The organism is Rhodopseudomonas sp. AAP120 (assembly GCF_001295845.1).
In the GTDB taxonomy this organism is placed as follows: domain Bacteria; phylum Pseudomonadota; class Alphaproteobacteria; order Rhizobiales; family Xanthobacteraceae; genus Rhodopseudomonas.
In genome coordinates, this window is the sequence record NZ_LJIC01000074.1 from 1 (window position 1) to 56,411 (window position 56,411).

Annotated in this window: 52 protein-coding genes, 1 tRNA gene, 2 pseudogenes and 1 riboswitch (1 of these 56 running past the window's edge); of the genes and pseudogenes, 17 read left to right on the top strand and 38 right to left on the bottom strand. The window is 66.3% G+C overall.

The annotated features are described in order from the left end of the window. Both IP86_RS13240 and IP86_RS13245 read right to left on the bottom strand, forming a co-directional pair. Positions 1-1,024, bottom strand: a 1,024-nt coding sequence (locus IP86_RS13240; protein WP_197279795.1) for a heparinase II/III family protein, incomplete at its 3' end; no start/stop codon positions are given. A 324-nt stretch (positions 1,025-1,348) separates the two neighbouring features. Then, positions 1,349-2,701: an RsmB/NOP family class I SAM-dependent RNA methyltransferase gene (locus tag IP86_RS13245; protein ID WP_054163006.1), complete on the bottom strand. Its 1,353-nt coding sequence runs from the start codon at positions 2,699-2,701 to the stop codon at positions 1,349-1,351. A gap of 164 nt (positions 2,702-2,865) precedes the next feature. Between IP86_RS13245 and IP86_RS13250 the strand changes: the two genes are divergently transcribed. Continuing rightward, on the top strand, positions 2,866-3,078 hold the full coding sequence (locus IP86_RS13250; RefSeq protein WP_054163007.1) for a DUF1674 domain-containing protein: 213 nt from the start codon (positions 2,866-2,868) through the stop codon (positions 3,076-3,078). A 74-nt stretch (positions 3,079-3,152) separates the two neighbouring features. On the opposite strand, the gene IP86_RS13255 is transcribed toward IP86_RS13250, so the two are convergent. After that, positions 3,153-3,449 carry a hypothetical protein gene (locus tag IP86_RS13255; RefSeq protein WP_054163008.1) on the bottom strand — a complete coding sequence of 99 codons (297 nt, stop codon included), beginning with the start codon at positions 3,447-3,449 and terminating at the stop codon, positions 3,153-3,155. A gap of 118 nt (positions 3,450-3,567) precedes the next feature. Next, the gene (locus tag IP86_RS28700) at positions 3,568-3,912 is read right to left on the bottom strand and encodes a hypothetical protein (RefSeq protein ID WP_156332496.1); all 345 of its coding nucleotides are present in this window, start codon (positions 3,910-3,912) and stop codon (positions 3,568-3,570) included. Positions 3,913-4,013: 101 nt separating this feature from the next. Here IP86_RS28700 and IP86_RS13260 point away from each other — a divergent pair, with 101 nt between their 5' ends. Beyond that, entirely contained in the window at positions 4,014-4,592 is a 579-nt protein-coding gene (locus tag IP86_RS13260; RefSeq protein ID WP_082363994.1) for a thermonuclease family protein, read from the top strand. Positions 4,593-4,599: 7 nt separating this feature from the next. On the opposite strand, the gene IP86_RS13265 is transcribed toward IP86_RS13260, so the two are convergent. From IP86_RS13265 to IP86_RS13295, 7 genes are all read right to left on the bottom strand, one after another. Further along, entirely contained in the window at positions 4,600-6,351 is a 1,752-nt protein-coding gene (locus tag IP86_RS13265) for an alkaline phosphatase (protein ID WP_197279797.1), read from the bottom strand. A 194-nt stretch (positions 6,352-6,545) separates the two neighbouring features. Next, on the bottom strand, positions 6,546-7,883 hold the full coding sequence (argG, locus tag IP86_RS13270) for an argininosuccinate synthase (RefSeq protein ID WP_054163009.1): 1,338 nt from the start codon (positions 7,881-7,883) through the stop codon (positions 6,546-6,548). A gap of 89 nt (positions 7,884-7,972) precedes the next feature. After that, positions 7,973-8,749, bottom strand: coding sequence for a phosphatase PAP2 family protein (locus IP86_RS13275; RefSeq protein WP_054163010.1), 777 nt, complete (start codon positions 8,747-8,749; stop codon positions 7,973-7,975). 47 nt (positions 8,750-8,796) lie between these two features. Further along, the gene (locus IP86_RS13280) at positions 8,797-9,312 is read right to left on the bottom strand and encodes a hypothetical protein (RefSeq protein WP_054163011.1); all 516 of its coding nucleotides are present in this window, start codon (positions 9,310-9,312) and stop codon (positions 8,797-8,799) included. A 190-nt stretch (positions 9,313-9,502) separates the two neighbouring features. After that, the gene (gene rlmN / locus IP86_RS13285; RefSeq protein ID WP_054163012.1) at positions 9,503-10,696 is read right to left on the bottom strand and encodes a dual-specificity RNA methyltransferase RlmN; all 1,194 of its coding nucleotides are present in this window, start codon (positions 10,694-10,696) and stop codon (positions 9,503-9,505) included. Positions 10,697-10,946: 250 nt separating this feature from the next. Beyond that, positions 10,947-11,537, bottom strand: coding sequence for an invasion associated locus B family protein (locus IP86_RS13290; protein WP_054163013.1), 591 nt, complete (start codon positions 11,535-11,537; stop codon positions 10,947-10,949). 155 nt (positions 11,538-11,692) lie between these two features. Continuing rightward, positions 11,693-12,529, bottom strand: a complete 837-nt coding sequence (locus IP86_RS13295) for an SDR family oxidoreductase (RefSeq protein ID WP_054163014.1) — start codon at positions 12,527-12,529, stop codon at positions 11,693-11,695. A 267-nt stretch (positions 12,530-12,796) separates the two neighbouring features. Here IP86_RS13295 and IP86_RS13300 point away from each other — a divergent pair, with 267 nt between their 5' ends. Beyond that, positions 12,797-13,771, top strand: coding sequence for an NADPH:quinone oxidoreductase family protein (locus IP86_RS13300; protein ID WP_054163015.1), 975 nt, complete (start codon positions 12,797-12,799; stop codon positions 13,769-13,771). Positions 13,772-14,077: 306 nt separating this feature from the next. On the opposite strand, the pseudogene IP86_RS13305 reads toward IP86_RS13300, so the two are convergent. After that, positions 14,078-14,845: pseudogene (locus IP86_RS13305) on the bottom strand (phytoene desaturase family protein); the annotation flags it as partial. A gap of 9 nt (positions 14,846-14,854) precedes the next feature. Between IP86_RS13305 and IP86_RS28060 the strand changes: the two are divergent. Then, positions 14,855-15,151: pseudogene (locus IP86_RS28060) on the top strand (FAD-dependent oxidoreductase); the annotation flags it as partial. Positions 15,152-15,276: 125 nt separating this feature from the next. Further along, a complete protein-coding gene (locus IP86_RS13310; protein WP_245290613.1) occupies positions 15,277-15,927 on the top strand; it encodes a TetR/AcrR family transcriptional regulator in 651 nt (216 codons plus the stop codon). Positions 15,928-16,020: 93 nt separating this feature from the next. On the opposite strand, the gene IP86_RS13315 is transcribed toward IP86_RS13310, so the two are convergent. Next, a complete protein-coding gene (locus IP86_RS13315; RefSeq protein ID WP_054163016.1) occupies positions 16,021-16,395 on the bottom strand; it encodes a YkvA family protein in 375 nt (124 codons plus the stop codon). 78 nt (positions 16,396-16,473) lie between these two features. Next, positions 16,474-16,779, bottom strand: a complete 306-nt coding sequence (locus IP86_RS13320; protein ID WP_054163017.1) for a 4a-hydroxytetrahydrobiopterin dehydratase — start codon at positions 16,777-16,779, stop codon at positions 16,474-16,476. A gap of 170 nt (positions 16,780-16,949) precedes the next feature. Between IP86_RS13320 and IP86_RS13325 the strand changes: the two genes are divergently transcribed. After that, positions 16,950-18,380, top strand: coding sequence for a TAXI family TRAP transporter solute-binding subunit (locus IP86_RS13325; RefSeq protein WP_054163018.1), 1,431 nt, complete (start codon positions 16,950-16,952; stop codon positions 18,378-18,380). A gap of 11 nt (positions 18,381-18,391) precedes the next feature. Here the strand turns inward: IP86_RS13325 and IP86_RS13330 are convergent, their stop codons facing one another. Beyond that, entirely contained in the window at positions 18,392-19,837 is a 1,446-nt protein-coding gene (locus IP86_RS13330) for a PepSY-associated transmembrane domain-containing protein (protein WP_054163019.1), read from the bottom strand. A 2-nt stretch (positions 19,838-19,839) separates the two neighbouring features. After that, positions 19,840-22,110: a TonB-dependent receptor gene (locus IP86_RS13335; RefSeq protein WP_054163094.1), complete on the bottom strand. Its 2,271-nt coding sequence runs from the start codon at positions 22,108-22,110 to the stop codon at positions 19,840-19,842. Positions 22,111-22,216: 106 nt separating this feature from the next. Next, positions 22,217-22,414: riboswitch (cobalamin riboswitch) on the bottom strand. Between the two features lie 509 nt (positions 22,415-22,923). Here IP86_RS13335 and typA point away from each other — a divergent pair. From typA to IP86_RS13360, 5 genes are all read left to right on the top strand, one after another. Then, positions 22,924-24,747 carry a translational GTPase TypA gene (typA, locus tag IP86_RS13340; RefSeq protein WP_054163020.1) on the top strand — a complete coding sequence of 608 codons (1,824 nt, stop codon included), beginning with the start codon at positions 22,924-22,926 and terminating at the stop codon, positions 24,745-24,747. Between the two features lie 195 nt (positions 24,748-24,942). Further along, positions 24,943-26,178 (top strand): flavin monoamine oxidase family protein, encoded by a 1,236-nt coding sequence (locus tag IP86_RS13345; RefSeq protein ID WP_054163021.1) that lies wholly within the window; start codon positions 24,943-24,945, stop codon positions 26,176-26,178. A gap of 167 nt (positions 26,179-26,345) precedes the next feature. Then, positions 26,346-26,855: a GNAT family N-acetyltransferase gene (locus tag IP86_RS13350; RefSeq protein ID WP_054163022.1), complete on the top strand. Its 510-nt coding sequence runs from the start codon at positions 26,346-26,348 to the stop codon at positions 26,853-26,855. Between the two features lie 97 nt (positions 26,856-26,952). Then, complete coding sequence (gene ppa, locus IP86_RS13355) at positions 26,953-27,498, top strand: inorganic diphosphatase (RefSeq protein ID WP_054163023.1); 546 nt, start codon at positions 26,953-26,955, stop codon at positions 27,496-27,498. Positions 27,499-27,529: 31 nt separating this feature from the next. After that, complete coding sequence (locus IP86_RS13360; RefSeq protein WP_054163024.1) at positions 27,530-29,011, top strand: M20 family peptidase; 1,482 nt, start codon at positions 27,530-27,532, stop codon at positions 29,009-29,011. Positions 29,012-29,125: 114 nt separating this feature from the next. On the opposite strand, the gene folD is transcribed toward IP86_RS13360, so the two are convergent. The 3 genes from folD to IP86_RS13375 form a co-directional block, all read right to left on the bottom strand. Next, positions 29,126-30,013: a bifunctional methylenetetrahydrofolate dehydrogenase/methenyltetrahydrofolate cyclohydrolase FolD gene (gene folD / locus IP86_RS13365; RefSeq protein ID WP_054163025.1), complete on the bottom strand. Its 888-nt coding sequence runs from the start codon at positions 30,011-30,013 to the stop codon at positions 29,126-29,128. An 87-nt stretch (positions 30,014-30,100) separates the two neighbouring features. Further along, entirely contained in the window at positions 30,101-30,424 is a 324-nt protein-coding gene (locus tag IP86_RS13370; RefSeq protein ID WP_054163026.1) for a DUF167 domain-containing protein, read from the bottom strand. A 29-nt stretch (positions 30,425-30,453) separates the two neighbouring features. Further along, positions 30,454-30,744 carry a YggT family protein gene (locus IP86_RS13375; protein WP_054163027.1) on the bottom strand — a complete coding sequence of 97 codons (291 nt, stop codon included), beginning with the start codon at positions 30,742-30,744 and terminating at the stop codon, positions 30,454-30,456. A gap of 201 nt (positions 30,745-30,945) precedes the next feature. Between IP86_RS13375 and IP86_RS13380 the strand changes: the two genes are divergently transcribed. Further along, positions 30,946-31,021 (top strand) — tRNA-Ala (locus IP86_RS13380). A gap of 270 nt (positions 31,022-31,291) precedes the next feature. Here IP86_RS13380 and IP86_RS13385 read toward each other — a convergent pair. From IP86_RS13385 to IP86_RS13410, 6 genes are all read right to left on the bottom strand, one after another. Beyond that, the gene (locus IP86_RS13385) at positions 31,292-32,104 is read right to left on the bottom strand and encodes an enoyl-CoA hydratase (protein ID WP_054163028.1); all 813 of its coding nucleotides are present in this window, start codon (positions 32,102-32,104) and stop codon (positions 31,292-31,294) included. A 70-nt stretch (positions 32,105-32,174) separates the two neighbouring features. Next, on the bottom strand, positions 32,175-32,675 hold the full coding sequence (locus tag IP86_RS13390) for a nuclear transport factor 2 family protein (protein ID WP_054163029.1): 501 nt from the start codon (positions 32,673-32,675) through the stop codon (positions 32,175-32,177). A gap of 84 nt (positions 32,676-32,759) precedes the next feature. Then, positions 32,760-33,539, bottom strand: a complete 780-nt coding sequence (locus tag IP86_RS13395; protein WP_054163030.1) for an SDR family NAD(P)-dependent oxidoreductase — start codon at positions 33,537-33,539, stop codon at positions 32,760-32,762. Positions 33,540-33,734: 195 nt separating this feature from the next. Then, positions 33,735-34,214: a tellurite resistance TerB family protein gene (locus tag IP86_RS13400; protein WP_054163031.1), complete on the bottom strand. Its 480-nt coding sequence runs from the start codon at positions 34,212-34,214 to the stop codon at positions 33,735-33,737. A 120-nt stretch (positions 34,215-34,334) separates the two neighbouring features. After that, entirely contained in the window at positions 34,335-35,744 is a 1,410-nt protein-coding gene (locus tag IP86_RS13405) for an adenylate/guanylate cyclase domain-containing protein (protein WP_054163032.1), read from the bottom strand. 50 nt (positions 35,745-35,794) lie between these two features. Next, a complete protein-coding gene (locus IP86_RS13410; RefSeq protein ID WP_054163033.1) occupies positions 35,795-37,174 on the bottom strand; it encodes a cytochrome P450 in 1,380 nt (459 codons plus the stop codon). 317 nt (positions 37,175-37,491) lie between these two features. Between IP86_RS13410 and IP86_RS13415 the strand changes: the two genes are divergently transcribed. Next, complete coding sequence (locus IP86_RS13415; RefSeq protein WP_054163034.1) at positions 37,492-39,180, top strand: MFS transporter; 1,689 nt, start codon at positions 37,492-37,494, stop codon at positions 39,178-39,180. Positions 39,181-39,200: 20 nt separating this feature from the next. On the opposite strand, the gene IP86_RS13420 is transcribed toward IP86_RS13415, so the two are convergent. From IP86_RS13420 to IP86_RS13430, 3 genes are all read right to left on the bottom strand, one after another. Continuing rightward, the gene (locus IP86_RS13420) at positions 39,201-39,419 is read right to left on the bottom strand and encodes a hypothetical protein (RefSeq protein ID WP_054163035.1); all 219 of its coding nucleotides are present in this window, start codon (positions 39,417-39,419) and stop codon (positions 39,201-39,203) included. A 121-nt stretch (positions 39,420-39,540) separates the two neighbouring features. Next, positions 39,541-39,882: a phasin family protein gene (locus tag IP86_RS13425; RefSeq protein WP_054163095.1), complete on the bottom strand. Its 342-nt coding sequence runs from the start codon at positions 39,880-39,882 to the stop codon at positions 39,541-39,543. 121 nt (positions 39,883-40,003) lie between these two features. Then, positions 40,004-40,408, bottom strand: coding sequence for a hypothetical protein (locus IP86_RS13430; RefSeq protein WP_054163036.1), 405 nt, complete (start codon positions 40,406-40,408; stop codon positions 40,004-40,006). Between the two features lie 102 nt (positions 40,409-40,510). Between IP86_RS13430 and IP86_RS29700 the strand changes: the two genes are divergently transcribed. The 3 genes from IP86_RS29700 to IP86_RS13445 all read left to right on the top strand — a co-directional run bounded on the left by IP86_RS29700 (position 40,511) and on the right by IP86_RS13445 (position 42,878). Then, positions 40,511-40,888: a hypothetical protein gene (locus IP86_RS29700; protein ID WP_197279799.1), complete on the top strand. Its 378-nt coding sequence runs from the start codon at positions 40,511-40,513 to the stop codon at positions 40,886-40,888. 548 nt (positions 40,889-41,436) lie between these two features. After that, positions 41,437-42,348 (top strand): PepSY-associated TM helix domain-containing protein, encoded by a 912-nt coding sequence (locus IP86_RS13440; protein ID WP_054163038.1) that lies wholly within the window; start codon positions 41,437-41,439, stop codon positions 42,346-42,348. A 119-nt stretch (positions 42,349-42,467) separates the two neighbouring features. After that, on the top strand, positions 42,468-42,878 hold the full coding sequence (locus IP86_RS13445) for a flagellar basal body rod protein FlgC (RefSeq protein ID WP_054163039.1): 411 nt from the start codon (positions 42,468-42,470) through the stop codon (positions 42,876-42,878). A 109-nt stretch (positions 42,879-42,987) separates the two neighbouring features. On the opposite strand, the gene IP86_RS13450 is transcribed toward IP86_RS13445, so the two are convergent. From IP86_RS13450 to IP86_RS13480, 7 genes are all read right to left on the bottom strand, one after another. Further along, entirely contained in the window at positions 42,988-44,034 is a 1,047-nt protein-coding gene (locus IP86_RS13450) for an ABC transporter ATP-binding protein (RefSeq protein ID WP_156332497.1), read from the bottom strand. Beyond that, entirely contained in the window at positions 44,031-45,029 is a 999-nt protein-coding gene (locus IP86_RS13455; RefSeq protein ID WP_054163097.1) for an ABC transporter ATP-binding protein, read from the bottom strand. Before IP86_RS13455 ends, IP86_RS13450 begins: the two co-directional genes overlap by 4 nt. Before the next feature lie 2 nt (positions 45,030-45,031). After that, positions 45,032-45,946: an ABC transporter permease gene (locus tag IP86_RS13460; protein ID WP_054163040.1), complete on the bottom strand. Its 915-nt coding sequence runs from the start codon at positions 45,944-45,946 to the stop codon at positions 45,032-45,034. Further along, complete coding sequence (locus IP86_RS13465; RefSeq protein WP_054163041.1) at positions 45,943-46,923, bottom strand: ABC transporter permease; 981 nt, start codon at positions 46,921-46,923, stop codon at positions 45,943-45,945. The genes IP86_RS13460 and IP86_RS13465 overlap by 4 nt, the downstream gene beginning before the upstream one ends. Before the next feature lie 21 nt (positions 46,924-46,944). Next, complete coding sequence (locus IP86_RS13470) at positions 46,945-48,546, bottom strand: ABC transporter substrate-binding protein (protein ID WP_054163098.1); 1,602 nt, start codon at positions 48,544-48,546, stop codon at positions 46,945-46,947. 91 nt (positions 48,547-48,637) lie between these two features. Then, on the bottom strand, positions 48,638-49,582 hold the full coding sequence (locus tag IP86_RS13475; RefSeq protein WP_054163042.1) for a CobW family GTP-binding protein: 945 nt from the start codon (positions 49,580-49,582) through the stop codon (positions 48,638-48,640). Continuing rightward, positions 49,579-51,222 carry an amidohydrolase gene (locus IP86_RS13480; RefSeq protein WP_156332498.1) on the bottom strand — a complete coding sequence of 548 codons (1,644 nt, stop codon included), beginning with the start codon at positions 51,220-51,222 and terminating at the stop codon, positions 49,579-49,581. The genes IP86_RS13475 and IP86_RS13480 overlap by 4 nt, the downstream gene beginning before the upstream one ends. A gap of 326 nt (positions 51,223-51,548) precedes the next feature. Between IP86_RS13480 and pdxR the strand changes: the two genes are divergently transcribed. Then, on the top strand, positions 51,549-52,997 hold the full coding sequence (pdxR, locus tag IP86_RS13485) for a MocR-like pyridoxine biosynthesis transcription factor PdxR (protein WP_245290614.1): 1,449 nt from the start codon (positions 51,549-51,551) through the stop codon (positions 52,995-52,997). Between the two features lie 9 nt (positions 52,998-53,006). Here pdxR and IP86_RS13490 read toward each other — a convergent pair whose 3' ends face one another. The 3 genes in view from IP86_RS13490 to IP86_RS13500 are tightly spaced (at most 32 nt apart) and all read right to left on the bottom strand, a layout consistent with a single transcriptional unit that may run on beyond the window. After that, on the bottom strand, positions 53,007-54,215 hold the full coding sequence (locus tag IP86_RS13490) for an ABC transporter substrate-binding protein (RefSeq protein ID WP_054163044.1): 1,209 nt from the start codon (positions 54,213-54,215) through the stop codon (positions 53,007-53,009). Between the two features lie 32 nt (positions 54,216-54,247). Beyond that, positions 54,248-55,288 carry an alcohol dehydrogenase catalytic domain-containing protein gene (locus IP86_RS13495; protein WP_054163045.1) on the bottom strand — a complete coding sequence of 347 codons (1,041 nt, stop codon included), beginning with the start codon at positions 55,286-55,288 and terminating at the stop codon, positions 54,248-54,250. 30 nt (positions 55,289-55,318) lie between these two features. Further along, positions 55,319-56,411, bottom strand: the 3' portion of a protein-coding gene (locus IP86_RS13500; protein ID WP_054163046.1) for a thiamine pyrophosphate-binding protein. Its footprint extends 656 nt past the window's final position; only the last 1,093 of its 1,749 coding nucleotides appear in the window; its start codon lies off the right edge, out of view; it ends in the stop codon at positions 55,319-55,321.

A 56,411-nucleotide genomic window follows, 5' to 3' on the forward strand; every position in this document is an offset into this window, starting at 1 on the left:
GGGGGGGGGGGGGGGAGCCGGCGTCGACGATCACCAGCGTCGAGCCGGCGTCGATGCGCTGATAGCCGGAATGCGGCATGCTGGCCATCGGCGTGCCGTGGCTGTCGTCATAGGCCAGCAGGGTGGCGAGCAGGTCCGACGGCGTCGCGCTCATGCCGTTGAACAGCGCGATGGCGCCGTCGCCGTGGCGGAAGAACCGCAGCATCGGCATCATCCGGTCGATCGCGTTGAGCAGCGCCGGCGGCGGCGCGATGTTGCGGGCCGCGAAGGTCTGGCGCAGCGGCAACAGGTCGATCAGCAGCTCGATCAGCGCGCCGGGATTGCGCGAGACGTGGCCGCCGTCAGGCAGGATCTGGCGCTGCAGCTCTTCCGACAGCCGCTTGGTGGCGCCGCGGATGTTGCGCGCCTGGTTGGCGAGGCACAGCGCCGCGTAGCACAGCGCGATCGTCACCTGCAGCCGCGGCACGCCGTCCGAGACGTCGAGCAGCGCATGGCGCAGCGCGCGGATCTCGCGGGTCAGGCCGCGCAGATAGCGGCGATAGAATTTGCCGTCGGTGTCGGACAGCACCAGCGGCGCCTGCGACAGCAGCGAGATCACCCGCCGCGCCGTGACTTCCGGGCGGCGGCCGACCGGGCGGTGACGCGCCATGTTGCCGAGCCAGTCGTCGACCAGCGAGCGGGCGTTGGCACGGGTGATCGCGGTATCGGCGGCGCGCAGATGGCGCAGCCAGCCGAAGCCGAACAACGCGGCTTCCCAATCATCCGAGGGCGGCTCGATGTCGAAGATCGAGCGGCCGTGCGAGGTGACGATCTTGCCGGCGAATACGAAGCGGCCCGCATAGATCTCGGCCGCGCGGGTGGCGTCGGCGGTGCGCAAATCGTGCGGCGCGATGATCAGCCGGTCGGTGCGGCCCGGCCACAGCCGGGTCAGCGCCGCCGACCCGCCGGATGCACGCGCCACCATGGTCCGCGCGAAGCGGCCCACGACCAGGCCTGAGATCCCTCGGCGGTGAACGGACGACACGCGTGCTAGGGCTCCCGGTTCATGGCCCGCATCGACTTTGTGCGATCGTCGACCAGCGGATGTCAGATTCAGCAAGATGTCGGCGACCTTCGCGCGCCAGCACGCAGTCGATGAAGCCAGCTCTGACTGAAACAGCTCTGAGGACATCTGCGCAGCGGACACGAAGGGATGTTGTGAACCAAAGCAACCTCGGATTAACGAAAATTCGTTTCGAATCCTTTTAGTCCGGAATCGGCCACCGCACACCCTGCCGTTGGGCGGGGTGTGGACGGACAACCTCCGGGGCTCCCGCGCGGCGCGCGGACGGCCAGCTTTCCCGTTTGATTACAGAGACTTCGTCAGCCGTGCGGCATAGAAGCCATCGACCCCGGCGAGCCGCGGGTCGGCGTGGGGCAGGTGCGACGGCAGCGTCCGCACGTCGCCCTCCGGGGTGATGAATTCGGCGAGGCCGGCGACCTCATCGGGCGTCACCGGGGCGCGGCGCATCCCCGGCTCCTCGGCGAGCAGCTTGGCGATCGCCTGCTCGCCCTCCTCCGGCTCCAGCGAACAGGTGCAATAGACCAGGGTGCCGCCGGGCCGCAGCAGCGCCACCGCCTTGTGCAGCAGGCGGTTCTGCACCGCCGCCAGGGCGCCGATGTCGGCCTCCTGCTTCAGCCAGGCGACATCGGGATGACGGCGAATCGTGCCGGTGGAGGCACAGGGCGCGTCGACCAGCACACCGTCGAAACTGCCGGGCGCATCGGCCCGCCACTCGGTGGCGTCCGCGACGCCGGTCTCGGCCTCGAGCGACAGCCGCGCCAGATTTTCGCGCAGCCGCGCGACGCGGGCCGGCGAGCGGTCGATCGCGCTGACGCGGGCGCCGGCCTGCGCCAGTTGCGCGGTCTTGCCGCCAGGCGCGGCACACAGATCGGCCACCGCCTTGCCGGCGAGATCGCCGAACAGCCGCGCCGGTAGCGCCGCAGCGGCGTCCTGTACCCACCATTCGCCATCGTCGAAGCCCGGCAGCATCTTCACCGAGCCCTGCAGCAGCGTCCGCACCGTCCCGGTCGGCAGCCTCTCGCCGTACAGCCGGCCGGCCCAATGCTCGGGATCGGATTTTACCGTGATGTCCAGCGACGGCTCGTGGCTGATCGCCACCGCAATGGCGCGCGCCGCGTCCTCGCCGTAATGCGCGCTCCAGCGCGCCATCAGCCAGGCCGGAACGTCGAGTGCCTGGCCGGCGACTTCATCGACCAGTGGCTGGCCCTCGCGGGCGCAGCGCCGCAGCACGGCGTTGACCAGGCCGGTATATTTGGAGGCGCGGCGGTCCGACTGCACCAGCCGCACCGACAGATCCACCGCGGCGTGATCCGGCACGTCCATCCAAAGAATCTGCGCGGCGCCGATCAGCAGCGCGCTGCGCGCTCGCGGCGCATCGGTCGGGACGCCGCGATCGAGCATCCGCGCCAGCACGTGATCGAGCGTGCCCAGCCGGCGCAGGATCGTCGCCACCAGCCGGCGCATCAGCGCGCGGTCGCGGTCCGCCAGGGTCTTCAGTCCCGGATGCGCAGCCGGCCCCTCAAGCTGTTCGTCGAGCGTGCGGCGCTTGCCGAAGACGCCGTCCAGAATGTCGGCGGCGACCCGGCGCGCGGCCAGACCCGGCACTTCGGACGGCTGAGCGAATCTTGGAGCGGGCATGGAGGAAGGGTATCACACTGGAGGACGGATGGCCGCGCGCAGAGCGATGCGGTGCATCGATTGATGGCAGGCGAATATGCCGATTCTAAGAATCCCGAGGGCACGGATGTTGCGCCTGAGGATAACGGGACTTAGATCGCCGGGACGACGAAAGGCCGAATCTCATGACTGAAGCTGATCCGACAAAACCCGCTCCCGCGGCGCCGCGCAAGGACTTGCCGGAGGCCGCCAAGCGCGCACTGGCGGAAGCCGAAGCCCGCCGCGTCGAGGCCGCCCGCCACGCCGACGCGCGCGCCAAGGAGTTTCAGGGCCCCAAAGGCCCGGAGCCGACCCGCTATGGGGACTGGGAAGTAAAGGGCATCGCGTCGGATTTCTGAGCGCCCGCGACGTTGCCGTTGGTTTTCGCCGGCTGATTGCACGCCATCAATCACGTTGAAAAAACGAATCTCCCCTACTGCTTGGGACCAACAGAAGCCGAAGGGGGTGACACCGCTGGTATCCCGACAAATCGCTGAATCTGTCCCTGAAACACCACCAACGCTGCGATCAGAGCCAGCAGCCCCATCAGCAAGGCGAAATTCTGGCCGTAGGTCGGCAGGTGCCTGACGCGCTCGGTAAGAGCAGCGCTGGCAATTCGCAGATCCGTCAGATTCTGACCCGCGCCTTTCAAGGCGTCCTTGATCTCCGCCACATCCTTCTGAATGTGGCCGACATCCGCCTCAAGACGTGCAACCCGAGCTTCCAACATGCCGTCATATGTGCCCCCGCCCCCTGGAGGTTGCAAGGGCGGCCCTGGAGGCCCCGAGCCACCAAAGCGCTCGGCGGCAAATACGATCGTCGAGCTAGTGTAGGCGGCGGTAGAAGGTTCAGACATTTTTTCGCCCGCGAAGGGCTGATGCCATCACAGCAGCGACCAGCTGTCGAATGTTGTTCTGTGCGTCCACATTCTGCCGCCTGAACTCGCCAAGCGACAAGTTTGCTTCCTCCAAGCGGCCGTTCGACCAATCCACAATAACCCGCTCTAGCGTCGCCTGGGCTTCGAGAGACCGTAAGAGTCCGAGCAAAAGATGATCGATATCTTGTCGTGAAAGCGGGAACTGGAGCCGTTCGTTTGTTGGGATTTCACCCCATTGTTCGACTAGCGCCGTCGGAATTGAAAACACTTCCGGGGGTTGAGGGATCGTTTGGCTCCGCGCCAATTCGTCAGCCATCGGCATGTTCCTCCAGATGCGACGAGATTAACTACCTTTTAGTCGTGATCAACAACCATTAGTATAGTTCACACTAGTCGTTCGTCTGTTCGATGCACGAGATGTCACCACCATTCCGGCCTCACCGCGTTCCGATCGCGCGCCTGCCCTCGCGCGGGCGGATGGCGTCGATATTACCGTGGGTGTTCGTGCTAGGCATCGCGGCCGGGACGATGCTGCCGACGCGGCACTGGATCCACTGGCCGTGGAGCCAACCGATCTCGCGCGCCAATCCGGAAGACGCCGAGACGGTGTGGCGGCGCGCCGGCAATCCGACGGTGCGGCATCCGGTGGACGTGCTGTACACGATCGACGGCGACACCTTCGAGGCGCGGGTACACATGCTGCCCGGCCACGACCTCGTCACCCGCGTGCGGCTGCGCGGCATCGACGCGCCGGAACTGAAGGCGCAATGCGCCAAGGAATTGCAACTCGCCGAAGCCGCCAAGGACGCGCTGCGTAATCTGCTCCGCCAGGGCGAGGTCACGATCTACAACATCGGTCCGGACAAATACGAAGGCCGCGTCGTCGCCGATGTCGCGACCAGGCGCACGCCGAACGTCTCGGCCGCCTTGCTCGACGGCGGCTACGCCCGCGCCTACGGCGGCGGGCATCGCGAAGGCTGGTGCGGAACGCGCTGAGGCGGCGTTACGGTGTGGCCCCGAGCCCGAGCGCCTCGGCCATCACCCGAAACACGTCGGTGTTTTCCATCGAACCGTGGACGCGCTCGCTGCCTGGACCGGCGGCGGTCAGGATCACGTCCTCGCCGCAATGCACGCTGGCGTTCATCATCGCAGGAAGATTGCCGAGCCGCAGCACGGCGCCGGGAACGCCCTTGTACTTGTCGTTGGCCGTGAAGGTGCCGGGCTTGTCGCCAGCCTGCGTCGGCTGGTTCGGCCCGTCGAGCTTCGGCCGCAGCGTCTCGTAGTGATCAGGCAGGCTGGCGGAGAAAATCGCCAGCCGCCGGCTGACGTCGACGCGATCCGGATAGCCGTCCTTGTCGGGCGCCGGATAGTTCGGGAAGCCGGCACGATCGTACACGCCGATCCGTTCGCGCAGCGGCACGTCGTCGCCCTCGGCGAGATCGTCCCGCACGGTGCCGACCAGCGCGTTGGGGTGGTTGTGATCGGCCACCACCAGGATCAGCGTGTCGTCGCCGCGCGCCTTGGCCCAGTCTCGGGTCTGCCGCACCGCGTTGTCGAGCATGATGGTGTCGTAGACGGCGCGCTCCATGTCGAGCGCGTGGGCGTATTTGTCGATCATGCCGGACTCGACCATCAGGAAGAAGCCGGCGTCATTCTTCGACAGCACGTCGAGCGCGACCGCGACCTGCTCGGTCAGGTCCGGCTGATCCGGATTCTTGGCGACGCCGCCGCCTTTGAGGAAGCGGCGGTCGAGCACGCCGTCCATATTGCCGGGCGCGAACAGGCCAAGCAGCTTGCGCGGTTCGGTCTTGCCCGCAGCGGCGAGTTCGGCGCCGGTGGTCACCACCGAATAGCCGGCGTCGCGGAATTTGACCAAGTAATCGGTGTCGTCCTTGCGCTTGCCGTTGGAGCTCTTCGGCACAAAGTACGCCGACCCGCCGCCCATCAGCACCTCGGGCTGCGCAGCAAAGAACTGCGCGACGATATCGTCGTAAGCGGCGCGGCGGCGGGTGTGGGCGATCACCGCGGCCGGCGTGGCGTCCTCGACCTCGGTGTTGGTGACGATGCCGATCGACAGCCCGAGCCGGCGCTTCGCCAGCGACGCCAGCGTCTCGACCTTGGGATCATCGAGCGGGTCCGGCGTGCGATCGGCGTAGACGCCCATCGCGTTGACCGCCGCCTTGTGGCCGGTCGCATAGGCGCTTGCGGCGTTGGCCGAGTCGGTGATGATCGAATCGCTGCCGGCGGTCGACACCAGCGCCATCTGCGGCATGTCGTCGATCGCGAGCCTGCCGCCGGCGCGGCCCTCGACGATGCCTTTCGACAGCAGCCGCGCCGCGACGCGGTGCGCCGGCGACAGCCCGTCGCCGACAAACAGGATGACGTTCTTGGCCCGGCGCGCGCCGGTGTCGTACACGGTCCAGCTGACGCTGCGGCGCTGCGCGCCGTCGCCGGCCTCGATCGTGTAGCGCCCCGGCTTGCTCAGCGTGACGTCGCGCAGCAGCAGCGCCGATTGCGGCCGCCCGACCTCGCGCGCGATCAGCCCCGGCGCTTTGCCGAACGCGCTGGCGGCATCCTCACCATTGATGGTCAGCGTCGCCTTGTCGGCTGTGACTTCGCCGGCGAACTCGACCTTGAGGTCGAACCTTGCACCAGCCAGAATCTCGGCGCGGTCGATCGGATAGATGGTCTGCGCCGAAGCGGCAGCGTTCAACGCCAGCAAAGCGAAAGTCGTCGCGACAAAGTGCCTGATCATCAGAACGGTCCCGATTGGAGCGCGGACCGTATGAGCGGCAAATGACGCTTGGATGACGGATGCCCGCGGCATGGATGCACGCCCGCTCGCCGCATTTTGCGCCGTCATTCCGGGTCAGGGCACCGGTCGTTCAACAACGGCGCGATCCCGGGCTCGCTCGCTTTGCGAGCGCCCCGGAATGACACGGCGCGGCGTCAGCCCTTGTCGTTTTCCAGCTTGGGAATGTGCGTGCCCTCGCCAGCGGACAGCAGGCCCGACTTGGCATAAAGGCCGAGCTTGGTGCGGGTGTCGGCGATGTCGAGGTTGCGCATCGTCAGCTGGCCGATGCGGTCGGCCGGCGTGAACGGGGCGTCCTCGACCTTCTCCATGCTCAGCCGCTCGGGCGCGTAAGTCAGGTTCGGGCTTTCGGTGTTCAGCAGCGAGTAATCGTTGCCGCGGCGCAGCTCGAGCGTCACTTCACCCGTGATGGCGCGAGCGACCCAGCGCTGCGCGGTCTCGCGCAGCATCAAGGCCTGCGAGTCGAACCAGCGGCCCTGATACAACAAGCGGCCGAGCTTCATGCCGTTGATGCGATACTGCTCGATGGTGTCTTCGTTGTGGATGCCGGTGACCAGCCGCTCATAGGCGATGTGCAGCAGCGCCATGCCGGGCGCTTCGTAGATGCCGCGGCTCTTGGCTTCGATGATGCGGTTCTCGATCTGGTCGCTCATGCCGAGGCCGTGACGGCCGCCGATCGCATTCGCTTCATAGAACAGCGCCACCGCGTCGCTGAAGGTCTTGCCGTTGAGCGCGACCGGCTGGCCCTCCTCGAACCGCACGCTGACGGTCTCGGCCTTCACGGCGCAGTCCTCGCGCCAGAACGGCACGCCCATGATCGGGACGACGATCTTGATGCCGCTATCGAGCTGCTCCAGATCCTTGGCTTCGTGCGTCGCGCCGAGCAGATTGCTGTCGGTGGAATACGCCTTCTCGGCGCTCATCTTGTAGGCGAAGCCGTTGGCGGTCATGAACGCCGACATCTCGGCACGGCCGCCGAGCTCATCAATGAACTGCTGATCGAGCCACGGCTTGTAGATGCGCAAGCTCGGATTGGTGAGCAGGCCGTAGCGATAGAACCGCTCGATGTCGTTGCCCTTGTAGGTCGAGCCATCGCCCCAGATGTTGACGCCGTCTTCCTGCATCGCCGACACCAGCATGGTGCCGGTGACGGCGCGGCCGAGCGGGGTCGTGTTGAAATAGGTGATGCCGCCGGTCGAGACGTGGAAGGCGCCGGCCTGAATCGCCGCGATGCCTTCGTGCACCAGCTGGGTGCGACAGTCGACCAGCCGCGCCTTCTCGGCGCCGAACTCCATCGCCTTGCGCGGGATCGCGTCGTAGTCGGACTCGTCGGGTTGCCCCAGGTTTGCCGTATAGGCGAACACCTTGGCGCCCTTCTGCTTCATCCACAGCAGCGCCGCGCTGGTGTCGAGCCCGCCCGAGAACGCGATACCGACGTTGTCGCCTTTCGGCAGGCTTTTCAGGATGGTGGTCATGGAGATTCCAATCGGATGAGGCGGGGTTTGGCTGCGCGCATACCAAACTTCGCGCCGCCGGGCACGCGTTTAATCGCTGGTATTCGGGTCTAGATGGCCGGCGCCGGGCCGACGTCGTGGCCGCGGCGCTTTTGCCGCCAACGGTACAGCGGCCAGAATGCCCGGGTCAGCGCCGCATCGACCGCCGCATCCGTGGTCCGGCTCCAGGCCCAGCGGTAAATCAGGCCATAGAGCAGCCAGATCACCAGGAACGTGACCAGCCCGGCGATCGCGACGTCGGTGAAGAAGTGCCCGCCAAACGCCATCCGAAGCCCGCTGGTGACGGTGCCGAACACGAAAGCGGCGGCGTAGGCATAGGGCCGAACCGACGGCGGCGTCAGCGCCGCCGGCGCAAAGGTCCAGTAGGCGGTAGCGCCCTCACCGGAGAAGAACGAGCAGTTCTTCGGGCACGCGCCACGCGGATCCCACCACGCCTTGAACTGCCACGGTCCGTTGAACTCGGCCACCGCGGCCGGGCGCGGCCGACCCCAATGGGTCTTGAAGGTCAGGTTGGTCAGGATGCCGGCCGACAGGATGATGCTGATCAGCAGGAACGCCATGGTGCGGCCCTTGACCAGCAGCGGCTTGTCCGGCCGCACCAGCTTGACCACGAAAGCGACGATCGACGGCGCCGCAATGCCCCAGGCGATCCACATCGCCGCATCGCGCGAAAACGCCGCGAGGCTGACAGAGCTCATCGGAAAGCGCTTGGTGGCGGGATCGTAGAACAGCGCCGCCAGCTTCATGTCGAGCTCCGGATAGAGCCCGAACAACAGCCCGATCACGGCGAACAGCGCCAGCGCGATGAAAAGTCCGGTCCGGTTCATGGCGGGGGTTTAGCCGAGGCGATGCGGGATGGAAAGCCGGCGCGACGCTACGCTGCAGGCGGCGGCGCGGCCGGCGGCGAGGGTTGCGGTGGCACGGGTTGCGGCCGCAGCGGCGCACGTGGCCGCGGCGGATCACGCCACAGTCCTGCGGTGCGGCCGGCGATCAGCCAATACACCAGGCCGCCGACAATGCCGGCGCCTGTCATGATTTCCAGATGCCGCCGGACGATGCCGTCGAACCGCAGCGTGCCGGGATCGAACGGCACCAGCCCGAGATAGCAGCCGACCCCGACGAGGCCGCCGCCGATCGCATAGGCCAGCGCGCTGCGGATCGAAAACGCCTCGGTGACCAGCACCACGACCAGCGCCGGCACCAGTGCGAAGCCCGACACGAAGATGAAGCCGAAGCCGAGCACGACGTTCATCGTGTCCTGATCGAGCGGTGCATCCGTGAGCGCGCTGATCTCGGGAAACAGCATCGCCCCGACCACGATCACGCCGGCGGCGAGCGAGGCGAACAGGAAGCCGAACGCGACCGCGAACAGGTGGCCGATCAGCGACATGGCATGGCTTCGCATGTGGTCAAGGCGTGGATGGCCAGGACAAGCCCGGCCATGACGGCCGTTGGGGTGACGCTCGCCTTTTCCCCGAGCGTCATTGCCGGGCTTGACCCGGCAATCCATCCTCTTCGAAGAAGATGGATGCGCGGGTCAAGCCCGCGCATGACGGCAGTGAGAGGAGCGAGGCTGTGCATCAATCCGTCATCGCCATTGCGCGGAGCGCGTCGCGTTCGCGGACTGACAACTTCTCGGTCTCCGACTTCAACTGACCGCAGGCGGCGAGAATATCGCGGCCACGGGGGGTGCGGACGGGCGACGAGTAGCCGGCGTTGAAGACGTATTCCGAGAACTTCTCGATCTGGTCCCAATCCGAGCACTCGTATTTCGAGCCGGGCCACGGATTGAACGGGATCAGGTTGATCTTCGCCGGAATGCCCTTGAGCAGTTGCACCAGCCGCCGCGCATCGTCGAGCGAGTCGTTGACGCCCTTCAGCATCACATATTCGAAGGTGATGCGGCGCGCGTTGGAGGCGCCCGGATAGTCGCGGCAGGCCTGCAGCAATTCCTTCAGCGGATACTTCCGATTAAGCGGCACCAATTCGTCGCGCAATTCGTCGCGCACCGCATGCAGCGAGATCGCCAGCATCACGCCGATCTCGTCGCCGGTGCGCTTGATGTTCGGCACCACGCCTGAGGTCGACAGCGTCACCCGTCGCCGCGAAATGCCGATGCCTTCGTTATCAGTCACGATCAGCAGCGCGTCGCGCACCGCGTCGAAATTGTACAAGGGCTCGCCCATCCCCATCATCACGATGTTGGTGACGAGGCGGTTGCCGTTCGGCGTCTCGCGATCGACCCAGTCGCCCAGCCGGTCGCGCGCCACCATCACCTGACCGACGATCTCGCCGGGCGTGAGGTTGCGCACCAGCCGCTGCGTGCCGGTGTGACAGAACGAGCAGTTCAGCGTGCAGCCGACCTGGCTCGACACGCACAGCGTGCCGCGATCGGTCTCCGGAATGTAAACGCACTCGACCTCATGGGCCTTCTGAGCGTCGTTGCCACTCGGCAGCCGCAGCAGCCATTTGCGGGTGCCGTCGGCCGAGATCTGCTCGGCGACGACTTCGGGCCGGTCGACGGTGAAATGCTCGGCGAGTTGCGCGCGCATGTCTTTGGAGACGTTGGTCATCTCCGAGAATTCGCGAGCGCCGCGGACATACATCCAGTGCCACAGCTGCTGCGCCCGCATCTTGCGCTGCGCCGGGGCCACGCCGATTTCGCCGAGCCTGTCGGCGATCTCGGCGCGCGACAGCCCGACCAGCGACGGCTTCGCCGGCGGGACGTAGGTTTCCAGCGGGGTCTTTTCCAGCACTGCGGCGGCGAGGGTCATGGCGGTCCGGTTCAGGCGGGCGGCAGGCCCGCAACAAGCACAGCACCCTCATCCTGAGGAGCGGCCGAAGGCCGCGACTCGAAGGATGAGGTTGGTCACAATCTCATGGTTCGAGACTCCCGCTGACGCGGGCTCCTCACCATGAGGCGCCGACGCGGGCAACCCGCGTCTCAAAATCATCTGTCAGATAAGGCTTTTTCGTCGTTCTGCAAAGCCGCGAATCGCGGCAGCCGGACCGCGTGCTCTAGACTCAGCCGCCGCAGCTCTGCGCGACCTTATCGAGCGCCTGGGCGAGACCCTTCAGCGAAAACACGTCGGTGGTGGCGGTTCCCTTGGCCGAGACACCCTTGACGGTGACTTCGCCCGACTTGCGCAACGCTTCGACCAGCCGGTCTTCTTCGGCGGCATTCTTGATCCAGATGCCGTCGCCCTGGGTGTACATCGCGAACGACGCGCCGCCGACCTCCATGGTCGATTCGGAGCCCGGCTTCAGCGGATAGCCGATCATCACCGAGACTTCGTTGACCACCTTTTCGGCCGGCCGGGTCGAGATGAACGCATAGGCCGGATCGCGCGGCCGGCCCGCCGGGGTGGTCTTCGACGACGACGGCTTAGCAAGCACGAAGCAGACCTTCTTGCCGCCCGGCGCCGCCATGTAGGCGCCCCAGGTGCCGTACTGGCCGATCAGGGTCGGTTCGGCCCCGACGCTGCCGGTGGCCGCGGGCCGGGCTTCGGAGGCAGACGACTTCCCCTTCGAAGCAGGAGCCGCCATTGCGGCGCTCGTCACGCCGCATCCCACCAGTCCCGCCATCGCGGCAATCAGCATACGCCTCAGGTTCATGGGCAAGTCTGGTCCCTTATCATTGTGACTGCAAAATGGCCTGCGGCCAGCGGCTGTTCACGTCATCCGGAATAGCCGTGCCGGACGATTCGGAAAAGCCGGCCAGCCGCTGCTTTACGGCTGTTTCCGGCGTGTCGCAGGTAGCTGCCGTACGTTCAGGATTTCGCGCGGGCGGCGCGATGCGCGGCCCAATCCGCCTCGCTCCAGCCGAGCAGATCTTCGGCGCCGGACGAGCGCAGATGCGCGCCGCCGTCCTGCACCACCATCTCGCCGGTGATGAAGCCGGCGCGGTCCGAAATCAGGAAGCTGGCGAGATCGGCGAGCTCGTCATGGCTGCCGACGCGGCCGACGGGCGCCCGCGACGCCGGATCGACGCTGCGCCCCTGCGGCTGCAACTGCGCCGACGCGCCGGGCGTCGGAAACGCACCGGGTGCGATCGCAACGGTGCGGATGCGTTTCGGCCCCCATTCGACCGCGAGGCTCTTGGTCATCGCCAGCAAGCCCGACTTGGCCATTGCGGACGGCACCGTGAAGGCCCGTCCGGTGATGGTCGAGGTCGAGAGAATGCTCAGCACCACGCCGGGACGCTCGGCTTCGATCCAGCGGCGGCCGGCGCCGAGCGTGCAATACAAAGCGCCGTGCAGCGTCGGCCCCAGAATGGCATCGGCGGCGCGGGCGGACAGGTGCTCGGTCTGGGCGATGAAGGTTGCAGCCGCGTTGTTGACCAGTACGTCGATCGGCGCGTCGTGCCACACCGCCTCGAGCATCGCCTCGACGGCGTCGGCGTCACGAATGTCGCAGCGATGCGCCGCCACCTCGGCCCCGTCTGCGCGCAACTCCACCGCGACGTCTTGCAGCAACTGCTCGCGCCGCCCGCACAGCACCAGCGATGCACCGAGTCCCGCGAAGCGCTTCGCCATCGCAGCGCCGAGTCCCGAACCGCCGCCGGTGATCAGGATGCGCTTGCCCGCGAGCAGCCCGGCCTCGAACATCACGCCTCTCCCTGATTGACCGCGAAGCGGAATTTTGTATGCGGATCCGCGCTGAGTGCCGTCATTGCCGGGCTTGACCCGGCAATCCATCCGCTACGCGACGGCCTTTCGATCACGCTTGTTATGAAGACGGATGGATGCCCGGATCAAGTCCGGGCATGACGCTGTGCGTGGGGCAACGTCACGCCGACCCAAAACCGATTGTCCCTCGCGACCAAATCCGGCACAACGGCAGCCAATCACAAACCTCGTACCCTGGGTGGATACATGAAGGCGATTCTCTGCCGGCAATATTGCGGTCCTGACGAGCTCGACTATGCCGAGGTTCCTGATCCGGTGCCTGGTCCGGGCGAAGCGGTGATCGCCATCAAGGCGGCGGCGCTGAATTTCTTCGACATCCTGATGATCCAGGGCAAGTACCAGATCAAGCCGCCGTTCCCGTTCTCGCCGGGGGCGGAAGTCGCGGGTGTGATCGAGAGCGTCGGTGAAGGCGTGACCGACCTGAAGCCGGGCGACCGCGTCGCCGCGTCCTGCGGCCACAACGGCGCGCGCGAGAAAATCGCGCTGCCGGCCGCCTCGATCGTCAAGATCCCCGACAATCTCGACTACGACCGCGCCGCCGGCATCTTCATCATCTACGGCACCGCGCTGCATGCGCTGGAAGACCGCGCCAGCCCGAAGCCGGGCGAGACCCTGGCCGTGCTCGGCGCCGCCGGCGGCACCGGCCTCGCCGCCTGCGAGCTAGGCAAGCTGATGGGCCTCAAGGTGATCGCCTGCGCATCGTCGGACGAGAAGCTGGAATTCGCCAAGCAGCACGGCGCCGAGCTGGGGCTGAACTACGCGAAGGAAGATCTCAAGGAAGGGCTCAAGAAGCTGACCGGCGGCAAAGGCGTCGACATCGTGTTCGACCCGGTCGGCGGCAGCTACGCCGAGGCGGCGTTGCGCTCGATCGCCTGGGAAGGCCGCTTCCTGGTGATCGGCTTCGCGGCCGGCGACATCCCGAAGATGCCGCTCAACCTCGCGCTGCTGAAGGGCTGCGACATCCGCGGCGTGTTCTGGGGTGCATGGACGCGCATCAATCCGGAGAAGAACCGCGCCAATCTCGAAAAGCTGGTGCAGTGGGCCGCCGAGGGCAAGATCTCCTCCCACGTCGACCGCACCTTCCCGCTGGCGCAGACCGCCGATGCCCTGAAGGTCCTTGCCGGCCGTCAGGCGATGGGCAAGGTGATCTTGCATCCGTAAGTAACAAGTCCCACGGCTGCTCTCTCCGAAAACCCGTGTCCCGGACAAGCAGCAGCGCGTCGGCGCTGCTGCGCCGATCCGGGACCCCGGTTGATGCGCCGAACAAACCGAGGCCCCGGATCAGCAGCGAACCGCTTCGCGGTCCGCTTTGTCCGGGGCACGGGCGGCTGGCGTGAGTAGGCCTGACGAAGGGCTGCGAGACTACGACTTGGACGGAACGTCGTGTCCCGGACAAGCGACAGCGCGTCAGCGCTGCTGCGCTGATCCGGACCCCGGTTGATACGCCGAACGAACCGCGGCCCCGGATCAGCAGCGCACCGCTTCGCGGTCCGCTTTGTCCGGGGCACGGGTGGCTGGTGGACGGACCGCAGCGTTTGGCTTGCTGCCGGGCCGCGCCAGCAATCCGGGCACCAATGCTTCGGCGGCATGCGCGCCGGAAATCACCACGGCCTCTACACCCGCGCCGATGTTGCCACCGCCGGCAATCACCAGATTGCGCAGCGGCGTCTTCGAGCCCTTGAGCTGGCCGGCGCTCGACATGCCGTAGATCGAACCGGCGCTTGCCCAGTCGTAACGCGCATAGGTCACCGGGCTGGCGTCAGCGCGATACACGATGTGCTGCGACAGGTTCGGGATCACCGTTTCGGCCGCGGCGATCATGCGATCGCCGAATTCGCGCTTGCGACGCAGATAGTCCTCCGACTCTCTCCATGCCTTGTCGTCGCGGCCGCTCTCAGCGGGAAACCAGCTCAGCGCTTCGGCGTGCGGCACCAGCGCGATCAGCGACAGGATGGAATGGCCGGGCGGCGCAGCGGACGGATCGCATTTCGACATCATGGCGATGCCGAGCTTCATCGGCGCATGCAGATGCGTGGACGGGCCAAGTTCGGGGATGAAATCGACGCCGAGATGCACGCTGAAGCAGGAATTCGCCGGCGCGGCGTTTTCCAGATCGCCGCGGAAGTCTTGCGGCAGCGCCGATGGCGGCACCAGTTCGAGCAGGGTGCGCTTGAGGTCCGCGTTGGAAACGACCGCGCGGGCGCGCACCGTTTCGCCATTCCCGAGCACGACACCCGGGCAGCCGACTGCGATGTCGTCGTGATCGGGGCGGGCATCGGCGGGCTGTCGGCAGCGGCGCTCCTCGCCGACGCCGGGCTGAAGGTGAAGGTGTTCGAGCAGCACGTCGTCGCCGGCGGCTACTGCCACACTTACCTGCGCAAGGCGCATCACGGCGGACGGCCGGTGCGGTACCGTTTCGATGCTGGTCCGCACGATTTCTCCGGCGTGCATCCCGGTGGTCCGTTCAATTGCCTGCTGCAGCGGCTCGGCGTCGCCGACCGCATCGTCTGGGAGCGGGTGACGCAGAGCTTTCAGACCGAGCCTCGCAACTCATACCGACGGCTGGCAGGAGTTCGGGAACGCCGCAGGGTTGAACGTCGCCGCAGCACTCGGTACCATTCGGTACCAATCTTATAGCACAGCCGGTACCGATTGGTACCAGAACTTTGAAGCCTGCGACGAACGCCAACAAGATGCTGGAAGACAACAAGAAAAGCGAAGATCCGCGGCGCAGCGTAATCCTGCAGGCGGCGTTCGACGTGTTCGTCGAGAAGGGTTTCGACGCGGCGACCACCGCCGAGATCGTGCGCCGGGCGAAAACCTCGAAGCGAACGCTCTACGCGCACTTCGCCAGCAAGCAGGACATTCTGGTCGCCCTGGTGCGCTACGGCAGCGCGAAGATGCAACCCTCGCCCGACCTGCCCGAGCCGCAAGACCGCGCGCAGTTTCTCACCGTGCTGGAGTTGTTCGGCCGCGGTTTCCTTACCGAGTTTCTGCATCCTGAGCGCACCGCGATGTATCGCCTGGCGATCGCCGAGGCCGGGCGCGGCGGCGACAGTGTGGCGCGCGAACTCGACGCACACGGCCGTCAGCCGGTGATGCGGGCGATGACGCGATTCTTCGATCAGGCGGCGGCGCGCGGCATCGTCCAACCCGACGATATCGGCATGCTGATCGGCGTGTTCTTCTCGGTGCTGATCGGATTCACCCAGTTGCAGGCGCTGCTCGGCACCGAGCCGCCCCTGACGGCCGATGCGATTGCCGAGCGGGCCGCGCTGGCGCGGCGCGCGACGGAGCGGATGATGGCGCCGGGTTGAAGCCGGCGGCCTGAATACGAGGAACCGCTACAAATTCTGAGGTCGCGCTTCGCACGCCCCGGAATGACATGCTGAGAGGGCAGCGCTGATCAATTACGCCTCGTCGTGCAGGCCGCGCTGGATCGCCGCATGGGCGGCTTCGCGGTGCGCCGGGGTGATGTTGCTGGCGACCATCCGAATCGCAGCCGCCAGGATCGCGGCATCGTCGGTGAAGCCGAGTACCGGCAGGATGTCCGGCACGAAGTCGAACGGCAGCACGAAATACGCGATCGCGCCGAGCAGCGCGACCTGCACGTGACGCGGGGTCTGGCGGTCGAACGCGCAGTAGTAGGCGGCGAGGATATCCTCGGCGAACGGCAGATGCGCCGCAACGCGCTTGATCTTGTGCCAGAACCTGCGGCGCAGCGTTTCGGGATCCTGCGCGAGCTTGTCGGCCGGCTCGAACCCGACGCTATGTTCCGTCATCATCGTCCCTCCGCCCCGGCCGAATTCACCCGAGCGATCAGAGATGTGGGGTCGCACCGGCAACGTCGCAAGCAGCCGGCTTCAGGCGCCGCTGAACTGCGCCGCGATCGCGTTCATCGCTTCGGCGAGCGCGATGTCGCGACGGGTGACGCCGCCCGCATCATGGGTTGTCAGCACCACCTCGACGGTCTTGTAGACGTTGCGCCATTCCGGATGGTGGTCGTTTTTCTCGGCCACGAGCGCGACGCGCGTCATGAAGCCGAACGCCTCGTTGAAATCCCGAAAGGTGAATGTCCGGGCGATCGCGTCGCGTGCCTCGGCCTCCCCCCAGCCGGTCAGCCCCTGCATCGCAGCCTGCCGTTCCGCCGCCGTCAGTCGCTCCGTCATCTCGCCTCTCCTCACGTCGAATTTATCGGCCGCGGCCGGATCGCGCCGAGTTTGCCACAAAGCCGAGGCCCAATGCGCCTCAGCCGTCGCCGTTCACCATGTCGGGCGCGGCGCGGAACGGAACTGACACCGGCCGCATTGGAACTGCTAACATGGGGGTCTGACCGGGGATGGAGCACATGCGATTGTTCGCCCGGTCGACGGACGAGACCGAGCCGGTGGACCCCTTGCTACACCCCGCTCCGCGCCCCGTGCGCCGGAGAATGACGCTGATTTCGCTGGCCGCGATTCTGGCGCTGGTGGGCGCGCTGAGCGCCGCCTATTACTTCGCGATGCGACCGGCGACCCTGAAGATCGCTGTCGGCCCGCAAGGCAGCGACGACGTCCGCCTGATCCAGGCCCTCGCGCAGGTGTTCTCGCGTGACCGGAACATCGTGCGGATGCGGTCGGTCGTCACCGACGGCCCGGCGGCGAGCGCCTCGGCGCTGCGCACCAATGCGGCCGATCTGGCCGTGATCCGCGGCGACCTGCCGGTGCCGCGCAATGCGCGCTCGGTGGCGGTGCTGCACAAGAACCTCGCGGTGCTGTGGGCGCCGGGCCGCCCCGGCGGCAAGCGCAAGAAGGCGGCCGGCATCACCGAGATCACCCAACTGCTCGGCAAGCGGGTCGGCGTGATCGGCCGTACCGAGGCCAACGCCGGTCTGCTGCGGGTGATCCTGCAGCAATACGGCGTCGATCCCGGCAAGGTGGAAAGCGTGCAACTCGCGGTCGGCGATGTCGCCGACGCGGTGCAGAACCGCAAGGTCGACGCCTTCCTGGCCGCGGGTCCGCTGAACAGCAAGATCATCAGTGAGGCGCTCGCGGCGACGGCCGCGACGGGCCGCGAGCCGGTGTTCCTCGGCCTCGATTCGTCAGAAGCGCTGGCGGCGAATCATCCGACCTACGAGGCCGCGACGATTCCGGCCGGCGCTTTCGGCGGCGCTCCGGTGCGGCCGAGCGACGACGTCAAGACCATCAGCTTCTCGCACTACATCGTGGCACGCGACGGGGTCGCAGACAGCACCATCGCAACCTTCACCCAGCAGCTCTTCAGCGCCCGCCAGACGGTGATGACCGAGAACCCGCTGGCGGCGAAAATCGAGACGCCGGACACCGACAAGGACGCGGTCATCCCGGTGCAGCCCGGCGCTGCCGCCTATGTGGACGGCGACGAGAAGAGCTTCCTCGACCGCTACAGCGACTTGATCTGGTTCTCGCTGATGGGACTGTCGGCGACCGGCTCGCTCGGCGCATGGTTCGCCAGCTATTGGCGCAAGGACGAGCGCAACACCAACGTGTCGCAGCGCGACCGGCTGCTCGACATGCTGGCGACCGCCCGCCGCTGCGACTCCTGCGACGAGCTCGACGCGATGCAGACCGAGGCCGACGCGATTCTGCGCGACGCTCTGAACTGTTACGAAAACGGCGCCATCGACAGCGCGGCACTGACCGCCTTCAGCATCGCGCTGGAGCAGTTCCACAACGCGGTGGCCGACCGCAAGACCCTGCTCGCCGCGGTGCCGCCCGCCCCGGTCCGGCCAGCGCGACCGCAGGCGGTGTGAGACGAAAGCGCTCAGCGCACGAGCCGTCGCCAGCCGATCACGATGCCGCTGGCCGACACCATCAACCCCGCCAGTGACAGCGCGATCACCACGATGTCCCAGGCCGGCCGGTAGGCGATCAGCGGCGGCAGATCGAAGCTGTGCAGCGCGTTGAACAGCCAGCGGCGGACGCGCGCGCTGCGATCGCTCCAGCCGAGAATTTCGCCGGACGCCGGATCAACATAGACCCAGCTCTGCGCCGCATCGTCGAAGCCGACGCGCAACACCGGCAGCCGCCGCTGATGATGATGCGTGTACCAGTACAGATCGGGCTGCTCGAGCCGCTGCCGCAGCGTCATCGGCGTGCCGGGCATCAGCCGTCCTGCGGCGACGAACAGACGATCCTCCGACAGCGTGCGTGCCGCGCCGCTGATCGGATCGACCACGCTTTGCGATCCATCGCGATGCGCCAACAGCAGCAGCGCCGAACCATCGACCCAGACGAACCGCACTTCCACCACGCCGGGCCGGTCGCGGACCGGCGGCGCAACCTTGATGGTCGGCGCATCGTGGCCGGCATAACGCTGCAGCGCATCACTACGATCGCCGCGGCCGGCGAACCAGCCGAACGGCGACATCGACAGCCAGCCCGAGGCCATCCAGGTCAGGACGACAACACCAGCGATCAAGCCGCCGACATGATGCCACGCCATCCAGCCGCGATACGGCGTGACACGTCCGCCCGCATAGCGGCGGCGCAGGCCGGCGCGCAGCAAGCCGATCCAGATGCCGCTGAATGCCGTGACCATGCAGACGCCGGAGATCCAGATCACCACCTGCCGCCACAGCGGCGCGTCCTGCCGCAGCACGGTCAGATAGATCCAATGCGGAATCGCACCGAGCCAGTTCCAGACCCGCTCGTGCCGCGTGGTATCGAGCACGACCTCGCCGCTGCGCGAGGAGACATAGAGCTCGGTACCGGACGCATCGCCAAGATCGACCAGATACAGCGGCCGATCCGAATCGAACCGCGCCGTCACGCTCCATTGATCGCGCTCGACGGTGCCGAGCAGGGTCGGCGCCACCGCGGCGGGATGATGCCGCGCGACTGCGAACGCCTGCTCGGCCGTGATGCTGGTGATAGCCTGGCCGGTCACCGCCGAGATCGTCTGCCGCGGGCCTTTCCAGTCGGCGATCCGGTACACCGGCTCGTCGTTCAGCATCGTCAGGCGCAGCTCGCGCGGGTAGCGCGACAGGCCGGCTACCGCCATCGCCTGATCGGGCGACAGCAGCACGCGCGACCAGGCGATGTCGGGCAGCGCCGCGCGGCGCTCGTTCGTCGTGAGATTGGGGAAGGCGACGTACATCATCACCACGCCCGACACGAACCAGATCGCGAACAGCACGCAGGTTGCGATGCCGAGCCAGCGGTGGCCGAGATACAGCCACCGCTTCAGCCGCCGCACGGCGGAGCGCATCGTCAGAACTTCACGTTGTACGAAAGCTCCGCGGTGCGAGGCATGCCGAGCAGCCATTGCGAGGTATTGCCCGACGTCGCGTAGACGGTGTCGAACAGATTGTAGACCCGCAGTGCGAAGGTCTGCTGCGCGTCCGGTTTCCACATCAGCCCGGCATTGACGACGTTGTAGGCCGGCCGCACCAGCGTGTTGGCGTTGTCGGCCCAGGTATCACCGACGAGCTGCACGCCGGCATTAGCCGACCAGCCCGGCGCGAACGCCCAGGTCGCCCAGATGTTGCTGACGACCTGTGGCACATTGGCCGGCACGTTGCCGGCGTAGTTCACCGCCTGACCGCCGACGACCTGAACGAAATCGTCGTACTTGGCACGCAGCACCGCGACATTGGCGTCGAGCCGGATGGTGTCGGTGACCTTCAGCCCGGCCGAGGCTTCGATGCCGCGGGACGACTGCTGGCCGATCTGCAGCGGGTTGGTGTTGGCGGGATTCTGCGGATCGCGCGCCAACAGGTTGTTCTTGACGATCTGATAGGCCGCCAGCGTCCATTCGGCACGGCCGCCGGCGAGCTGCTGCTTGACGCCGATCTCGACCTGCTTGCCGGTCGACAGCGCGAAGTCGCGGTTCACGCCCGTCATGGTGATCAGATTGGTCACCGGATCGACCGCGGTCGAGTACTGGCCGTAGAACGCCAGGTCCGTGATCGGCGTATACACCAGCCCGGCGCGCCAGCTCGGCGCCGAATAGCTCTTCTCGAAGCTGTTCGACGGCGTCAGGAAGTCGGTGCGCTCGACGGTCGGATGATCCGACCGCACCCCGCCGACCACCGAGAGCTGATCGGTGAGGCTGAGACGATTTTCGGCGAACAGCCCGTATTGCATCGTCTGCGTATGGAAACTCGGCCGCGTCGGACTGACCGGCAGGAAGGAACCGGGGTCGAAATTATACGGCGTGACAGAGGACGCACCGGCATAAGGCGAATTGTTGGTGTGCGTGAAGGTGATGCGGTTGACGTCGAAGCCGGCGACGAACTCGTTGGCGAGGCCGAACACGTGGCCCTTGAAGGTGGTGTCGAAGCGGTTGCCGACCTGCTCCTGATCGTGGAAAATCTCGATATAGGAGCTGCGATTGATATTGCCGGTGGTCGGGCTGTAGGCGTAGCTCTCGACGTCCTTCCAGTGCCGGTGGGTGCTGAGATAGTAGCTGACGTTCTTTACCGAGATGCCCTCGGCGACGTCCCATTCGGTCTTGAGCTGGGTCCAGTTGTCGCGATAGCGGATCGAGGCGTCGCCGACATTGTAGTTCTGGAAGCGCAGCGATTCGTCGAGCCGGCCGTTCACCAGCGGGGTGCCGAAATAGCGCGACGGGCTGCGGTCGGCGTAGTCCTCGCTAAGCGTGAAGGCGAGGTTGTCGGCCGCCTGCACCCGCACCGAGCCGGACACCGCGACGTTGGACGTCTTGTCGCGATCGACCCAGCCGTCCGACATGTTGCCGATCGCGGCGAGCCGGTAGCTGACATTGGGATTGATCGGGCCGGTGCTGTCGACGGCCAGCCGCCGCGTCAGGTTGGTGTCGAGTGAGATCTCGGCCTCGTTGCGCGGCAGCCACGAGGGCTTCTTCGAGATCACGTTGATGGCGCCACCGATCGCGCCTTCGCCGTACATCACCGAAGCCGGGCCGCGCAGCACTTCGATGCGCTGCGCCGTCCAGGTGTCGAACGGATAGGTCATGGTGCCGGAGCCGACATACATCCGGGTGCCGTCATAGAGCGACATCACGGTGCCGTTGCCGGTGAAGCCGCGGGTGTTGAAGGCGAGGCCGCCATTTCCGGGCGCCGGGCTGGCCGTGAAGCCGGCCGCATTCTGTGTCACCGCGTCGATCACGCTGTGCTGGCCGCGCTCGGCAATGGTGTCGGCGGTGATGATCTCCACGCTCGCCGGCGTCTGCAGCGGCGTTAGATTGAGCCGGCTGGCGCTGGACGCCGGCGTGCCGAGGTTGAAGGTCGGCGGCGCGGCCCTGCTGGTCGCGGCGGCTTGGCTTTGCGCCGGGGCCGGCATCCCGGCGGGCCGTGCGGCGGCGCGGCGCTGGCGCGACGATCCGGCGCTCGCAGACGTGCGCGGCTTCGACGGCCGGACGCTTTGGCCTTCGACCACGATCGGGTCGAGGCCGCGTGCGGCGGTCTGGGCCTCGGCGGTGACCGGCCAGATCAGGGAGACGAAGGCGACGGAGGACAACAGGCGCCGGTTGCGCCCGGCGGCATTGAGGACAGGGGACATCATTTTGCTCGCGGCAAACGTGGCACGTCACCGCGAACGAGGTCTGGCCGCGGCGCGTGACGCCGCAGTTCGACACCCATCAGGACACCCCGCCCAATGTGCTCGCGTGTGACCACGACTGACGGCAGGTCTCCTGGCTCGCGGGTTGTCGCCTTTCGCCGCCTTCCCGGGCTGGTGGCCCAGTGGCGCTTGGCGAAAGGCTCGCCGCTCACAGTTGCGGGGGCAGCCGCGGATTCGGATTTCAGAAAATCCTCACCGCATTCCCTATTGATCCCTTGCGGGAACCGTCGCCGATTACCGTAGGCGCGGGCCGCGCAGGCTGTCAATGCGAACGCTCTGCCGGACCTGACTTGCAATTGGAGCAGCGGAAACTGAGAGGGTGCGCCCACGCGCATGCGCGCGCCGGCCTGACCTTCCTCGGGAAGCTGGAGATTCATCGTTACCTTTGTGGTCAGAAGAGCAGAGTAGCAACTGTAACGTTATAACGTTACATTCTGGAACTGCAACCGTCCGTCCTCTGGCTTATCGGGCGAGTTTCGACGGCGCATCCCGACGACACGCGAACCGCGCAAGCCGCGGGCACCACACGGCAAATCGCAAAAGTCCCGATCGTCATTGTTATTTCGCGATCTTTGCGTATATTGCGTCGCAACGCGTGCAAGTGCCCGGCCCCTGATTGGCCGGGCCTGTTTTTTGGAATTGCCCCACGCGTTTCAGACATAGGCAGACTGCGGCGCGCCTCCGGCGCCTCCGCTGGTGTGCCTGCAATCGCGCTGACGATTGGCAACCGGCCGCAGGACCCGACAGAGACACATGAACCTCCGTAACATCGCCATTATCGCCCACGTCGACCACGGTAAGACCACCCTCGTCGACAAGCTGCTGCAGCAGTCCGGCACCTATCGCGACAACCAGCGCCAGGTCGAACGGGCAATGGACTCGAACGACCTCGAGCGCGAGCGCGGCATCACCATTCTGGCCAAGTGCACCTCGGTGGTGTGGGGCGAGACGCACATCAACATCGTCGACACCCCCGGCCACGCCGATTTCGGCGGTGAGGTCGAGCGCATCCTGTCGATGGTCGACGGCGTGATCGTACTGGTCGACGCCGCCGAAGGCCCGATGCCGCAGACCAAATTCGTGGTCGGCAAGGCGCTCAAGCTCGGCCTCAAGCCGATCGTCGCGATCAACAAGGTCGACCGCTCCGATGCCCGCGTCACCGAGGTGGTCAACGAGGTGTTCGACCTGTTCGCGGCGCTCGACGCCACCGACGAGCAGCTCGACTTCCCGATCTTGTACGGCTCGGGCAAGAACGGCTGGATGTCGGACAAGCCCAACGGGGATTCGAGCGAAGGCATGAAGCCGCTGTTCGAGCTGGTGCTGAAGCACGTGCCGCCGCCGTCGGTCGAAGAGGGGCCGTTCCGTCTGCTCGGCACCATCCTCGAAGCCAACCCCTATCTCGGCCGCATCATCACCGGCCGCATCGCGTCCGGCACGTTGAAGCCGAACCAGGCCGTCAAGGTGCTGTCGCGTGACGGCAAGCTGGTCGAGTCCGGCCGCATCACCAAGATCCTCGCCTTCCGCGGCCTCGAGCGCGTGCCGCTCGACATCGCCGAAGCCGGCGACATCGTCGCGATCGCGGGCCTGACCAAGGGCACCGTCGCCGACACCTTCTGCGACCCGGCGGTCGATACCCCGATCCAGGCCCAGCCGATCGATCCGCCGACCGTGTCGATGTCGTTCATCGTCAACAACTCGCCGCTCGCCGGCACTGAAGGCGACAAGGTCACCAGCCGTCTGATCCGTGATCGCTTGATGCGCGAAGCCGAAGGCAACGTCGCGCTGCGCGTCGTCGAATCCGCCGACAAGGACGCGATGGAAGTCTCCGGCCGCGGCGAATTGCAGCTGGCGATCCTGATCGAAAACATGCGCCGTGAAGGTTTCGAACTCAGCGTGTCGCGCCCGCGCGTCGTGCTGACCCGCGACGAGAACGGCCAGCTCTTGGAGCCGGTCGAGGAAGTCGTGATCGACGTCGACGAGGAGTTCTCCGGCGTCGTGGTGCAGAAGATGAGCGAGCGCAAGGCCGAGATGATCGAGATGCGGCCGTCCGGCGGCAATCGTCTTCGCCTGGTGTTCTACGCGCCGACCCGCGGCCTGATCGGTTACCAGGGCGAACTGATGACCGACACCAAGGGCACGGCCATCATGAACCGCCTGTTCCACAACTACCTGCCGTATCGCGGCGAGATCCAGGGCCGCCGCAACGGCGTCCTGATCTCCAACGATCAGGGTGAAGCGGTCGCCTATGCGATGTTCAAGCTGGAAGATCGCGGCCCGATGATGATCGAGCCGGGCTGGAAGGTCTACAAGGGCATGATCGTCGGCGAGCACACCCGCGACAACGATCTCGAGATCAACGTGCTCAAGGGCAAGCAGCTCACCAACATCCGCACCACCTCGAAGGACGAGGCGGTCCGCCTCACCCCGCCGATCCGCATGACGCTGGAAAAGGCGCTGGCCTATATCGAGGACGACGAGCTTGTCGAGATCACGCCGAAGTCGATCCGGCTGCGCAAGCGCCTGCTCGACCCCAACGAGCGCAAGCGCGCCGAGAAGAGCAAGCAGGCGGTCGCCTGATCCCCTCCCGCCACCTCGTCATTGCGAGGAGCGAAGCGACGAAGCAATCCAGCGCCATGCGTGGGGCTGGATTGCTTCGCTCCGCTCGCAATGACGGTGAGAGGTCGTCGTTTCGATCTCAGCGACGTTGGAACTTCATGCGGATCGGATAGTCTGTTTCGTCCTGACCCCGCTTCCGGCCCGTTGCTGTAGACCATGTCCCTCCCCTCTCCCATCGACGTCGCCATCATCGGCGCCGGCGCCGCAGGTCTCGGCGCGGCCCGCGCGCTGGAAGGCTCCGGCCTGTCGGTCATCGTGCTGGAAGCACGCGACCGGATCGGCGGCCGCGCATTCACCAAAATGGTCACACCCGATATCGCATTCGACGTCGGCTGCGGCTGGCTGCATTCGGCGGATGAGAACTCCTTCGTCGGCATTGCCAAGCAACTCGGCATCGCCATCGACAAGACGCATCCGCCGTGGGGCGAAGCGAGCTTCGGCGACGTGTTTCCGAAGCGCGAGCGCGCCGCCTTCGGAAAGGCGATCGACAAGTTCTACGACCGGGTCTGGCGCGCTTCGAAGAAGAAGGCTGACGCGCCGGCCGCGACGTTGCTCGAACCGGACGATCCGTGGAATCCGATGATCGACGCAGTGTCGACCTATGTGAACGGCGCCGAACTCGACCGCGTCTCGATCCACGATCTCGAAGCCTATCGCGACACCGGCATCAACTGGCGAATTCGCGCAGGCTACGGCGCGCTGATCGCCGCCTATGGGGCGCCCTGCCCCGTGGTGCTGAATTGCGCGGTCGAGCTGATCGATCACAGCGGGCTGAGCCTCAAACTAACAACCACGCAGGGCACGCTCACCGCCGGCAAAGTGATCATCACGGTGCCGACCAATCTGATCGCCGACGAGGCGATCCGATTCACGCCCGAGCTGCCCGCCAAGGTTGACGCCGCCCGCAACCTACCGCTCGGCGTCGACGACAAGGTGATGCTCAAGCTGTCCGACCCGAACGGCTTTCCCGCCGACGGCAATCTGCGCGCTGCCACGATGCGCACCGCGATGGGGACTTATCACTTACGTCCGTTCGGCCTCGATTGCATCGAAGGCTTTTTCGGCGGCCGTTTTGCGCGCGAACTGGAAGACGCGGGCGACGGCGCCTTCGCGGCGCAGGCGATCGACGAAATCGCCGAGCTGCTCGGCAACGACATCCGCCGCAAGCTGTCGCCGCTTGCCGAATCGCGCTGGGCGAACGACCCTTTCGCACGCGGCGCTTACTCGCACGCGCTGCCGGGCCATGCCGGCGCCCGCGCAGTACTGGCGGCGCCGGTCGACGGCCGGCTGTTCTTCGCCGGCGAAGCCACCTCGCCGCATTTCTTCTCCACCGCCCACGGCGCCCGCGATTCGGGCGAACGCGCGGCGCGCGAAGTGGTGTCGCGGACCTAATCGGTTCGCGGAGCTTTCGCTGCAATGCGTAAAGTTTGACAGGCGAACCGGCCGGATCTGTCCGATTCCGGAACAGGTTCGTCTCCTGTGGTGCAGAAAGTCCACATGTTAACCGATAATTAAGGTTGGACCTTGAAGCCGCGCCGCTGACTTGCTTTGATCGGGTCATGAGCACAACGCTGATCGAGGTTCGGCCGGCCAGGGCTGCGGACGCTTCCGCGGTCGCGGCCACCCATGACGAGGCTTGGCGGTCTGCCTACCAGGGCATCATCCCTGGGGCCGAGTTGGAGAAGCTGATCAATCGCCGTGGCCCGACCTGGTGGGACTCGGCGATCCGCAAAGGCAGCCGTGTCAGCGTGCTGTGCTTCGGCGACAAGGTCGCCGGCTACGCCAATTACGGCCGCAACCGCGCCCGCAGCCTGCATTTCGACGGCGAGATCTACGAGCTGTATCTGCGGCCGGAATTTCAGGGCCTCGGCTTCGGCGGCCGGCTGTTCGCCGCCGCGCGCCGCGATCTGGTGCAGAGCGGCCTGAAGAGCATGGTGATCTGGGCGTTGTCCGAGAACGAGCCGGCGACCGAGTTCTACCGGGCGCTGGGCGGCCGGATGGTGGCGCGTTCATCGGAACGGTTCGGAGAGAAGTCGCTCGACAAGGTGGCGTTCGCCTGGAGCAACTGACGATAATTTCGCCCGGCGCTGTCGACGTTTGCGCTGGCGAACGGCCCGGGCTCGGGCTATTCGGGATGCCCCTGTAATCTTATCCCCGGAGTACCCGATGCGCCTCGACGCAATTCCCGTCGGCGTCAACCCGCCTCATGATGTCAATGTGATCATCGAGGTCCCCGTCGGCGGCGAGCCGATCAAATACGAGATGGACAAGGACGCCGGCACCCTGGTGGTTGACCGGTTTCTTTATACCGCCATGCGCTATCCGGGGAACTACGGATTCATTCCGCACACGCTGTCCGACGACGGCGATCCGTGCGACGTGCTGGTCGCCAACACGCGCGGCATCGTGCCCGGCGCGATGATGAGCGTGCGTCCGGTCGGCGTGCTGTTCATGAGCGACGAGGCCGGCCACGACGAGAAGATCATCGCGGTGCCGTCGTCGAAGCTGACCCAGCGCTACGACCGCATCAAGACCTACTCCGACCTGCCCGACATCACCCTGCAGCAGATCCAGCACTTCTTCGAACACTACAAGGACCTCGAGCCCGGCAAATGGGTGAAGGTGCTGCGCTGGGGCGGCGCCGAAGACGCCCACCAGCTGATTCTCGAAGGCATCGAGCGCGCCAAGGCCGCGAAGGCTGCGAAGGCCTGAAGCCCCTGCGGCGGCCACCCGGGAGACTGCGATGCGCCGTCTGCTGAAATGGATCCGCAACATCGTGGCGATCGCGCTGGTCGCGATCGCCGGCCTCGCCGCGGTGCTGGCCTACAACGCCTACCGGCAGCCGTCGCGCCAGATCGCGGTCGAGGCCGTAGCGCCGATCGCAATCGACGAATCCGGCGCGGCGCAGCGGCTCGCCGAAGCGATCCGCTTCCAGACCATCTCCAACTTCCTCAATCCCGAGCAGGACGCCGACGCGCTGCGCGGGCTGCAGGCCCACATCCAGGCGAGCTTCCCGGCGCTGCACGCCGCCGCGCAGCGCGAGGTCGTCAACGGCAAGAGCCTGCTCTACACGTGGCAGGGCTCGGATCCCAGCGCCAAGCCGATCGGGCTGCTGGCGCACCAGGACGTGGTGCCGATCGCACCGCGCACCGAGCAGGATTGGGAGCACAAGCCGTTCGACGGCGTGATTGCAGACGGTTTCGTCTGGGGCCGCGGCTCGTGGGACGACAAGGGCAACCTCTACGCCATGCTCGAAGCCGCCGAGCTGATGGCCAAGCAGGGCTTCCGGCCGAAGCGCACGATCTATTTCGCCTTCGGCCATGACGAGGAAGTCTCCGGCCTGCGCGGCGCCAGGCAGATCGCCGAACTACTGGCCGCCCGTAAAGTCCGGCTCGACTTCGTCCTCGACGAGGGCCTGCTGATCACCGAAGGCGTGATGAAGGGGCTCGATCAGCCCGCCGCGCTGATCGGCGTCGCCGAGAAGGGCTACGCCACACTGGTGCTGACCGCCCGCGGCACCCCCGGCCATTCCTCGATGCCGCCGCGCGACACCGCGATCGGCATGCTGGCGGCCGGGCTGACGCATCTCGAGGACAACCGGCTGCCGATGCGAATTCGCGGCTCGGTCGCCGAAATGTTCGACACGCTGGCGCCGGAGATGCGCGGCTTCAACCGCGTGGTGCTGTCGAATCTGTGGCTGTTCCGGCCGCTGCTGCTGCGCGAATTCGCCAAGAGCGGCGCAACCGCCGCGATGGTGCAGACCTCCACGGCGCTGACCGTGTTCAACGCCGGCGACAAGGACAACGTGCTGCCCGGCGTCGCCGAAGCCAGCGTCAATTTCCGGCTGCTGCCCGGCGACACCCAGGCCAGCATCACCGATCATGTCCGTAGCAGCGTCGCAAACGACAAGATCGAGATCAAGCCGTTCGACGGCAATTTCGACCCGCCTCCGGTGACCGGCACCGCAAGCCGGTCCTACGCCATGCTCAATCGCACCATCCGCGAGGTCTTCCCGGACGTCGTCGTCGCGCCCGGGCTGATGATCGCCGCGACGGACTCGCGACACTATGCGGACATTGCCGACAACATCTTCCGGTTCTCGCCGGTGCGTGCCAATTCCGAAGACCTCAAGCGCTTCCACGGCACCAACGAGCGCCTTAGCATCAAAAACTACGCGGACATGATCCGGTTCTACGTCCGGCTGATGCAGGCGACGGCGGGGTGAGTCGAAAGCCTTTCCGTCATTGCGAGCGAAGCGAAGCAATCCAGAGGCGCCGAGCACGGGGCTCTGGATTGCTTCGTCGCTTCGCTCCTCGCAATGACGGGGAGAGGCGCGAGCTCACACCGCCGGCTTCGGCAATCCGTGGATCGCGCTGGCGGCGCGGACGGTGTTGACCAATAGGCACGCCACCGTCATCAGGCCGACGCCGCCGGGGACCGGCGTAATCGCGCCGGCGACTTCCTTGGCTTCGTTGAACGCGACGTCGCCGAGCAGCTTGTCCTTGCCGCCGTCGGGCGACGGCGTGCGGTTGATGCCGACGTCGATCACGGTGGCGCCCGGTTTGATCCAGTCGCCCTTCACCATCTCGGCCTTGCCGACCGCCGCGAACACCAGATCGGCCTGACGGCACAGCGCCGGCAGATCGCGCGAGCGCGAATGCGCGATCGTCACCGTGGCATTCTCATTGAGCAGCAGCTGCACCAGCGGCTTGCCGACTAGATTGGAGCGGCCGATCACGATCGCATTCATGCCTTCCAGCGAAGCGTGGACCTGCTTGGCCATGATGATGCAGCCGAGCGGCGTGCACGGCGTCAGCGCAAACAGCCCGGAGGCGAGCCGGCCCGCATTGGTGGGGTTGAGGCCGTCGACATCCTTGGCCGGATCAATCGCGTCGATCACCGCGGTCGAATCGAGGCCCTTCGGCAGCGGCAATTGCACCAGGATGCCGTGCACCGCCGGGTCGGCGTTGAGCTTGCCGATCAGCGCCAGCAGCTCGGCCTGCGGCACGTCGGCCGGCAGCCGGTGCTCGAACGACGCCATGCCGGCTTCCTGGGTCTGCTTGTGCTTGGAGCGGACATAAACCTCCGAGGCCGGGTCGCTGCCGACCAGCACGACCGCCAGACCCGGCGTGATGCCGTGATCGGCCTTGATCCGCGCGACTTCGTCGGCCACGCGGGCGCGCAGCTCGGCTGAGATGATCTTTCCGTCGATGATCCGGGCCGTCATGGGATCCCCCTCAGAGTCGAAACAAAAAGCCTCTCCGACCGGAGAGGCGAATGCCGTGCGCCCTCGAGGGCCTCCCGTTCGATCGGCTCAGTCGGGCTTTGCTGCCGTCAACTGGCGCAGCGCCTCGCCGAGCTTCTTCGGATCGCCATCGACTGCGATCTGTTTTTGCCGCGAGGTCGCCCCCGACAATAGCCTGACGTCGCGCTTGGCGACGCCGAGCGATTTGGCCAGCAGCTCGATCACCGCCCGGTTGGCCTCACCGCCATCGGCGATCGCCCGGACCCTGACCTTCACCACGCTGCGGCCATCCGACAGCGTCTCCACGCCGTCGATGTCGTCGCGGCCGCCCCGCGGCGTGACCCGCACCGCCACAGCCACGCCCTGAGCAGAATACCGCCAAGCCTCCGCCATGGAAACTCCGAGGCCGTTCGGTCAGCGGTTCAGAACACCGCCGGGTAGATGTAATAGGTGATCACCCGCTGCAGGAACATGATGATCAGGATCAGGATGATGGGCGAGATGTCGAGGCCGCCGAGCGACGGCAGCAGATTCCGGATCGGCGCCAGCAGCGGCTCTGTGATCCGGTAAAGGAATTCCGACACCGCCGAGACGAACTGGTTGCGGGTGTTCACGACGTTGAAGGCGATCAGCCACGACAGAATCGCCGAGGCGATCAGCAGCCAGATGTACAGATCGAGAATGATGAGGATGATGTCGAGAATGGCGCGCATGGCGGGGAAGAGCTCGCGGGTTCGAACGCGGAAGGGCTGTGCCGTAAATATCGGTTCGCTCCCGCCCAAACAAGGGAACTCAAAGCAATAAAGCCCGATGACAATGACGTGTCAGAAGCCGCTGCACGTCCTTGACTTGGCGTTCGCCGGCACTGTAAATGGCGGCGTTCGCTGATCGGTGCCCTGCGCACCGACCGCGGAGGGGCCATAGCTCAGCTGGGAGAGCGCGTCGTTCGCAATGACGAGGTCGGCGGTTCGATCCCGCCTGGCTCCACCACGCTTCGCCGACGTCGCGTGGCACAGAACGATCCCAGCATAACTCCGCAGCCTCGTCCTTCCGCAAGCATCTGCCGTTCGGCAGAGGTTTCCGCAGACAGCGCCCGCCGCTCATGGTGAGGAGCGTAGCGCAGCTGCGCGTCTCGAACCATGAGGCAGCAGGGACTCGCGGCCATCCTTCGAGACGCCCGGCGCCGCCCTTAGGGCTTTGCCGGGCTCCTCAGAACGAGGTTGGTGGTTTTGCAGAGGCTTTCAACAATGGGGTCCGCTCTCAGGCGCTCTTGAACTGCGGCGGGCGTTTCTCGACGAAGCTGGCGACGCCTTCCTTGAAATCGTCGCTGGCGAGCGAAATCGCCATTTCGCGGTTCGCCTCAATGGTCGCTTCCGCCAGCGTCTGAAACGGCACTTCGTAAAGCTGACGCTTGATCACCCGCATCGAGGCCGGCGCCACGTTGTCGGCGAGATCGCGCGCATACGCATAGGTCTGCTCGCGCAGTTGGTCGGCCGGATACAACCGGTTGACCAGCCCCATGCGCAGCGCTTCGTCCGCCGAGACGCGGCGTGCCGACAACAGCAAATCGAGCGCGTTGGCATGGCCGACGATGCGCGGCAGCATCCAGGAGATGCCGTGCTCGGCGATCAGCCCGCGCCGCGCGAAAGCGGTGGTGAACACCGCGCTGTCTGCCGCGAAGCGAATGTCGCAATACAGCGCGTGCACGAGGCCGATGCCGGCAGTGGCGCCGTTGAGCATGCCGATGATCGGCTTGCCGATCGCCGGGTAGAACGCGTAGCGGGTCTGCCAGTCGGCGCGGCGGTTCATGTCGAACGCCGGCAGCGCCGAGGCGCGGCGGATATCGGCCGGGTCGATCTTCTGCAGCACCTCCATGTCGGCGCCGGCACAGAAGCCGCGGCCGGCCCCGGTCAGCACGATCACCCGCACGTCGGCATCGGCCGCCGCGGTCTCCATCGCCTCGCGCACCTCGCGCTCCATCACCGGCGTCCAGGCATTCATCCGGTCCGGCCGATTGAGCGTGATGGTGGCGATCCGGTCGGCGACGTCGTAGAGGATGTGCTCGGTGCTCATCGTGTCTCCCTTTCTTGCTTTTTGTTGCGCCCTTGATGTGGGCCGTCTTGATGAAGTCGTTGGAGGCCGGTCAGTCGCCGCGTGAGCCTTTCGGGCGGGCCAGATAGGCCTTGGTTTCCGGGCGCTCCTGCAGCCAGCCGGACCAGCGGCCGAACACTTTGGCCATGCGCTCCGGCGCAACGCCGAGCTGCTGCATCGCCACGCCGCCATTGACCGATTCGCGATACTCGGCGATCAGCCCGCCGCGCAGCACGAAGCGGCTCATGCCGTCGATCACCACGCGGCGCCCGGCGAACTCCGGAATGGTCGAGGTGAAGCTCGACAGCGACCAGGCGTAGCCCTGCGTGCCGTCGCACACCGGATCGAACATCTCCCAGCGATAATCGGTGGCGTCGCGGTGAAACAGGCCCTGCATCATCTGGGCGATATCGGCGCGGCCGGTGTGCGGGCCGTAGATGTAGTCGTGATACACGGCGTCGTCGGTGAAATGCGCTGCGAAACGCACGCCGTCGCCGGATTCGGCCGAGCGCGTGAAGTCTTCCAGCAACCGCGCGAAGTCCTCGCTGGTCATGCCGCCTCCCCTGCTACGCCGGTCGTTCGTGCCGACGCTTGTCGAGAGACTAAAGCAGATCAGGGCAGGATTGGAAGGATCGGCTCAGCGCTGACGCTGCTGATAGGCGCCGGCCGCCGCGAGGATGAAGCCGCGCGGGAAGAAGCGCAGCAGGAACGGCACGATCTTGACACCGAGTCCAGGCAGCACCAGCCGCTTGTTGTTCATCAGGCCCTGATAGCCTTGCCGGGCGACTTCCGCGGGCGAGACGTTGAGCACCGCCGAATCGAAGCCCGGCTCGAAGCCGGCGCGCACCTGGAACTCCGTCGGCACCGGGCCCGGACAGATCGCGGTGACCCGGACGCCCTTCTTGCCGAGCTCCTGATGCAGCGCTTCGCTCAGCGACAGCACATAAGCCTTGGAGGCGTAGTACACCGCCATTCCGGGTCCCGGCAGAAAGCTGGCGATCGAGGCGACGTTGAGAATACCGCCGCGCAGCCTGGCGACGCTATCGGCGAAGCGTAGCGACAGGTCGGTGAGCGCCCTGACATTGACGTCGATGATGCCAAGCTGGTCGCAGCGGTCCATCTCGGCGGCCCGGCCGAACAGTCCGTAGCCGGCATTGTTGACCAGATACTCGACCTCGACCCCGGCCTCGGCAAGCCTGGCGACGATCTCGTCGACGCTGTCGGGCCGCGCCAGATCGCAGGCGATGATGATCGGTTCCGGGCCGCCTTTGGCCTTGATCTCGGCAGCCAACGTCTCCAGCCGGTCGGCCCGGCGCGCCACCAGCGCGACCCGATGGGCATTCGCGGCGAAGATACGCGCCAGTTCCGCACCGATACCGGCCGATGCGCCCGTAATCAAAGTCACACGTTCAGTCACGATTCAGACTCTTGCATAGGAGGCCGGACGGCCGCCGGATCATCGCTAGGCCTTAGGCAAGATGCAAGCAGCGTGCAAGGCCGTTCGCTAAGCGACCCGGCCTCTCCCGCAGCAATCGGCGGCAAAACCCGCTCTGCGAGTACCGGTTGGGACGATCATGACAAATCGGTAATAGGTAGCGTGCCGCGCGCCGGCTTAGTTCGCCGGGTCCGGCTCGGCATGCTGAGCGGCGACCTGCCGCTTCAGATTGACCCGGTCGCGCGACGAGACCGCGAGCAGATCGGCGGCACGCCACACCACGTTCTCTTCGAATTCCGTGACGTTGCCGTCGGCAAACACCAACTCCCACATCATTTCGATGATGCGCAGCCGTCCTTCTTCGTTGACCGACCGCATGATCACGCTGGTGAAGTGGTAGAGATCGACGGCCTCGCCCTCGACCAGCATGGCGGATTCGATCAACCGGCTGGCGGTCGCGGGATCGAGGTTGAAACGCGTTTCGAGCAGCGAATGCAGCTTGCGCCGCTCGACCTCGGACGGCTCACCATCGAGTGAAATGACGTGGATGAGCAATGCGGTGGCGGCCAAGCGATAGCCGCCGTCGTCGAAATTCAGCTCGTCGGGCGCGGTCGGTGCAACCACGTCGGAAATGAATTGGCGCAGTTTATCCAGCATCGCTCTCGAACTTTCGCAGGGGGACGAGACTAGGCCCGATCTATGACGTGGAATCGTAACGTCGGCAATCGGAGGCGGTTCCCCGCCGCCGGATGACACTTTGTCAATGTCGCCAATGCGTTAAGGAATCTCATAGACCAGCACCTTGTCGGCGATGCCGCGCAGAGCGGCGTGCTTCTCGATCGGCGCGATCGCCTGCTCGTCCAGAATCCTGGTCACCGCCGGAGCGTCGATCACCGCCCCGGTGAGGTGGATCGCCTGCGTGGTGGCAAGGCCGAGTACCCGCGCGGCGATATTGACGGTCTGGCCGAAGTAATCCTGCCGGTCGTTGAGCATCACCGCCAGACACGGCCCTTCATGGATGCCGATCTTCACCACCAGATCCTTGGTGCCGCGCTCCGCGTTGAGCGCATCCATCGCCTTGCGCATCCGCAATGACGCCGCCAGCGCATGCTCCGGACGATTGAACGTCGCCATCACGGCGTCGCCGATGGTCTTCACCACCGCGCCCTTCTCGGCCGCGATGATCTCCAGCAGCGCGCGGAAATGTGCCCGCACCAGATCGAACGCCGCGAGGTCACCGACGCGTTGATACAGCGCTGTGGAGCCCTTGAGGTCGGTGAACAGGAAAGTCAGCGAGGTGATCTTCAGCCGCTGATCGGCCGTGAGATTGTCGGCCTTGAAGACGTCGCGGAAGGTCTGGTTGGTCAGCATCCGCTTGGCGGTGAGGATGGGCTTGCGCTTGCCCAGCAGCGTATGCAGCGCGTCGGCCGCGACCCACACGGCCGGCAACACGCGAGTCTCGGCGTTATTGGTCAGCGTCAGCTTCAACGGCCCGGGCTGCAGCGACAGCGTCGGCGTCAGCGCATGGCTGCGGTCGTAGCTGAGCGCCACCGACCTCACCTCGTCAGTGCGTTCTCCCTGCACGTCGATGAACTGCGCCGCATGGGTCACCGGCTCGAATACGATGATGAACTCGGCCGGCAGCTCGAGCGACAATTCGGCGGTCTGGCCGGGCGCGATCTCAACGGCCGCGAGCGTGTCCTGATCCGACAGCCGCGCCAGCACCTGCTCGTCGATCTCGATGCCGGAGCTCCAATACACCTGCCGTGTGTAGTCCCACAGCGGCAGCTTATCGGGATCGTGCGCACCGATCGTCCGCACCGAGGGGTGCACCGTGAAGGCCGCCTCGACCTGATCGTCGAGCGAGGCCTCGTAACCCTTGGCGCACAGTGCGCAGATGTATTCCTCGTGGCGCAGCGCCTTGAGCGATGGATGGCTGTCGAGCACGCCGCTGCAGCCCGGGCACAGCACGTTCCAGCTCATGTCGAACAGGCCGAGCTGCGCGGCGTGCAGGAAGCCGGAAATCACTTTCTCTTCGTCCAGCCCGGTGCGGCTGGCGAATTCCAGCAGATTGATGCGGTTGAGATCGCGATCCTCGCCGCTCGCGATCAGTTCGGCGATCGCGTCGACGACGCGCGGATCGGTGGTCTGGCGCAGCACGGCATAAAGGGGGCGGACGTCGGTCATGGGCCTCATCTAGGTGGCGTCCGGCCCGCGGCCAAATGACGCCTGGTTGATCAGCGGCGGGTGAGCCGGAACGCCGGCGAGCGATCCGGCTGGGTGGTGACGACGCCGATCGGCATCACCGGGGCGCGGTCGATCAGCTCGACCCGGAAGGCGGAGATGATCCGGGCGAGCGCCAGCGTCGCCTCCACCAGCGCGAAATGTGCCCCGATACAGACCCGCGGCCCGACGCCGAACGGCAGATAGGCCATGCGGTCCGGTGGCGTCGCGCCGGACAGGAAGCGCGCCGGCATGAAGGCGTTCGGATTGTCCCACAGTCTCTCGTGCCGATGCAGCAGCCACGGCGCGATCAGGATCACGTCATGCTTGCGGATCGGTTCGCCGGCGACGGTGTCGGGGCCGGCCGCGGCGCGGGCGATCAGGAACGCCGGCGGATAAAGCCGCAGCGTTTCGTCCAGCACCGCACGGGTGAACGGCAGCTTGTCGAGCGACTCCGTTTGGCCGGCGGCGCGGGCTTCTTCGGCGACATCGTTCTGCGTGTCCGGATCGAGCGCCAGCATGTACAGCGCCCAGAACAGCGCGGTCGCGGTGGTCTCGTGGCCGGCCAGGATCATGGTGGCGACCTGGTCGCCGAGCTGATCGTCGGAGAACGCCTCGCCGGTCTCCGGGTCGCGGGCAGCGAGCATGAGGTCGAACAAATCGCGCGGCGGCGCGCCGTCGGTCTTGCCCGCGGCACGGCGGGCAGCGATCAGCTCGCGCACGAATTTGGTCCAGCGCCTGCGGAAGAAGGCGCGCGAAACATCCTGCGGGCTCGGCCAGCCGAGCGGCAGCAGCAGGTCGAGGAAGCGCGGACTCGCCAGCTTCATGCCGTATTCGATGACGAAGTCGCGCAGCTGCTGGCCGTGCCGGCCCATCCCGAACGAGAACATGGTCCGCCCGGCGATCTCCAGCGCCAGCCGCTGCATCGCCTCGCGCAGATCGACCGGCGCGCCGGCGCCGCGCTCGAATTCGGTGATCATTTCCTCGGTGGCCGAGATCATATGCGGCACCAGCATGCCGACCGCGCGCGGCGTGAACGCCGGCGCCAGCGTGCGGCGCTGATGCTTCCAGGCGCGGCCCTCGGCGAGCAGCAGCCCTTGGCCGAGGATCGGCCGCAGCACGCGAATGCCCGCTGCGGTGCGGGTGTAGTTCTCGTAATTGTCGATCAGCACATGCCGGATGTCGTCCGGCCGGTTGAGAATGTAGCTGGCGTGATTGAAGAACCGCCCCTTGATGACGTCGTCTTCATAGGCGCGCTGGCCCCAGCTGGCGATCGCGTTGTGGCGGATCGCGGCGAGCCGGCCGAGCGCGGTCATGCCCTCCGGCGCGCGCGGCGGCGTCGGCGGCACCAGCGGCGCGCGCTCGGCGAGGTCGAAGGACTCGGCTAGGCTCACGGCGCACTCCTGCGGTTCGGTTCCGCCCCTGCGATTGAAGGTAAGATGCAATCCCGGCGTCGAAAAGGCCGGCCGGCGGTGGGAGACTCCCGAGGCGGCTGTTCCGGAGCCCGGCGCCTTTGGCTGTCCCTCTGCGTGATCCTGAAATGCTGCGACCGCGGCAGCATCCTCTCCTTCGCCTGATTTGTTGAATTGCAGCAGCCGTTTGCGCCGTTGAACCGCCCGTTTGGCACTGGACAGGCGCAAAGGTTCGCAGGCATCACTGCACCAGCTCCGCGCCGGGCATGGCGAGGATAACCTCCGAAGGGAAGGCTTTGATGTCGGGCAGGTCCAAGCGAGGCGCATTTGCAGCTGGCGGCGTCGCGGCGCCGCTGCGTTACGCGCTTTTCCGACGGATCTGGCTGGCCAGCCTGCTGTCCAATCTCGGCCTGATGATCAACGGCGTCGGCGCCGCCTGGGCGATGACCCAGATGACCTCCTCGGCCGACAAGGTGGCGCTGGTGCAGACCGCCTTGATGCTGCCGATCATGCTGGTGGCGATGCCGGCCGGGGCGATCGCCGACATGTACGACCGCCGCCGCGTCGCGCTGGCGTCGCTGACGCTGGGCCTCGCCGGCGCCGTGGCGCTGTCGGTGCTGGCGCATTTCGGCCTGGTGACGCCGGAGATCCTGCTCGGCTTCTGCTTCGTTATCGGCCTCGGCATGGCGCTGTTCGGGCCGGCCTGGCAGGCCTCGGTGTCCGAACAGGTGCCGCCCGACGCGCTGCCGGCGGCGGTGGCGCTGAACGGCATCAGCTACAACATCGCCCGCAGTTTCGGCCCGGCGGTCGGCGGCATCATCGTGGCGGCCGCCGGCGCGGTCGCGGCGTTCGCCGCCAATGCGGTGCTGTATCTGCCGCTGCTGGTGGTGCTGTTCCTGTGGCGACGCGTCAGCGAGCCGCCGCGGCTGCCGCCGGAGCGGCTCAACCGCGCGATCGTCTCCGGCGTGCGCTACATCACCAATTCGCCCTCGATCCGGATCGTGCTGACGCGGACGCTGATCACCGGCATCGCCGGCTCGTCGGTTCTGGCACTGATGCCGCTGGTGGCGCGTGACGTGCTCAAGAGCGGCGCCGAGACCTATGGCATCCTGCTCGGCGCCTTTGGGGTCGGCGCGGTGCTCGGCGCGCTCAATGTCGGCTCGGCGCGCGAGCGGCTCGGCAGTGAGGGCTCGATCCGCGCCTGCACCGTGATCATGGGCGTCGCACTGGCGGTGATTGCGCTCAGCCACTCGGCGGTGCTGACCGCCGCCGCGCTGGTGGTCGCCGGCGCAGTGTGGATGCTGGCGATCGCACTGTTCAATATCGGCGTGCAGCTGTCGGCGCCGCGCTGGGTGGCGGGCCGTTCGCTGGCGGCGTTCCAGGCCTCGATCGCCGGCGGCGTCGCGATCGGCAGCTGGCTGTGGGGCCATGTGGCGGATCTCGCCGGCGTCGAGCTGTCGATGCTGATCTCCGCCGCCACCATGCTGATTTCGACCCTGCTCGGCCTGTTCCTGCGGATGCCGTCGGTCGGCACCCAGATCGCCGACGCCGACCTGCTGGCCGACCCCGAGGCCAAACTTGCGGTGACGCCGCGCAGCGGACCGATCGTGATCGAGATCGACTATCGGATCGCTGCCGAAGACGCCCGCACGTTCTATGGCGTGATGCAGCAGGTGCAGCTCAGCCGCCAGCGCAACGGCGCCTACGACTGGTCGATCTCGCGCGACATCGGCGATCCTGAGCTGTGGACCGAGCGCTACCACTGCCCGACCTGGCTGGACTATCTGCGCCAGCGCAATCGTTCGACCCAGGACGATCGCGCGCTGCACCAGCGGGCGATGGCGTTCCACCGCGGGCCGGACGATATCCGGGTCCGGCGCATGCTGGAGCGGCCGTTCGGCTCGGTGCGATGGAAAGAAGAGTCGCCGGACCGCGCGACGGCAACCGAGGTGTTGCCGGTCGCGGGCGTCAGCGGCGGATCGACCTGAGCGGCCGATCGGCGAGGCGATTACTGGCCGTGATCGGTCAGCACCTTGGCGCAGGTCTTGCTGAGCCGCGCGCGGTTCTTCTGCAGGCAGCCGAGAATGACGCCGTCGCCCTGATCCATCACGGCACGGCAGAAACGCGAGACATCGCGGCCGCAGCCCGGGTCGGGCCGGCTCGATTGGGCCTGAGCGGTGGACGCCAGCAACAGCAAGGCAACCACTGAACCAACGACTTTCAACATCGGGCAAGTTCCGTATCGAGAATTGACGAAGCGATTAGCAAGTCGTTAGCCGTATTGTTTGTTCCTTGACCTCCGGTTGCCGAGGCGGCCTTGGCGCCGCCTTCACCCAGTTCGGCACGCACTAACCATCGCCCGGAACGATCACCGTCGGCTTGGTCATTTCGACCACGTCCTTGGCCTGGTCGGTCAGCACGCGAAATTGCGTCTGCAGAAATTCGGTCTGGATCCGGACGACGTCCTGAAAATCCTTGGCGTGCAGCAATTGCTGGGAGAAATCGAACGTCGCCTCGACGTTGCGCTCGACGTAGTTCTTCAGGGCGGAGGCTTGGCTGCTGCTCCCGACCGGGGTCACCGACAGGCTCTTTTCGATGAACTGCAGGTAGTTGTTCATCGCGCCACGCGCCTGCTCGAGATTTTTCGACATCATGTTGAGAATGACGTCGGACGATTTGGTGTCTGCCATCGCGGTCTCCTCCAGCATCGGGCGCACTACGTATTCATGTCCAAATCGCCCACGTCGTCCAGCGGCGGCGGGGGCGATTTGCAAAGATGGCTAATCAGCAGACCGGATCGGCCGGCGGCTGTCAGTTGAAGCGGGCCCGATCGAGCTGATCGGTCGCCTTCTGGGCGCGGTAGATCTCGCTGACGTACCAGGCCAGCACGATCAGCGTGGCGATCCGCACCACCGACACCGGCAGCATCAGGCTGAAGGCCACGATCAGCAGCGCCACGGCGGCCGCCTTCAGCACCTTCAGCCGGTCGTCGAAGATCGGCAGGAACCAGATCTTGTTTTCTTCCGCCCAGAACGGCGGCTTGACGCGATGCAGGCCGTAGCGCGCCCAGGTATCCTTGAAGCCGAGCTCATAGGACCACACCAGATACAGCGTGACCCAGAACGACAGGAAAGCAACGACGACGGACATCGGTCCGGCGGCGAAGCCGATGACGATCAGCACGGCGAGCGCCAGTGCGAGAAACCATTTTTGCATCGGTTTGACCCTTGAGACTGCGGAGGGCTCCGCCGCCGGTCCGCCGGCCGCGCAGCCCTCCTGAAAACTTCCCGCGCCTATTTGCGGGCGCAGGACACCACGATGGACGTCGAGGACGGACCGCAGCTTGCCGTGATCTGCCCGTTCTCCACCACAAGACTTTCGCTGAACTTGGCCCCGGTCGAGCCGATGCAGATCGCCGAGATCAGCGCCTCGTCGGCCTCGCAAGTGGTGGGACAGCCATTGGCCGAGCACGACGACGAGGTCACGGTGCGGAATGCGGGCGGTGGCGGCGGCGCGGGCGCCACCGGCGTCGCGGCGACAGCGGGTTCGATCAGCACGGCACGCGTGCCGGCACGTTCGCTGACCGCGAGTGCAGCAACAAGGGCGACGGAGCAGAGCAGGATCATCGACGAGGAACGCATACTACCTCCATACCAATTTGGTTTGCACGATATCGGTCTTAGCGAAGCATCGTAGCAACACGTGAAGAATTCAACAGGCACAAGTTTAGCCAGACTAAATGCCGGACGAATGAAGGCCGTCCGCTGCGCGTGAGATAATCGCTGGTCGCCGCGCTGCTGTTCCCTTACCGGGCACAGAGCAGGCGCAATACCGATACGTATCGGACTGGAGAAGCGCTCGATTTCGCCGGCATGGGATTCAGATCGGGCCCTCCGAAGGCAGCGAACCGCCGCGCCGCGCTGATCGTCAGGACCGCCTCGGGACGTTCAGACGCGAGTTAGTTCGATTGATATCGTCCGGGATATTCCGGACAGGTTCGTCACTCGGCAGGCGGATGATGCAGCGCCGCGGCGCTGAACCACCATCTGATTCGCGGTCGATCCGGCGGAGACGAGAACCGCAGGCCGCCTTGGCGACGCCGGGTTGTCATCAGGCGGACAGCTTGCCAGATCTAAGCAACGGAAGGCGAGTACTTCGCCGGGCTGACGATCCGCGGCCCGTGATTGCCGACAGACCGCAAGGTCGCCGCGGCCCGCGCATCCACATCTCGACTGGAAATTCCGATGAACAACATGCTGCTGCTCAAGCTCCACCGCTGGATCACCCTGGTATTCGCGCTGCCTTTGATCGCGCTGATTCTCACTGGGCTGATCCTGTCCGCCGAGCCGATCATCCAGGGCGGCGGATTGCCCGCCGGCATGGTCGATGCCGACCGCATCGCAAGCCTGCTGCAGCGCTACGACCCGGCCGGCAAGGCGCGTGGCCTCAGCATCAATGCGGCCAGCCAGCAGATGCGCCTGCTCGGCGTGGATGCGCCGACCATCAATCTTGCCAACGGCGAGGCGGCCACGTCCGATCCGCTCGGTGACGTGCTGCTGTGGGCGCGGCGCACCCACGAGCATCTGCTCGGCTATGACTGGCTGGTGATCGGTTCGACCATCGCGATGGTGGTGATCATGGTGATCGGAATCCTGATGGGCCTGCCGCGGCTGCGGAACAGTCTCGCCGGCTGGCACAAGGGCGCGGCGTGGTTCACGCTTCCGCTGCTGCTGCTGAGCCCGGTCACCGGCCTGTTCATGGCGTTCGGCTGGACGCTGGCCAGCCCGCCGCCGCCACCGCTGCGACCGTCGCTGCCGCTCGCCGAGGCGGTACGCGTGCTCGCGCAGGACCACGACGTGTCGCACCTTGCGATGCTGGCACAGCGCGGCCAGCGGATGATGGCGCGGATCTACGAGAACGGCGAGCTGCGCGCCTATTCCTTCACCGCCGGCGGCGTGACGCCGATGCCCCGCAACTGGCCGCGGCTGCTGCACGAGGGCAACTGGTCGGCGCTGATCTCCGGTTCGCTCAACGTGATCGTGTCGGTGGTGCTGGCCGGCCTGCTGACCACCGGCCTGCTCCTGTGGGGGCGTCGCAAGCTGCGGCGGCGGCCGGCGCGCCCGGCCAGCGCCCCATCCCCGACCGGGAGCACCTGAGGTGGCTGTGACGTTAATGAGAGATTAATGCGGACGCGCGAGTTGGCGCAGCGCGGTCAACGGATCGTTCCGGCCTTCCGGCGTTAGGTTCCGGGACGTCCACCCGCCGCGAGCGCGCCATGTCCAGCATCTCGTCGATCGCCGTGTCCGGCCTCAACGCCGCGACCCGGCGCATGGAAGTCTCGGCCAGCAACGTCGCCAATCAGCAATCGACCGGCGCGCTGCCGGGCGCCAACGGCACGGTGCCGGCTGGTGCGCCGCAAGCCTACCGGCCACTGCAGGTGACTCAGACCGCAGTCCCGGGCGGCGGGACGCAAACCAGCGTCACCCCAAGCTCGCCCGGTACCGTCCCGGTCTCCGATCCACAGGCGCCGTTCGCCAATGCGGACGGTCAGGTGGCGGCGCCGAATGTCGACCTGGCGCAGGAATTGATCGGCCAGATGGTCGCCAAATACAGCTACACCGCCAACCTCGCGACGCTGAAGGCCGACAATGCCATGACAAAGTCACTGCTCGACGCCACGGCGTAGTGTCTCCTCTCCGTCATTGCGAGCGAAGCGAAGCAATCCAGCTGCGTGCACCGAGCTGGATTGCTTGGTCGCTTCGCTCCTCGCAATGACGATGTGGATGGGCTTCGAGCTACGCGCTCGCCACACGCGGCGCGAAGTCCGGCACGCCGAGTTCGTCCTTGCGGTGGCAGGCGACGAAATGTTCGGGGCCGGTGGCGTCGAGGAACGGCAGATCGGCGCGGCAGCGTTCGATCACGAACGGGCAGCGGCCGGCGAAGCGGCAGCCGGGCGGCGGATCGACCGGTGATGGCGGTTCGCCCTTGACCAGGTACTTCGCCTTCAGCTCGTCGCGTAGCGGACCTGGCGGCACCGCCGCCGACACCAGCGACCACGTGTAGGGATGGCGCGGCGCGGTGAACAGCGTCGAGGCCGGCGCCTGCTCCACCACCTTGCCGAGATACATCACGGCGATCTCGTCGCAGAACTGCTGGATGACGCCGAGATCGTGCGAGATGAAGATGTAAGTCAGCCCGCGCTCGCGCTGCAGCTTCTTCAAGAGGTTCAGGATCTGCGCCTGGATGGCGACGTCGAGCGCGGAGACCGCCTCGTCGCAGACGATCAGTTCGGGCTCCGGCGCGAGCGCGCGGGCGATGCACAGCCGCTGCCGCTGCCCGCCCGAGAATTGATGCGGAAACAGATCGGCGGCTTCGGGCGGCAGGCCGACTTCGGCCAGCAATTGCTTGACGCGGGCATCGCGCTCGCTGCGGCTGCCGATGTTGAGCAGGTCGAGCGGCTCGCGGATCTGGTCACCGGCGCGGCGACGCGGATCGAGCGCCGAGAACGGATCCTGAAACACGATCTGCAGATGCTTACGCGCCTGGCGCAGCGGCTCGCCGGTGAGCGGCATGATGTCTTCGCCGCGAAACACGATCTGGCCGGAGGTCGACGGCACCAGCCGCATGATCGCCTGCGCCGTGGTCGACTTGCCGGAGCCGCTCTCGCCGACGATGCCGAAAGTGGTGCCGCGCTTGACGCGGAAGCTGACGCCATCAACCGCGTGCACGAACGATGGCTTGGCCCACGGCGATTTTCGCCCGGTGCGGAAATGCACCACGAGGTCGTTGACGTCGAGCAGGATCGGATCGCCGGCCGGCGGATTGGGACGCTGATGCATCATGCGGCGATCTCCTCGGCGCGCCAGCACGACACCGTATGGCCCGGCGCGATGGCGCCGAGCGGCGGCTGCGGCCGCGACCGGCAGACCTCGCGGGCGTTGGCGCAGCGCGCCAGGAAGGCACAGTCCGGCCCACGCTGGCCTAGCGACGGCACCATGCCGGGGATCTCGCCGAGATCGACCCAATGGTCGGGTTTGGCGACGCCGACCGCGAGATGCGGCACGCAGCCGAGCAGCCCGCGCGTATAAGGATGACGCGGCGCCGCCGCGAGTTCGTGCGACGGGCCGGTCTCGATGCAGCGGCCGGCATACAGCACGGCGATGTCGTCGGCGAGTTCGGCGACCGCGCCGAGATCGTGGGTGATCAGCACGATCGCGGTCTCGGTCTCGTCCTGCAGCTTGGCCAGAAGATCGAAGATCTGCGCCTGCACGGTGACGTCGAGCGCGGTGGTCGGCTCGTCGGCGATCAGCAGCTTCGGCTTGCAAGCCAGCGCCATCGCGATCATCACCCGCTGCCGCATGCCGCCGGACATCTGATGCGGATAAGCCTTGGCACGCTGCTCGGCGGCTGGGATCTGCACCGCCTTGAGGAACTGCACGGCCTGTTCGGTCGCATCCTTCCGGCTCATGCGGCGGTGATAATACAGCACCTCGGCGATCTGGTCGCCGACGGTGTAGAGCGGATTGAGCGCCGTCATCGGCTCCTGGAACACCATCGACACCGCGTCGCCGCGCAGCGCGCGCATCCGCTTGCTGCGCGCGGTCAACAGATCTTCGCCCTCGAGCAGGATGCGGCCGCCGGTGACGACGAAGCCCTCCGGCAAGAGCCGCATGATCGCCAGCGCGGTCATGCTCTTGCCGCAACCGCTCTCGCCGACCAGTGCGATCGTCTTGCCCTTGTCGATGGTGAACGACAGATTCTCCAGCACCGGCACCAGATCGCCGCGGCGATCGGTCATGCTGACGCTGAGTTTGTCGACTTCGAGCACCGGCGCCATCATCACCTCCGTCGCAGCCGCGGATTGACCGCATCGTTGACGCCGTCGCCCACCAGGCTGATCGCCAGCACCGACAGGAAGATCGCGGCACCGGGGAACGTCACCGCCCACCAGGCGTCGAGCACGTAGTTGCGGTTCTGGCCGATCATCAGACCCCAGCTCATGGTGTTGGGATCGCCGAGGCCGAGGAAGCTGAGACCGCCTTCGAACAGAATGGCGACGCCGATCGCCAGCGTCGCCGACACGATGATCGGCGGCAGTGCGTTGGGCAGCACCACCCGCAGGATCAGATGCAGATTGCCGGCACCGGCGGCGCGCGACGCCTTGATGAAGTCGAGGTCGCGCAGCCGCATGAATTCTGCGCGCGTCAGCCGCGCCGCCGAGGTCCAGCTCACCGCGCCGATCGCCAGCGTGATCGTGGTCAGCTTCGGCCCGAACAGCGTCACCAACACCATGGCAAACAACAGCGGCGGCAGCACCTGGAAGAACTCGGCGATCTTGACCAAGAGGCTGTCGATCCAGCCGCCAAAGAAGCCGGCCAGCGCGCCGACGGTGACGCCGATCGCAATTGTGATCAGCGCCGCCACCGCGCCGACCGTCAGCGTCGCGCGGCCACCGTGCACCAGGCCTGCCAGCACATCGCGGCCGAGATAATCGGTGCCGAGCCAGGCATCGGCCGACGGCGGCGTGAACGGCAGGCCGACGATCTCCAAGGGATCGATCGTGTAGATCCACGGCCCAGCCACCGTCATCGCCACCAGCAGGATCAGCAGCACCGCGCCGGCGACGCCGGACGGGCTTTTCATGAACTGACGTAACGCCGCCTTAGCGGGCGACACCGCGGGCGTCGCAGGCAGCGCAACCGGCGCGACGGGCGTTGGCGGCGTCGCGATCAGGGTGTGGTCGAGTGTGCTCATCGGGCCCCCGCGCGGATCCGTGGATCGATCAGGCGGTAGACCAGATCGGTGATGATGTTGGCGGCGATGACCATCACGGCCGAGAAGAACAGCACCGCCATCAGGGTCGGATAGTCGCGGCGCAGGATCGAGTCGAACACCAGCCGGCCCATGCCGGGCCAGCTGAACACCGTCTCGACCAGCACGGCGCCAGCGAACAAATTACCGAACTGCAGCCCGACGACGGTGACGATCGGGATCAGCGCGTTGCGCAGCGCGTGTTTGAAGATGACGACGCTCTCCGGCAGCCCCTTGGCGCGCGCGGTGCGGACATAGTCGGCCGACAGCACGTCGATCATATTGACCCGCGCCAGCCGCGAATATTGCGCCAGGAACACCAGCGCCAGCGTCAGCGACGGCAGCACCAGATGGGTCAGCACGTCGGCCACATAGGCGAAGCCGAACTTCGGATTGACCACGTCCGCCATGCCGCTGACCGGCAGCACCGGCCACACCGAGCCGAACAGCAGCAGCAGCATCAAGCCGGTCCAGAACACCGGGGCGGCGTAGCCGGCCAGCGACAGCACGGTGACGCCGTGGCTGAGCAGGCCGTTGGGCCGCCGCGCGCTGATCACGCCGAGCAGCGTGCCGATCATCACCGCCGCGAATAGCGACGACAGCGCCAGATAGAGCGAGGCCGGCAGCCGCTGGCCGATCAGCGACAGCACCGGCTGATTGAAGTAATAAGAATAGCCGAAATCACCGTGCAGCACCTTGCCGAGATAGGTGAAGAGCTGCGTCAACAGGCTCTGGTCGAGTCCATACTTGGCGCGCAGCTCCGCGATGACCTCGGCCGACGCCCCACCCATCTCGCCGGCGATCACCTGCACCGGATCGCCCGGCGCAAGGTGGATCAGGCAGAAATTCAGCACCAACACCGCGAGCAGCAGCGCCGCGGCGTTGGCGAGTTTTCCGAACAGATGGGTGAGAAGCGTCATGGCTGGTTCGTTGCTGTTCGATCAGGTCTTCGGCGGCGTCGCCCAGTACACTTCGTCGAGCGGTGATGCGACGCCCCAGATCGTGGTCGGCAGCGCGCTCAGCCCCTTGGCGAAAGCGTTGTAGTAGGGCGCGGCGTTGATGAAGTAGATCGGCACGTCCGACACCACGATCTTCTGGAACTCCGAATACAGCGCCTTGCGCTTCTCCGGCGAAGTCTCCTGCGCGGCCTTGCCGAGGATCTCGTCGACCTTCGGGTTGGAGTATTGCTGGGTGTTCGACCAGATGATGCCCTTGCGGATGTTCGACGTCAGATAGGTGCGATCGACGCCGATCACCGGATCGCCCCAGTTGAACACCGTGTCCATCGTCAGGTCGAAGTCGAAATTGGCGACGCGCTGCGCCCAGGTCGGGAAGTCGGGCGCGGCGCGGACTTCGAGGTTGATCCCGATCCGCTTCAGCGCCGAGCGCAGATATTCGGCGATGTTGCGCTGCTGCTCGTCATTGCCGGGGATGTAGTCGATCGTCAGCGTGGCGCGGGTGCCGTTGCCGTCCGGCTTCAGCCCGGCTTCGTCGAGCAGCTTGGTGGCCTTGGCGATGTCGAGCTTGTAGGTCTCGACCGCCTTCTCTTCGAACGGCGAGCCCGGCGCGATCGGGCCGGTCGACGGCAGCGCCTTGCCGCCCATCAGCTTGCCGACGATGAAATCGCGATTGGCCGCATAGGCGATCGCCTGGCGGACGCGCACGTCGTCGAGCGGCTTCTTCTTGGTGTTGAAGGCCAGCCAGTTCAGCGCGCCGAGACCGGCGAAGCCCTTGTCGGTCATGGTGATGTTCGGCGACTTCTGCAGCCGCTCGATGTCGCGCACGCCGGTGACGTAAGGCACCGCGTGGACCTCGCCGCGCTCGGCCGACACCATCAGAGCGTTCGGATCGGAGATCAGCCGCACCACGATCTTGTCGAGCTTGGGCCGGCCCGGAATGAAGAACTTGTCGAACTTCTCCAGCGTGTAGTACTCGCCCTGCTTGTAGTCGGCGAGCTTGTACGGGCCCGAGCCGACCGGCTTGAGGTTGGCTGGATGCGTCTTGACGTCCTGGCCGTCGCCATAGACGTGCTTGGGCAGGATCGGCATCAGCGCCGGCGACATCGCCAGCAGCAGCGCCGGATGCGGATGCGCCAGCTTGATCACCGCGGTGTGCGGGTCGGGCGTCTCGACGCTGTCGACCGCAGCCAGCATGGTCTTGAACGGATGGTTGGCCTTGATGGTCATGATCGAGAACGCGACGTCCTCGGAGGTGACCGGCTTGCCGTCGTGGAACAGCGCGTTGTCGACCAGCTTCAGCGTCACCGACAGCCCGTCGGGCGCGACCTCCCAGGACTTCGCCAGATAAGGCTGCGGATTCCAATTATCGTCGTAGCGCAGCGGGCTGGCGAAGATCTGCGTGCTCGGCATCGCGGTGGCGATACCGGACTGCACCGCGCCGTTGAAGTGACGCGGCACCTGCGTCGACCCCATCACCAGCGTTCCACCGCCGCCGGCGGACTGCGCGCGCGTTTCGAACGGCAGGCCCATCAGGGCGGCGCCGCCGAGAGCTCCGATAACAAAGGACCGCTTCGTCAACTTCATCGCTTTGAACTCCGCCATGAGGGGTCGAGATGGGTAGCTGTCGATCCGCAGGTGTTGCGCATCGACAGAATGAGTAGTCTGGGCGCGGCGCTCACGCCGCGGCTCCGGCCGCAAGCGCGCGGTCGAGAATCGCATCGATCACCGCCGGCTCCGGCAGATCGGCGGTACCGACGCCGACCAGCACGATGCCGGTCGTATCGGGCTGATCCGCGGGCACCAGCGACCATACACCTTCGACCATCTGAAACACCTGCGGCGACTCCTCGCCGTCGAGCCGGCACGAGCCTTTCAGCCGCAGCAGTTCCGGCGGCAGCGCCGCCACCGCGCCGGCGATCCGGGCGCGATCGAACGCGCCGTCGCGGCGATAGGCGAAGCTGCGGAAGGCCGCACCGTGGTCCGATGCCGCCGGCGAGTCGGCGCGAAACGCCGAGGCTTGCGCCGGCGTCTCGAGCGCGGCGAGTGTCGGCAGAGAGTCGCGGGTCGTCTCGACGATGCGCACGCCAGGACGCAGCGCGAAGACGGCAGCGCGAGCGGCGTCGCGCGCGGCAGCATCGACCAGGTCGGTCTTGGTCAGCAGCACGACGTCGCAGCGCTCGAACTGGCTGCGCACGGTGGCGCCGACGCGGGCATCGTCGATCAGCGCCGCGATCCGGCTGGCATCGGCCAGCACGATCACGCGGTCGAGCCGCAGCGTCGGTTCGATCAACGCGATCTCGGCGATCTTCCACGGATCGCCGACGCCGGAGGCTTCGATCACGATGCGCTCGAACGGCACCTCGGCATCGAGCACCTGGCACATCGTCTCGATGAAGCTGGTGCCGATGCTGCAGCAGATGCAGCCATTGGTCAGCGTCATGGTGGTGCCGTCGTGATCCTGGATCAGCGTCGCGTCGACGTTGATCTCACCGAAATCATTGACCAGCACCGCCGTGCGCGGTCCACCCGCGGCGAGCAGATGGTTGACGAACGTGGTCTTGCCAGCGCCGAGGAAGCCGCCGATCACCGTGACTGGAATGGTCGCGGTCGCTGTCCTCATGCGCGGGGCGCCTCCCGAACGACGCCGCCGACCACGGTGCCCCAGATCGCCACGTCCTTGAGCGTCTCTGGCGCCACGCTGAGCGGATCGTCTTCGAGCACGGCGAAGTCGGCGTATTTGCCGGTCTCGATGCTGCCGACCAGATGATCCATCTTCAGCGTGTAGGCGGCATCGACCGTGATGGCGGCGAGCGCCTGCTCCACGGTGAGCGCCTCGGTGTCGCGGCCGAGCACGCGGCCGCCCGAGGTGACGCGATTGACCGCGCACCAGGCGGTGAACAGCGGCGCCAGCGGTGTCACCGGCGCATCCGAATGGATCGCGAACGGCACGCCGATGCGGCGCGCGGTGCCGGTGGCGTCGATCCGCGACGCCCGCTCGGGCCCCATCGTCAGTTCGTAATGTGCATCGCCCCAGTAGTAGATGTGGTTGGCGAACAGATTGGCGCAAACGCCGAGGTTCTTCATCCGCCGGAACTGCGCCGCGTCCGCCATCTGGCAGTGCTGCAGCGTGTGGCGATGATCCGGCCGCGGCGCCGCGATCTGCGCGGCTTCGATGGCGTCGAGCGCCGCTTCGGTCGCCTCGTCGCCGTTGGTGTGGATATGCAGCTGCACGCCGGCGCGGTGATACTTGTCGACCAGCCGCGGCAGCTCTTCCGGCGCGATGTACCACAGGCCGTTGGCGGCGCCGTTGTGATAGCCGGGCCAGCGCAGCCGCGCGGTGAAGCCCTGGATCGAGCCGTCGACCACCAGCTTGACGATGCCGTAGTGCAGCTTGGCGCTGGGAGTGTCGCGCAGCTTCTCGAGCTTGGCGATCGCCTGCTCGGGCGTGTGCGACACCGCGGCGAGCGCTGGCACCAGGCGGACACCGAAATCGTCCTGGCTGGCGACGCTGCGATACACCTCGATGGTCGGATCGTTGAGATCGTTGTGCAGGTCGGTGACCGTGGTGACACCCTGCACGCAGGACGACGCCGCAAAGCGCCGCACGTCGGCCTCGGTGATGGTGCCGGCCAGCGGGTTGTGGCCAAGCGCGCGGAACAGCCGCATCCGCGCCGGAATGCCCTGCAGTTCGCCACTGGCGAGCCCGTCGGCGCCGGCGACCACGCCCGAGATGTCGGTCGCACGCAGCAGGTCGGCGAGCTCGAGCGTCGCGGTGTTGACGTTGTTGATGTGGAACGAGGCGTGGACCACCAGCACCGGCCGCTTGGTCGACACCCGATCGAGATCCTGTCGGGTCAGCATCTTGCCGCCGATATGCAGCGGATCGAATCCCCACGCGTAGAGCGGCGCGCCGTCGTCGGGCATCTCGGCTTCGGCTTGCTGCAACCGCGAGACGATCGACTCGATATCCGGCACGCCGGCGACCAGCTTGCCTTCCGGCGAACGGCGATCGAACGCGCCGACATAAGGCTGCTTCCACATCAGGCCTTCCATGATGTGGGCATGGCCCTCGACGAAGCCAGGCATCAGCACCTTGTCGGCGAAACGATTGTCGAGCCGCGCGCCGTTCACGCACAACTCATCGGCCGAGCCGGTCGCCACGATCCGTCCATCACGCACTGCAACATGCGTCGCGAACGGACGCATCGGGTTCATGGTGATGATCTTGCGGGCCGAGTAGACGACGGTGTCCTGATTCACGCTGCTGAGCCTTTCGAGCTTACAGTTGCGAGCGTGAAGCGATCCACCCGACCGCACTAGCGCCAGATGCCCCGCACGAATGGAGCCAGCACCCATCCGTCCAGCGCCGGGCTCAATGGCAGACTTCTTGCTTCTTGATTGCAAACCGACATACTCGGATTCCGCCTCGATGGATCCGCCCGCGTTGAGTAGGTTATATCGTCTTGGGAAAGCTCGCACAGCTCAGTTGCCAGGAAGCGCCGCGGAACGGAGCGCTTGATCCTTCAGCAAATGCCGCTTCCTTAGGCAACAGCGATGCGCTGTTCTGGGGCGCGTTGTTCCGCGGGATGGATCGTGGTGGCTCATTTCTGCAATTGCAGATCCGCCAGATCATCGTCACCGCGATCGAGGACGGCCGGTTGCCGCTCGGCATGCGAATGCCGTCGAGCCGCGATCTGGCTGCGGTGCTCAAGGTATCGCGCAACACCGTGGTGATCGCCTACGAGCAGCTGGTGGATCAGAACTTCCTGGTGTCACGGCAGCGCAGCGGTTACTTCGTCGCCGGCCTGTCGAAGAAGATCGCCACCGGCGCGGCCAAACCTTCGGAAGCCGCCAGTCGCGACGATGCACATTGGGCCGGGCGCTACGCGGTGCAGCCCTCGGCGCATCGCAACATCGTCAAACCGGCCGACTGGCAGGCGCAGCCGTACCCGTTCATCTTTGGCCAGTTCGATCCGAGCCTGTTCCCGACGAACGACTGGCGCGAATCGGCGCGCGCCGCGCTCAGCGTTCCCGAGATCAACAACTGGGCGCGCGACCTGATCGACGGCGATGATCCGGCGCTGATCGAGCAGCTGCAGCTGCAGGTTCTGCCGCGCCGCGGCATTCACGCGCGCTCCGACGAGATCATGATGACGATCGGCGCGCAGCACGCGCTGTATCTGATCGCGACGCTGTTCATCAACGATCGCACCCGCGTCGGCATCGAGGAACCGGGCTATCCGGATGCGCGCAACATCTTCCGGATGCTGACCCCGGACGTGGTGCCGCTACGTTCCGACGCGCAGGGCCTGCTGCCGGACGAAACGTTGCAGAGCTGCGCGCTGGCCTATGTCACCGCCAGCCATCAATGCCCGACCGCGACGGTGATGCCGCTGCAGCGGCGTCTCGAATTGCTGAAAGCCGCCGAGGCCGGCGACGTAGTGCTGGTCGAGGATGATTACGAAGGCGAACTGATGGCGGAGTCATCGACCCTGCCGCCGCTGAAGAGCCTCGATCACGCCAGCAACGTGCTGTATGTCGGCAGCCTGTCGAAGGCGCTCGCACCCGGGCTGCGGCTCGGCTACGTCGTGGCGCCGGCGCCGGTGATCCGTGAACTGCGCGCGCTGCGCCGGCTGATGCTGCGCCACCCGCCGCTCAACAACCAGCGCGTCGCCGCGCTGTTCATCGGCCTCGGCCACTATCGCTCGCATCTGCAGCAGGTCGGCCGCGTGCTGCTGGAGCGCGCCAAGCTGCTCGACCGGCTGCTGCCGCAATATCTGCCGGACTGCACGTTTTCGCGCGGCCCCGGCAGCACCAATTACTGGATCGCCTGCCCGCCCGGCACCGACGCCACCGCGCTGGCGCAGGCCGCGCTGGCGCAGGGCGTGGTGATCGAGCCCGGCGCGGTGTTCTCGATGGACGAAACCGCCAGTCGGCACTGCTTCCGGCTGGGCTTCTCGTCGATCCGCACCGACCGCATCGAAACCGGCATCCAGCGCCTCGGCGAAGTGATCGCCCAGCATCTGAAGGCGTAGCGGCCGCAGCTACGCGCCCAGCACCTCGCCGAACCGCAACCAGGCCTTGCCGTCCCATTTCTGCAACTGCACCTGGGTCAGCGGACGATAGTCGGTCGGACTGGTGTTGACGCGGATGCCGGGCAGCAGCGTCGGCAGCTCGACGTCCTTCAGATTGGTCGCCTGCGCCATGATGTTCTCGCGCGTCCAGCTGTCGCCGCACTGCGCCAGAACCTTCACCAGCGCCGACGCCGCCGTGTAGGCGTAGAGATTGTAGAAGTCGTCCTTGCTGCCTTCCGGGAAGTAGCTCTGCATGAAGGCGAGGAAATCCCTGATGCCCTTATCGTCGGTCCAGGCCGGATCGGCCACATCCTTGAGATAGGCGGATGAGATCACGCCGACCGCGTTCTCGGGACCGGCCGGGCTGATCGTGCCCGCGTAGGACGACGAGCCGCCGGTGATGTAGTGGCGGACCTGCCAGCGCGTCTCCGCGACTTTGCGGATCGCCTGCGCGGTGAATTTCGCAGTGGTGCCCGAGATCAGCGCATCGGGCGCAGCGGCGCGCAGCTGCAGGATCTGGGAATCGATCGTCGGTTCGGAGGTCTCATGCGAGATGGTGACGAGCTGACGGCCCTCGCGCTCGCCCAGCACGTCCTTGGCGCCGAGCACGAAGTCCTTGCCGAAATCGTCGTTCTGATACAGCACCGCGAACTTCGCGTCGGGTTTCTCGGCCAGCATGTGCTTGACGAAGATCGCCGCCTCGGTGCGCGCACTCGGCGCGAAGCCGATGCTCCACGGATGCGCCTTGTAGTCGCTCCATTTGTCGCCATTCACCGACAGGAACAGGTGCGGGATCTTCTTGGCGTTGGCGTATTTGACGATCGCCGAATTGGTCGCGGTGCCGAGATTGCTGAACAGCAGCGCCACCTCGTCGCTCTCGACCAGCTTGCGGGTCTGCTCCACGGTCTTGGCCGGATTGAAGGCGTCGTCGTAGTAGATGAACTCGATCTTGCGCCCGGCGATACCGCCGCGGTCGTTGATCATCTTGAAGTACGCGGCCTGGCAGCGCGCCTGCACCCCGTAGGCCGACACCGGCCCGCTCTGCGGCGAGGTGCTGCCGATGCGGATGCTGGTCGGCGTGATGCCGGTGGTGTCGGCCGCGTATGCTTTCAGCGACGTCGCCGCAAGCGTGGTGACGGCCGAGCCGATCAGAAATCGGCGACGGTTGATAGCTGTCATTGCGGCTCTCCCTTATCGTTCTTTTGTTTTTATCAGGTGTCGGGCTGGCGATTCGGCGTCACCAGAACCTTGATCATCGACTTCTCGGCGCGTAGCCGGTCGAAAATCTCGGGAAGCTCACTCAGCGACACGACGCGCGAAATCATCGCGGCGGCGGTCGCGGCGTGATCCGCCAGATAGCGGCTGACGTGATGGAAATCCGCCATCGTGTAGCCAAGCACGAATTTCAGCGTGGCTTCCTTGCGGATCGCGGCGCGCGGCAGCACCTTGTCCTCGGTCATGCAGACGCCGACGATCACGGCCCGGCCGCGCAGCGCCAGCACGTCGATGGTCTTCTGTAGAAACCCCGGCGCACCGACGCATTCGAACACGATGCCCGGCTCGCCGATGCCGAGCCGGTCCAGCGCCGCCGGCAGATCTTCGGCGATCGGATCGATCACCGCGACGGCGCCGATGTCGAGCGCGCAGGCGCGGCGGTTGGGATCCGGTTCGCTGACCACCACCCGGGCGGCACCGGCATCAAGAGCCATCAGCACGACGCCAAGCCCGATCGGCCCGCCGCCGATCACCAGCACATTGGCGCCCTGCATCGGGCCGCTGACGTCGACCGCATGGCGCGCCACGGCCAGCGGCTCCATTAACGCCCCCTCGCGCAAGCCGACGTCGTCCGGCAGGCGGATCGCTTGCGCGGCGCGGATCCGCACGTAGTCCGCATAGGCCCCCGGCAGATCGGGCCGGAAGCCCATGAAGCTGCCGTTGGCACAGGCCGCATCGCCGCCGCTGCGGCATGAGCCGCCCGCCGCGCAGGCGTCGCACAGCCAATACGGATTAGCCGCGACGCGGGTGCCGACCGGCCAGTCGGGCGACGTGGACTGCGCAACCTCGCCAGTGAATTCGTGCCCCATGATGGTGCCGGGCCGCAGCACGCCCGGCGTCTCGGCGGCGTGCAAATCCGAACCGCAGATGCCGGTGAACGCGACCTTGAGAAGTAGTTCGTTATCACCCAGTTCGGGCGCGGCGACGTCGCGCACGACGAGCCGCTCCCCGGTCTTTTCGAACACCGCCGCTTTCATGAGATCGCCTCCGGACTTGATGGTGACCGCTCACGCCTGCGGGCGGATCGGGATGTTCTCGTAGTAGGGAATCATGATCTCGCGCTTCTCGTCGCTGATCGTGCCGAGCGCCGCGACCGTGACCGGATGCACGACGTCCGGATCGATCATGATCTCGATGCAGGACGGCCGGCCCGACGCATAGGCGCGCGCGATCGCCGGCTCGATCTCGTCGAACTCGGTGACGCGCTCTGCGTGGCAGCCGAACGCGGCCGCGACGTCGGCGTAGTTGGTGCCGCGCAGTTCGCTGATCGCGCTGTAATTGGCGCCGTACATGATCTGCTGGCCGTGGATCGACATGCCCCAGATTTCGTTGTTGAGCACCACGGTGCAGATCGGCAGACGGTGCCGGCTCATCGTGTCGAACTCCTGGATGTGGAATCCCATCGCGCCGTCGCCGGTGATCTGCATCACCCGCTTGTCCGGATCGACCACCTGTGCGCCGATCGACTGGCCCGGTCCGGTGCCGAGGCAGCCGAGATAGCCGACGCCCTGGACGTGACCGGGCTGATTGACGCGCAGATGGAAAGCGGCCCAGCTCGCCGCTTCGCCGCCATCGAGCACGATCGCGGCGTCGGGCCCTGCCGCCCGCACTGCGGCCTCTGCGGCCCAGAACGGATGGATGCCTTTCGGCCCCTGCTTGTGCGGAAACATGCCGAGCATCTTGGCCGGCGCCTTGGTCACCGCCTCGATCCACGCCGGACGCTGCGGCCATGTCTCCGCCGTGGCGGCGGCTCGCAACGTGGTGAGCGCGGCGCCGACATCGGCGACGATCGGCAGTTCGACATGACGCAGACGGCCGAGTTCGGCGGCATCGCTGTGCACCTGAATCAGTTTGGCGTCGTCAGGAAAGAACGCAGTGCTGCGGCCGGCCAAGCGGAAGCCGAACCGCGTCCCGAGCAGCAGCGCGGCGTCGGGTCGCTGCGCGGACAGCAGCGCGAGATTGCCGACGATCTGACCGTTGAGCGGATGGCTGCTCGGAAATACGCCCATGCCGCGGGTGTTCGACACCACCGGAATCTGCGTGGCTTCGGCCAGCGCGACCAGGTCGTCGCGGCAGTCCGAATACCGCGCTTCGCCGCCG

Excerpts from the sequence above, each read along its gene's own strand:
- folD (WP_054163025.1), bottom strand. The coding sequence starts at position 30,013 with ATGACGGCCCGGATCATCGACGGAAAGATCATCTCAGCCGAGCTGCGC.
- IP86_RS13280 (WP_054163011.1), bottom strand. The coding sequence starts at position 9,312 with ATGTCGCTGATCGGCCACCTGTTCGCGGTCGCGTTCGGCTTCCTGTTC.
- IP86_RS13245 (WP_054163006.1), bottom strand. The coding sequence starts at position 2,701 with ATGCCCGCTCCAAGATTCGCTCAGCCGTCCGAAGTGCCGGGTCTGGCC.
- IP86_RS13335 (WP_054163094.1), bottom strand. The coding sequence starts at position 22,110 with ATGTCCCCTGTCCTCAATGCCGCCGGGCGCAACCGGCGCCTGTTGTCC.
- rlmN (WP_054163012.1), bottom strand. The coding sequence starts at position 10,696 with ATGACCCTCGCCGCCGCAGTGCTGGAAAAGACCCCGCTGGAAACCTAC.
- IP86_RS28700 (WP_156332496.1), bottom strand. The coding sequence starts at position 3,912 with ATGGCTGACGAATTGGCGCGGAGCCAAACGATCCCTCAACCCCCGGAA.
- IP86_RS13445 (WP_054163039.1), top strand. The coding sequence starts at position 42,468 with ATGTCCAGCATCTCGTCGATCGCCGTGTCCGGCCTCAACGCCGCGACC.
- IP86_RS13315 (WP_054163016.1), bottom strand. The coding sequence starts at position 16,395 with ATGATGACGGAACATAGCGTCGGGTTCGAGCCGGCCGACAAGCTCGCG.
- IP86_RS13470 (WP_054163098.1), bottom strand. The coding sequence starts at position 48,546 with ATGAAGTTGACGAAGCGGTCCTTTGTTATCGGAGCTCTCGGCGGCGCC.
- IP86_RS13465 (WP_054163041.1), bottom strand. The coding sequence starts at position 46,923 with ATGACGCTTCTCACCCATCTGTTCGGAAAACTCGCCAACGCCGCGGCG.
- IP86_RS13290 (WP_054163013.1), bottom strand. The coding sequence starts at position 11,537 with ATGAACCTGAGGCGTATGCTGATTGCCGCGATGGCGGGACTGGTGGGA.
- IP86_RS13295 (WP_054163014.1), bottom strand. The coding sequence starts at position 12,529 with ATGTTCGAGGCCGGGCTGCTCGCGGGCAAGCGCATCCTGATCACCGGC.
- IP86_RS13415 (WP_054163034.1), top strand. The coding sequence starts at position 37,492 with ATGTCGGGCAGGTCCAAGCGAGGCGCATTTGCAGCTGGCGGCGTCGCG.
- IP86_RS13495 (WP_054163045.1), bottom strand. The coding sequence starts at position 55,288 with ATGAAAGCGGCGGTGTTCGAAAAGACCGGGGAGCGGCTCGTCGTGCGC.
- IP86_RS13385 (WP_054163028.1), bottom strand. The coding sequence starts at position 32,104 with ATGAGCACCGAGCACATCCTCTACGACGTCGCCGACCGGATCGCCACC.
- IP86_RS13430 (WP_054163036.1), bottom strand. The coding sequence starts at position 40,408 with ATGCAAAAATGGTTTCTCGCACTGGCGCTCGCCGTGCTGATCGTCATC.
- IP86_RS13475 (WP_054163042.1), bottom strand. The coding sequence starts at position 49,582 with ATGAGGACAGCGACCGCGACCATTCCAGTCACGGTGATCGGCGGCTTC.
- IP86_RS13360 (WP_054163024.1), top strand. The coding sequence starts at position 27,530 with ATGCGCCGTCTGCTGAAATGGATCCGCAACATCGTGGCGATCGCGCTG.
- IP86_RS13330 (WP_054163019.1), bottom strand. The coding sequence starts at position 19,837 with ATGCGCTCCGCCGTGCGGCGGCTGAAGCGGTGGCTGTATCTCGGCCAC.
- IP86_RS13255 (WP_054163008.1), bottom strand. The coding sequence starts at position 3,449 with ATGTTGGAAGCTCGGGTTGCACGTCTTGAGGCGGATGTCGGCCACATT.
- IP86_RS13425 (WP_054163095.1), bottom strand. The coding sequence starts at position 39,882 with ATGGCAGACACCAAATCGTCCGACGTCATTCTCAACATGATGTCGAAA.
- IP86_RS13420 (WP_054163035.1), bottom strand. The coding sequence starts at position 39,419 with ATGTTGAAAGTCGTTGGTTCAGTGGTTGCCTTGCTGTTGCTGGCGTCC.
- IP86_RS13325 (WP_054163018.1), top strand. The coding sequence starts at position 16,950 with ATGGAGCACATGCGATTGTTCGCCCGGTCGACGGACGAGACCGAGCCG.
- IP86_RS13260 (WP_082363994.1), top strand. The coding sequence starts at position 4,014 with ATGTCACCACCATTCCGGCCTCACCGCGTTCCGATCGCGCGCCTGCCC.
- IP86_RS29700 (WP_197279799.1), top strand. The coding sequence starts at position 40,511 with ATGGACGTCGAGGACGGACCGCAGCTTGCCGTGATCTGCCCGTTCTCC.
- IP86_RS13375 (WP_054163027.1), bottom strand. The coding sequence starts at position 30,744 with ATGCGCGCCATTCTCGACATCATCCTCATCATTCTCGATCTGTACATC.
- pdxR (WP_245290614.1), top strand. The coding sequence starts at position 51,549 with ATGGATCGTGGTGGCTCATTTCTGCAATTGCAGATCCGCCAGATCATC.
- IP86_RS13390 (WP_054163029.1), bottom strand. The coding sequence starts at position 32,675 with ATGACCAGCGAGGACTTCGCGCGGTTGCTGGAAGACTTCACGCGCTCG.
- IP86_RS13250 (WP_054163007.1), top strand. The coding sequence starts at position 2,866 with ATGACTGAAGCTGATCCGACAAAACCCGCTCCCGCGGCGCCGCGCAAG.
- IP86_RS13400 (WP_054163031.1), bottom strand. The coding sequence starts at position 34,214 with ATGCTGGATAAACTGCGCCAATTCATTTCCGACGTGGTTGCACCGACC.
- IP86_RS13450 (WP_156332497.1), bottom strand. The coding sequence starts at position 44,034 with ATGATGCATCAGCGTCCCAATCCGCCGGCCGGCGATCCGATCCTGCTC.
- IP86_RS13440 (WP_054163038.1), top strand. The coding sequence starts at position 41,437 with ATGAACAACATGCTGCTGCTCAAGCTCCACCGCTGGATCACCCTGGTA.
- IP86_RS13265 (WP_197279797.1), bottom strand. The coding sequence starts at position 6,351 with ATGATCAGGCACTTTGTCGCGACGACTTTCGCTTTGCTGGCGTTGAAC.
- IP86_RS13490 (WP_054163044.1), bottom strand. The coding sequence starts at position 54,215 with ATGACAGCTATCAACCGTCGCCGATTTCTGATCGGCTCGGCCGTCACC.
- argG (WP_054163009.1), bottom strand. The coding sequence starts at position 7,883 with ATGACCACCATCCTGAAAAGCCTGCCGAAAGGCGACAACGTCGGTATC.
- IP86_RS13275 (WP_054163010.1), bottom strand. The coding sequence starts at position 8,749 with ATGAACCGGACCGGACTTTTCATCGCGCTGGCGCTGTTCGCCGTGATC.
- IP86_RS13460 (WP_054163040.1), bottom strand. The coding sequence starts at position 45,946 with ATGAGCACACTCGACCACACCCTGATCGCGACGCCGCCAACGCCCGTC.
- IP86_RS13320 (WP_054163017.1), bottom strand. The coding sequence starts at position 16,779 with ATGACGGAGCGACTGACGGCGGCGGAACGGCAGGCTGCGATGCAGGGG.
- IP86_RS13300 (WP_054163015.1), top strand. The coding sequence starts at position 12,797 with ATGAAGGCGATTCTCTGCCGGCAATATTGCGGTCCTGACGAGCTCGAC.
- IP86_RS13370 (WP_054163026.1), bottom strand. The coding sequence starts at position 30,424 with ATGGCGGAGGCTTGGCGGTATTCTGCTCAGGGCGTGGCTGTGGCGGTG.
- IP86_RS13350 (WP_054163022.1), top strand. The coding sequence starts at position 26,346 with ATGAGCACAACGCTGATCGAGGTTCGGCCGGCCAGGGCTGCGGACGCT.
- ppa (WP_054163023.1), top strand. The coding sequence starts at position 26,953 with ATGCGCCTCGACGCAATTCCCGTCGGCGTCAACCCGCCTCATGATGTC.
- IP86_RS13345 (WP_054163021.1), top strand. The coding sequence starts at position 24,943 with ATGTCCCTCCCCTCTCCCATCGACGTCGCCATCATCGGCGCCGGCGCC.
- IP86_RS13455 (WP_054163097.1), bottom strand. The coding sequence starts at position 45,029 with ATGGCGCCGGTGCTCGAAGTCGACAAACTCAGCGTCAGCATGACCGAT.
- typA (WP_054163020.1), top strand. The coding sequence starts at position 22,924 with ATGAACCTCCGTAACATCGCCATTATCGCCCACGTCGACCACGGTAAG.
- IP86_RS13405 (WP_054163032.1), bottom strand. The coding sequence starts at position 35,744 with ATGACCGACGTCCGCCCCCTTTATGCCGTGCTGCGCCAGACCACCGAT.